At 37.7% G+C, this 57671-nt stretch carries 50 protein-coding genes (1 of these 50 running past the window's edge); 14 read left to right on the top strand and 36 right to left on the bottom strand.

What is annotated here, in order from left to right:
• Both kbl and KO521_RS16905 read right to left on the bottom strand, forming a co-directional pair.
• On the bottom strand, positions 1 to 1129 hold the 5' portion of the coding sequence (kbl, locus tag KO521_RS16910; protein WP_215941087.1) for a glycine C-acetyltransferase. It extends 65 nt beyond the left edge of the window; 1129 of the gene's 1194 nt are visible here — the first part of the coding sequence; the start codon lies at positions 1127 to 1129; the stop codon falls past the left edge of the window.
• A gap of 4 nt (positions 1130 to 1133) precedes the next feature.
• Positions 1134 to 4244: a UvrD-helicase domain-containing protein gene (locus KO521_RS16905; protein WP_215941086.1), complete on the bottom strand. Its 3111-nt coding sequence runs from the start codon at positions 4242 to 4244 to the stop codon at positions 1134 to 1136.
• A 119-nt stretch (positions 4245 to 4363) separates the two neighbouring features.
• Between KO521_RS16905 and KO521_RS16900 the strand changes: the two genes are divergently transcribed.
• Positions 4364 to 4972: a superoxide dismutase gene (locus KO521_RS16900; protein ID WP_215941085.1), complete on the top strand. Its 609-nt coding sequence runs from the start codon at positions 4364 to 4366 to the stop codon at positions 4970 to 4972.
• Positions 4973 to 5933: 961 nt separating this feature from the next.
• On the opposite strand, the gene KO521_RS16895 is transcribed toward KO521_RS16900, so the two are convergent.
• The 4 genes from KO521_RS16895 to KO521_RS16880 form a co-directional block, all read right to left on the bottom strand.
• Positions 5934 to 7832 (bottom strand): amidophosphoribosyltransferase, encoded by a 1899-nt coding sequence (locus KO521_RS16895; RefSeq protein WP_215941084.1) that lies wholly within the window; start codon positions 7830 to 7832, stop codon positions 5934 to 5936.
• Positions 7833 to 7877: 45 nt separating this feature from the next.
• Complete coding sequence (locus KO521_RS16890) at positions 7878 to 8804, bottom strand: PfkB family carbohydrate kinase (protein WP_215941083.1); 927 nt, start codon at positions 8802 to 8804, stop codon at positions 7878 to 7880.
• A gap of 201 nt (positions 8805 to 9005) precedes the next feature.
• On the bottom strand, positions 9006 to 9641 hold the full coding sequence (locus KO521_RS16885; protein ID WP_215941082.1) for a ribonuclease H1 domain-containing protein: 636 nt from the start codon (positions 9639 to 9641) through the stop codon (positions 9006 to 9008).
• Complete coding sequence (locus KO521_RS16880) at positions 9641 to 10210, bottom strand: phosphoribosylglycinamide formyltransferase (protein ID WP_215941081.1); 570 nt, start codon at positions 10208 to 10210, stop codon at positions 9641 to 9643. The genes KO521_RS16885 and KO521_RS16880 overlap by 1 nt, the downstream gene beginning before the upstream one ends.
• 159 nt (positions 10211 to 10369) lie before the next feature.
• Between KO521_RS16880 and KO521_RS16875 the strand changes: the two genes are divergently transcribed.
• The 5 genes from KO521_RS16875 to pyk all read left to right on the top strand — a co-directional run bounded on the left by KO521_RS16875 (position 10370) and on the right by pyk (position 14728).
• Complete coding sequence (locus KO521_RS16875; RefSeq protein ID WP_008269813.1) at positions 10370 to 10603, top strand: acyl carrier protein; 234 nt, start codon at positions 10370 to 10372, stop codon at positions 10601 to 10603.
• 112 nt (positions 10604 to 10715) lie between these two features.
• Complete coding sequence (gene fabF, locus KO521_RS16870; protein WP_215941080.1) at positions 10716 to 11969, top strand: beta-ketoacyl-ACP synthase II; 1254 nt, start codon at positions 10716 to 10718, stop codon at positions 11967 to 11969.
• A 6-nt stretch (positions 11970 to 11975) separates the two neighbouring features.
• Positions 11976 to 12713 carry a ribonuclease III gene (rnc, locus tag KO521_RS16865; RefSeq protein ID WP_215941079.1) on the top strand — a complete coding sequence of 246 codons (738 nt, stop codon included), beginning with the start codon at positions 11976 to 11978 and terminating at the stop codon, positions 12711 to 12713.
• 110 nt (positions 12714 to 12823) lie between these two features.
• On the top strand, positions 12824 to 13288 hold the full coding sequence (locus KO521_RS16860; protein WP_215941078.1) for an IPExxxVDY family protein: 465 nt from the start codon (positions 12824 to 12826) through the stop codon (positions 13286 to 13288).
• A gap of 3 nt (positions 13289 to 13291) precedes the next feature.
• Positions 13292 to 14728, top strand: a complete 1437-nt coding sequence (gene pyk / locus KO521_RS16855; RefSeq protein ID WP_215941077.1) for a pyruvate kinase — start codon at positions 13292 to 13294, stop codon at positions 14726 to 14728.
• Positions 14729 to 14759: 31 nt separating this feature from the next.
• On the opposite strand, the gene KO521_RS16850 is transcribed toward pyk, so the two are convergent.
• A complete protein-coding gene (locus KO521_RS16850) occupies positions 14760 to 15269 on the bottom strand; it encodes a PAS domain-containing protein (RefSeq protein WP_215941076.1) in 510 nt (169 codons plus the stop codon).
• A 181-nt stretch (positions 15270 to 15450) separates the two neighbouring features.
• On the opposite strand from KO521_RS16850, the gene KO521_RS16845 reads away from it, so the two are divergent.
• The 3 genes from KO521_RS16845 (at position 15451) to KO521_RS16835 (ending at position 17667) form a co-directional block, all read left to right on the top strand.
• Entirely contained in the window at positions 15451 to 16296 is an 846-nt protein-coding gene (locus KO521_RS16845; protein WP_215941075.1) for a helix-turn-helix domain-containing protein, read from the top strand.
• Positions 16297 to 16620: 324 nt separating this feature from the next.
• Positions 16621 to 17169 (top strand): carboxymuconolactone decarboxylase family protein, encoded by a 549-nt coding sequence (locus KO521_RS16840; protein ID WP_215941074.1) that lies wholly within the window; start codon positions 16621 to 16623, stop codon positions 17167 to 17169.
• A gap of 111 nt (positions 17170 to 17280) precedes the next feature.
• A complete protein-coding gene (locus tag KO521_RS16835; protein ID WP_215941073.1) occupies positions 17281 to 17667 on the top strand; it encodes a cupredoxin domain-containing protein in 387 nt (128 codons plus the stop codon).
• 76 nt (positions 17668 to 17743) lie between these two features.
• Here KO521_RS16835 and KO521_RS16830 read toward each other — a convergent pair whose 3' ends face one another.
• Positions 17744 to 17905 carry a hypothetical protein gene (locus KO521_RS16830; RefSeq protein WP_215941072.1) on the bottom strand — a complete coding sequence of 54 codons (162 nt, stop codon included), beginning with the start codon at positions 17903 to 17905 and terminating at the stop codon, positions 17744 to 17746.
• A 203-nt stretch (positions 17906 to 18108) separates the two neighbouring features.
• Between KO521_RS16830 and KO521_RS16825 the strand changes: the two genes are divergently transcribed.
• Complete coding sequence (locus tag KO521_RS16825; protein ID WP_215941071.1) at positions 18109 to 18567, top strand: COG2426 family protein; 459 nt, start codon at positions 18109 to 18111, stop codon at positions 18565 to 18567.
• A gap of 10 nt (positions 18568 to 18577) precedes the next feature.
• Here KO521_RS16825 and KO521_RS16820 read toward each other — a convergent pair whose 3' ends face one another.
• From KO521_RS16820 to pdxA, 8 genes are all read right to left on the bottom strand, one after another.
• Complete coding sequence (locus KO521_RS16820; protein ID WP_215941070.1) at positions 18578 to 19024, bottom strand: GreA/GreB family elongation factor; 447 nt, start codon at positions 19022 to 19024, stop codon at positions 18578 to 18580.
• Positions 19025 to 19404: 380 nt separating this feature from the next.
• Entirely contained in the window at positions 19405 to 20520 is a 1116-nt protein-coding gene (locus tag KO521_RS16815) for an NAD(P)/FAD-dependent oxidoreductase (protein ID WP_215941569.1), read from the bottom strand.
• A gap of 43 nt (positions 20521 to 20563) precedes the next feature.
• Positions 20564 to 21916, bottom strand: coding sequence for an acetyl-CoA carboxylase biotin carboxylase subunit (accC, locus tag KO521_RS16810; protein WP_215941069.1), 1353 nt, complete (start codon positions 21914 to 21916; stop codon positions 20564 to 20566).
• Positions 21917 to 22000: 84 nt separating this feature from the next.
• On the bottom strand, positions 22001 to 22495 hold the full coding sequence (accB, locus tag KO521_RS16805; RefSeq protein WP_215941068.1) for an acetyl-CoA carboxylase biotin carboxyl carrier protein: 495 nt from the start codon (positions 22493 to 22495) through the stop codon (positions 22001 to 22003).
• Positions 22496 to 22528: 33 nt separating this feature from the next.
• Positions 22529 to 23521 carry a beta-ketoacyl-ACP synthase III gene (locus KO521_RS16800; RefSeq protein ID WP_215941067.1) on the bottom strand — a complete coding sequence of 331 codons (993 nt, stop codon included), beginning with the start codon at positions 23519 to 23521 and terminating at the stop codon, positions 22529 to 22531.
• Between the two features lie 179 nt (positions 23522 to 23700).
• Positions 23701 to 23898, bottom strand: coding sequence for a 50S ribosomal protein L32 (gene rpmF, locus KO521_RS16795; RefSeq protein WP_155595399.1), 198 nt, complete (start codon positions 23896 to 23898; stop codon positions 23701 to 23703).
• A gap of 7 nt (positions 23899 to 23905) precedes the next feature.
• A complete protein-coding gene (locus tag KO521_RS16790) occupies positions 23906 to 24430 on the bottom strand; it encodes a YceD family protein (RefSeq protein WP_215941066.1) in 525 nt (174 codons plus the stop codon).
• A 160-nt stretch (positions 24431 to 24590) separates the two neighbouring features.
• A complete protein-coding gene (gene pdxA / locus KO521_RS16785) occupies positions 24591 to 25637 on the bottom strand; it encodes a 4-hydroxythreonine-4-phosphate dehydrogenase PdxA (RefSeq protein WP_215941065.1) in 1047 nt (348 codons plus the stop codon).
• Between the two features lie 59 nt (positions 25638 to 25696).
• On the opposite strand from pdxA, the gene KO521_RS16780 reads away from it, so the two are divergent.
• A complete protein-coding gene (locus KO521_RS16780) occupies positions 25697 to 26293 on the top strand; it encodes a riboflavin synthase (protein ID WP_215941064.1) in 597 nt (198 codons plus the stop codon).
• 1 nt (position 26294) lies between these two features.
• On the opposite strand, the gene KO521_RS16775 is transcribed toward KO521_RS16780, so the two are convergent.
• The gene (locus tag KO521_RS16775; protein WP_215941063.1) at positions 26295 to 30095 is read right to left on the bottom strand and encodes a transglutaminase domain-containing protein; all 3801 of its coding nucleotides are present in this window, start codon (positions 30093 to 30095) and stop codon (positions 26295 to 26297) included.
• Between the two features lie 238 nt (positions 30096 to 30333).
• Here KO521_RS16775 and KO521_RS16770 point away from each other — a divergent pair, with 238 nt between their 5' ends.
• Positions 30334 to 30750, top strand: a complete 417-nt coding sequence (locus KO521_RS16770) for a hypothetical protein (RefSeq protein ID WP_215941062.1) — start codon at positions 30334 to 30336, stop codon at positions 30748 to 30750.
• Between the two features lie 23 nt (positions 30751 to 30773).
• On the opposite strand, the gene KO521_RS16765 is transcribed toward KO521_RS16770, so the two are convergent.
• On the bottom strand, positions 30774 to 32585 hold the full coding sequence (locus KO521_RS16765) for a sodium:solute symporter family protein (protein WP_215941061.1): 1812 nt from the start codon (positions 32583 to 32585) through the stop codon (positions 30774 to 30776).
• Positions 32586 to 32668: 83 nt separating this feature from the next.
• Here KO521_RS16765 and KO521_RS16760 point away from each other — a divergent pair, with 83 nt between their 5' ends.
• A complete protein-coding gene (locus tag KO521_RS16760; protein WP_215941060.1) occupies positions 32669 to 33424 on the top strand; it encodes a sulfite exporter TauE/SafE family protein in 756 nt (251 codons plus the stop codon).
• Positions 33425 to 33748: 324 nt separating this feature from the next.
• A complete protein-coding gene (locus tag KO521_RS16755; RefSeq protein WP_215941059.1) occupies positions 33749 to 36313 on the top strand; it encodes a zinc-dependent metalloprotease in 2565 nt (854 codons plus the stop codon).
• A 4-nt stretch (positions 36314 to 36317) separates the two neighbouring features.
• Here KO521_RS16755 and KO521_RS16750 read toward each other — a convergent pair whose 3' ends face one another.
• The 18 genes from KO521_RS16750 to KO521_RS16665 all read right to left on the bottom strand — a co-directional run bounded on the left by KO521_RS16750 (position 36318) and on the right by KO521_RS16665 (position 57466).
• On the bottom strand, positions 36318 to 37379 hold the full coding sequence (locus KO521_RS16750) for a mandelate racemase/muconate lactonizing enzyme family protein (protein ID WP_215941058.1): 1062 nt from the start codon (positions 37377 to 37379) through the stop codon (positions 36318 to 36320).
• Complete coding sequence (locus KO521_RS16745; RefSeq protein WP_215941057.1) at positions 37376 to 38449, bottom strand: DUF1611 domain-containing protein; 1074 nt, start codon at positions 38447 to 38449, stop codon at positions 37376 to 37378. Before KO521_RS16745 ends, KO521_RS16750 begins: the two co-directional genes overlap by 4 nt.
• 10 nt (positions 38450 to 38459) lie before the next feature.
• On the bottom strand, positions 38460 to 39521 hold the full coding sequence (locus tag KO521_RS16740; protein ID WP_215941056.1) for a pyridoxal-phosphate dependent enzyme: 1062 nt from the start codon (positions 39519 to 39521) through the stop codon (positions 38460 to 38462).
• Between the two features lie 92 nt (positions 39522 to 39613).
• Complete coding sequence (locus KO521_RS16735) at positions 39614 to 40654, bottom strand: Kelch repeat-containing protein (protein WP_215941055.1); 1041 nt, start codon at positions 40652 to 40654, stop codon at positions 39614 to 39616.
• A gap of 38 nt (positions 40655 to 40692) precedes the next feature.
• On the bottom strand, positions 40693 to 42132 hold the full coding sequence (locus KO521_RS16730; RefSeq protein ID WP_215941054.1) for a rubredoxin: 1440 nt from the start codon (positions 42130 to 42132) through the stop codon (positions 40693 to 40695).
• Between the two features lie 11 nt (positions 42133 to 42143).
• Positions 42144 to 45674 carry a nitrate reductase gene (locus tag KO521_RS16725; protein WP_215941053.1) on the bottom strand — a complete coding sequence of 1177 codons (3531 nt, stop codon included), beginning with the start codon at positions 45672 to 45674 and terminating at the stop codon, positions 42144 to 42146.
• Positions 45675 to 45815: 141 nt separating this feature from the next.
• A complete protein-coding gene (locus KO521_RS16720) occupies positions 45816 to 47159 on the bottom strand; it encodes an alpha-amylase family glycosyl hydrolase (RefSeq protein ID WP_215941052.1) in 1344 nt (447 codons plus the stop codon).
• Between the two features lie 56 nt (positions 47160 to 47215).
• Entirely contained in the window at positions 47216 to 47890 is a 675-nt protein-coding gene (locus KO521_RS16715; protein ID WP_215941051.1) for a response regulator transcription factor, read from the bottom strand.
• Positions 47891 to 48108: 218 nt separating this feature from the next.
• Positions 48109 to 49413 carry an alginate export family protein gene (locus tag KO521_RS16710; protein WP_215941050.1) on the bottom strand — a complete coding sequence of 435 codons (1305 nt, stop codon included), beginning with the start codon at positions 49411 to 49413 and terminating at the stop codon, positions 48109 to 48111.
• A 35-nt stretch (positions 49414 to 49448) separates the two neighbouring features.
• Positions 49449 to 50276, bottom strand: coding sequence for an ABC transporter ATP-binding protein (locus KO521_RS16705; protein WP_252730093.1), 828 nt, complete (start codon positions 50274 to 50276; stop codon positions 49449 to 49451).
• 10 nt (positions 50277 to 50286) lie between these two features.
• A complete protein-coding gene (locus KO521_RS16700) occupies positions 50287 to 51126 on the bottom strand; it encodes an ABC transporter ATP-binding protein (protein WP_215941049.1) in 840 nt (279 codons plus the stop codon).
• 24 nt (positions 51127 to 51150) lie between these two features.
• On the bottom strand, positions 51151 to 52251 hold the full coding sequence (locus tag KO521_RS16695; RefSeq protein WP_215941048.1) for an ABC transporter permease: 1101 nt from the start codon (positions 52249 to 52251) through the stop codon (positions 51151 to 51153).
• A 33-nt stretch (positions 52252 to 52284) separates the two neighbouring features.
• Positions 52285 to 53667, bottom strand: a complete 1383-nt coding sequence (locus KO521_RS16690) for a CmpA/NrtA family ABC transporter substrate-binding protein (RefSeq protein ID WP_215941047.1) — start codon at positions 53665 to 53667, stop codon at positions 52285 to 52287.
• Between the two features lie 281 nt (positions 53668 to 53948).
• Positions 53949 to 54665 carry a cytochrome c3 family protein gene (locus KO521_RS16685; protein WP_252730092.1) on the bottom strand — a complete coding sequence of 239 codons (717 nt, stop codon included), beginning with the start codon at positions 54663 to 54665 and terminating at the stop codon, positions 53949 to 53951.
• 2 nt (positions 54666 to 54667) lie between these two features.
• A complete protein-coding gene (locus KO521_RS16680) occupies positions 54668 to 55696 on the bottom strand; it encodes a 2Fe-2S iron-sulfur cluster-binding protein (protein WP_215941046.1) in 1029 nt (342 codons plus the stop codon).
• Between the two features lie 6 nt (positions 55697 to 55702).
• Positions 55703 to 56182, bottom strand: a complete 480-nt coding sequence (locus tag KO521_RS16675; RefSeq protein WP_215941045.1) for a hypothetical protein — start codon at positions 56180 to 56182, stop codon at positions 55703 to 55705.
• Between the two features lie 16 nt (positions 56183 to 56198).
• Positions 56199 to 57029, bottom strand: coding sequence for a c-type heme family protein (locus tag KO521_RS16670; RefSeq protein WP_215941044.1), 831 nt, complete (start codon positions 57027 to 57029; stop codon positions 56199 to 56201).
• A gap of 23 nt (positions 57030 to 57052) precedes the next feature.
• Complete coding sequence (locus KO521_RS16665; protein ID WP_215941043.1) at positions 57053 to 57466, bottom strand: globin family protein; 414 nt, start codon at positions 57464 to 57466, stop codon at positions 57053 to 57055.
• Positions 57467 to 57671: the final 205 nt, after the last annotated feature.

Raw genomic sequence — 57671 nt, 5'->3', positions numbered from 1 at the left:
TATCATGGGCAGCAGACAGCTGAACTCGTATTCTTGCCTTACCTTTTGGAACCACTGGGAAGAAAAATCCTATTACATAAATTCCTTTTTCTAACAAACGACTAGCCATTTCTTGCGCCAATTTTGCGTCATATAGCATTACGGGCACAATAGCTGATTCCCCATCAATAATATCAAAGCCTGCTTTCTTCATCCCCGCTTTAAAATACGCAGCGTTTTCCTGTACCTTATCCCGAAGGGAAGTATCATTTTCCAAAAGCTCGAATACTTTGATGGACGCACCCACTATAGCCGGAGCCAAGGAGTTGGAAAACAAATAAGGTCTTGAGCGTTGGCGCAGTATTTCAATGATTTCTTTTTTACCTGTTGTATAACCACCCATAGCTCCACCAAGTGCTTTGCCCAATGTACCGGTAATAATATCTATACGGCCCATAACTCCTTTTTCTTCTAGGGTACCTATTCCTGTTGGACCAATAAAACCTGTGGCATGACATTCATCTATCATAACCATTGCATCATACTCATCTGCTAAATCGCAAATTTTATCCAAAGGTGCCACAAGGCCATCCATAGAGAAGACCCCGTCTGTTACTATTATTTTAAATCTGGCCTGATCGTCATTGGCTTGTATCAATTGCTTTTCAAGATCTTCCATATCACTATTTGCATACCGATATCTTTTTGCCTTACACAATCTAACACCATCTATAATAGAAGCATGGTTTAACGAATCTGATATAATTGCATCCTCAGCAGATAGCAAAGGTTCAAAAACGCCACCATTGGCATCAAAAGCGGCAGCATATAATATAGTATCCTCAGTACCATAGAAATCAGCTATCTTTTTTTCCAACTCTTTATGGATATCCTGCGTTCCACAAATAAACCGGACAGATGACATTCCAAAACCATGACTGTCTAATGTATCTTTTGCTGCTTGAATTACTTCGGGATGAGACGAAAGCCCCAAATAGTTGTTTGCACAAAAGTTGATAACCTCTTCTCCTGTTGAAATCTTTATGACTGCACCTTGTGGTGTAGTAATTATTCTTTCACTTTTATAAAGACCATCTTCTTTTATACTTGTAAGTTCTTTTCCTAGGTGTTCTTTTATTTTTCCGTACATATTATTATATGAATTCTGGTGTTACTTCTTCGTTAATATAAACTATGATCTTATTCTCTACAACGTACCCCATCTCATTGAGAGCATCAGCATAGGAATAGAGTTGCTCTTTATATTTAGGATTTGTTTTACCTGTTTTATAATCTATAAGCGTTGCTTTCATTTGATTAAGCACTATTCTATCCGGTCTTAATATCTTGCCTTCTGCGGTAATAATGTCCTTTTCATTCTTTACCCTACTTCCTTCCTTATAATAAACATTCAAATCCGGGTGTCTTACCACGCGTAGCAATTTGCTCCTAATCTCTTCTATTTCTTGATTTTCTATTTCTCCTTGCTGTATTGCAGTTTGTAAAGCAGGCTCTACATCCTCTTCCGTTTCTATGAAACCTAATATATAATGTATAAGGTTACCTTTTAAAAGTGCGGTCTCCCTTTCCGTATTCCAGAGCATTCCAGATCTTGTCAATATTTTAAAACTAGACCTATCTTTATGAGTAAAACTGTAGTCTATTTTTTGTTGTTCTTTAATCTGATGAACAACAGGAGCATTTTCCAAATCACCAAAACTATAAACCAACTCTTCATCGGACCATAGATTTTTTCCCTTTAGATATTCAATGAACAGTCCGGAATAATAATCCGTTTTATGTTCCCCTTTCGCCAAGTCCTTTTCCGTAATGATATACAGCGCTTTCTCTGCCCTTGTCAATGCAACATATAACAGGTTAAGGGCATCAAGTTCCATTTTATGCTCTTCTTCGGAATAAATCCGAGCTGCTTCTTCGCCGTAGTTCTCTACTTCCTTTTTCTCGGTGACCAGAATCTCTTCAAACCCATCAAAAGCATCGGCATTAATTGGAAGCCATATCTTTTTATCCATCCGCTTATAAATATGCTCATTGGCGAATGGGAATATAACAATGGGGAATTCCAGACCTTTAGATTTATGAACAGTCATTATCCTTACCGCATCTATATTATCCGGGGCGGAAATACTCAATTTCTCTTTCTTCTTATCCCACAAATTCAAAAACGCCTGTACTCCTGTCCCTTCTTTTTGCTCAGTTTCAAGAACAAAATCCATAAAAAAAGTGATATAGGCATCCGAGCCTTGAACGAGGTTGCATTGCCGTATGGCACGCTCTAAACCATCATAAACCGATAGTTGTTTTAATTCCCTAATATCTAGATTGTAAGCTTTTAATAATAATGCCTCTACATTATGTAGATTCTCATAAATATATCGATGTTTGTTCTTTCCGTTTTTTGAGAGAAAGGCAAGCAGTTCATAGGCTATCTCTAAATTACTGGGGTTCCCTAAATATGCGACAAGGTTACCCAAAAAGCGAACTTTATCACTACTATTCAAAAGTAAGCTTTCAGATGAAATAGTTGGTATCTCCTGCTGTGTTAAAAAATCTGCCAATAACACACCTTGGCGGTTACCTCTTACCAAAATACAGATATCCTCATAGCCATATTTTTTTTCTATCACTACGCCAATAGTAGCTAAAACCTCTTCGCAATATTGCTCATCCTTGGTTTTGTCTTCATCCTTTTCAATGAAATTAAGTTGAACGGTGCCTCCCTGTTTAGAATTATATCCTTGTTGGTTACCTTCAACGAACATAGCATTATACATGGCATTGTTTAAAAAAGGACTGGTAGCAGTAAAAAAGTCATTGTTGAACTTAATTACCTCATCATAACTACGCCAGTTGGTAGGCAAAGATTCGGTTTGGGCCGGTATTGCAAATGGACTAGTAGTCTCGTTTACCAAATCTAAAAATTGCTCTGCACGACCACCACGCCACCGGTAAATTGCCTGTTTGGCATCACCTACCAAGAACAAAGAGCCTGTATTACCTTGAAGATCCTCACCCTCCAAAGCATGCCCAATTAGCGGTATTAGGTTGTTCCACTGTAAAGTTGACGTGTCTTGAAATTCATCAACAAAATAATGACGATACTTTTCTCCTAAACGCTCATATATAAAAGGTGCTGGCTGATTTTTTATTTCTTTGGAAATAATGGTATTAAACTCTGCAATTGAAAGTTGATCTCTTTCGTTCTGTAGATTTTTGACCTCTTTTTGAATTGCATTAAGAACCGTTAACGGCACTAAATTAGCATACGCATTTTTCAAGAAGGCAAGTTCATAAAAAGTGTGCTTTATCTTAAAGAAGATTTCAGAGAATTGCGGATGTAGGTCATCTATGGTAGCTTTTGTAGCATCTGGGGTAGACTTATTGTAAAGTTCAGTAGGATCATCAAAATTTTGCTTCCATCCGGCCTTGAAATCCATTCCCAAATCTCCCGACGCAATTTTATCCATAAACTTAGGAAAATAGCCGGCCCTAAAATCTTTGAACTCCAATCCATTTTGCTCAATTAACTGCAGCCCAAGGGTTGCAAAACCTACAATACTTTCTTGAATAGCTTTTATTCTGGAACGCAAGGTTTTCTTCAGCTCTACAAAATCACCAATATTTTTATCCTTAAGATTTTGCAGATGTTCCACATGATTTTCCCTAAAAAGCAACTTGCCTATATTCCCTAGGTCATAAGCTATGTCCCAACTTTTATCATCGTCTATTTTCTCTAGGGCAAATTCCAGCAAAACTTGGGTAAGTTGTTTATCCGTACCCGCTTTATGCACTAATTTGGCAACAGCTTCATCTAGCAACAAATCAGTATCCAAAACCACTTCAAAATTTTGGGGTAGTTTTAAATCTTTTGCAAATGTTCGTATAAGCCTATGCGTAAACTTATCAATAGTAGAAATGTCAAAAAAAGCGTAATTGTGTAGAATCTCCTTTAGAGTCTGCTTAGAACGTTTTCGTAAAGTGTTAGAATCTACACCTAATTGTTTCATTAGGTCTAAAAAAAGTGGAGGCGCTTCAACTTCACTATTAACCTGGCTGAATTTGAAAAGGCTATCCAAAATTCGGTGTTTCATTTCATTTACCGCCTTATTGGTAAATGTAATAGCAAGAATTTTACTGAAACGATTGCTTGACGAAAGAACTATTTTAAGGTATTCTTTTGTAAGTGTATGCGTCTTTCCAGAGCCCGCGGAAGCATTATATATTTTAAAAGTGCTGTCTTGCAAGTGCTTTTTTACGCAAAATACTAATTCTAAAGAGGTTCTTAACAAATTATATAGTGAATTTGTATGTTAAAAAATGTAAATTTGGTTTCACTAAATTTTAATCTAAAAACATACATAAAATGGCTTTTGAACTACCAAAATTACCTTATGCATATGATGCATTGGAACCACATATTGATGCAAGAACTATGGAAATTCACCATACAAAACACCATAATGGTTATACCACTAAATTGAACGGTGCTATTGAAGGTACTCCATTAGAAGGTAAATCTATTGAAGATATATTGGAGAATTTAGATATGTCTAATGCTGCTGTTAGAAACAATGGAGGCGGATTTTACAACCACTCTCTTTTCTGGAAGGTTATGTCTCCAAATGGAGGAGGTAATCCTACTGGCGAACTTGCTGCTGCTATAGACAGCGCCTTTGGGTCTTTTGAAGGCTTTAAGGAAAAATTTAGCAGTGCTGCAGGTACTCGTTTTGGTTCTGGATGGGCATGGCTTTGTGTCAACAAAGGCGGTAAGTTAGAAATTTGCTCTACTCCTAACCAAGACAATCCACTAATGCCAGAAGCAGGTTGTAGTGGTTTCCCTATTTTGGGCCTTGATGTTTGGGAGCATGCTTATTACCTAAACTACCAGAACAAAAGACCAGATTACATCAATGCTTTTTTTAATGTGATTAATTGGGATAAAGTAGCTGAATTATATGCTGCTAATAAGTAATAGTAAAACATAGTTTCTTCCAAAAAAGAAGAATTAAAAAAAACCCATCCTGATTTGCTTCAGGATGGGTTTTTTGTGTGTTTTAAAAATAGAAAAGGGCGGAGAAGTCTCCACCCTTTTCGTCCCAAATCTTACCATAAACTTAACCTACTTATGCTATGGCGATACTAAAATACTGGTATTGTGGGGAATAAAAAAGAAATATTCTGGGTTTTTTTTCAACTGAATTGTTGATAAAAAAGGCCGAATGTGCCTTCAGGCCGCGTGTTTACGAGGATTTTGGCAATAAAAAAGGCGGAGCATAGCTCCACCTTTTTTCCCCAAATCTTACCATGAACTTAACCTACTTATGCTATGGTCCTCCAAAAGTACTGCTACATGAGGCTTAAAAAAAAGCTTTTGGATGAACGAACAAAACTCTAGTTGAAATACAATTTTATGTAGAATACATTTCTTAATTACCCAATAAATAAATGTTTGAAAAAAATCGAAAACCCGTACTCTGAAGAAATCCATTGCTGGGAATATAGAAAATAAAAAGGCGGAGTTAAACTCCGCCTTTTTCCCCAAATCTTACCATGAACTTAACCTACTTATGCTATGGTTCTCCAAAGATACAGTAGCATTACTCTTTGTAAAAACATCTTTGCCCAACTGTATAAAAATCGGTTAAAGGGCTCTTCTACAAAAGTTGAATGACCCAGACGGCCACATAAACTATAAATGATATAAAACGGAAATTTTTTGAGATTACAAGAATAAACAGATTTGAAATGTAGTAGAAAATAAAAAGGTGGAGTAAACTCCACCTTTTTGCCCCAAATCTTACCATGAACTTAACCTACTTATGCTATGGCAAGTTCAAATTTAATCTGACCTCCGTCCAAGTGGTTAAAAAAACGCCAAGTAGCCAATATTATCGATGAAATACATCATTTATGCATTTCATCGATAAGGTCAATTAATACGCACGTTCGTTCTTACCTTCATAAAAATTAATGAAGGCCTTGTTTACTACGCGGTTACCACCCGGAGTAGGATAGTTTCCGGTAAAATACCAATCTCCTAAATTCTTTGGACACGCCTCATGAAGTGCCTCTATGCTTTGATAGATAATCTCTACTTCTGCTCTTATCCCTTCCGGACTAAGCAACTCCCCTATTTTAACAGATATCTCCTCTGCCGTAAACGGAGCATAGAATTCTCTTACGTAATTTATTACGTCCGTATCCTTACTGCTTACTTGAGCCAGACATTTATCATAAATATCATCTACAATATTCATTGTTAAGCGATCTTCATGCAAAGCCAAAGCCGCTTTAAAAGCGATAAAATCTTCCAACTTGGCCATATCAATACCATAACAATCGGGATATCTAATCTGCGGAGCGGACGATACAACAATTATCTTTTTAGGAGACAAACGGTCTAAAATCCTAAGAATACTTTTCTTTAAAGTTGTTCCTCTAACAATACTATCATCTATAATTACTAGGTTATCTCCTTTTTTTACAGACCCATAAGAAATATCGTAAACGTGGGCCACAAGATCATCTCTGCTACTATCCTGAGTAATAAAGGTCCGTAGCTTAGCATCTTTAATGGCTACTTTTTCTATTCGCGGACGAACCTCCAGAATTTCGTGCAGTTCATCACTTGTAATCTCTGATCCAATTGAAAGAATTTGCTCTTCTTTTCTTTTGTTCAAGTAATTCTGCGCTTCCCTAACCATTCCAAAGAAAGAAGTTTCTGCCGTGTTGGGTATATAAGAAAATACGGTATTCTTTATATCATGGTCTATAGACTCCAAAATCTGAGGAAATAGAAGTCTTCCCAACATTTTTCTCTCTTGGTAGATTTCCTTATCGCTGCCCCTTGAAAAATAAATGCGTTCAAAAGAACACGCTTTGCGCTCCTTTGGTTCCAAAATCTGATTTATAGAAGAAGTTCCATCTTTTTTAATAATGATAGCGTTACCTGGATCTAATTCTTTTACTTCTTCATAAGGCACATTAAATACCGTTTGTATGGCTGGTCTTTCAGAAGCAACTACTACAACTTCATCATCTTGATAATAATACGTTGGTCTAATTCCCGCAGGATCTCTAAGCACAAAAGCGTCACCGTGCCCTAAAAGGCCGGCCATAGCATAACCACCATCCCAGTTTTTAGCAGCTCTCCTTAAAATTTTATGTACTTTTAAACGATCAGCAATAATAGGTGAGGCCTCCTGCTTCGAATACCCTTCTTTCTTAATTTGCTTATATAATTTAGCAACGGCGTCATCTAAAAAATGACCGATTTTCTCCATAACCGTTACGGTATCCGCCATTTCCTTGGGATGCTGTCCTATTTGAATCAAATTATCAAATAGCTCATGAACGTTGGTCATGTTAAAGTTACCCGCAACAATTATATTACGGTGCATCCAATTGTTCTGTCTTAAGAACGGGTGAACACTCTCAATACTGTTTTTACCAAAAGTACCATAACGCACGTGACCCAAAAGTACTTCACCTATATAAGGTATATTCTTTTTCTGCGCTGCAACATCATCTGCATACTCCGGATGCTCTTGCAGTGTTGTATTGATACGATCGTTGATTTGAGCAAATATATCCTGTATAGGTTGTTGTGCAATTGATCGCACTCTACTCATATACCGCTCACCAGGAGCAACATCTAGTTTTATACTTGCAAAGCCCGCACCATCTTGACCACGATTGTGCTGCTTTTCCATCATTAGGTACATTTTATTAACACCATAAAAGGCCGTACCGTATTTCTCCTTATAATACTCTAACGGTTTAAGCAACCGTATTACCGAAATACCACACTCATGTTTGATCGCGTCACTCATTGTAAATCTACGTATTAAAAAAGCCCCTGAAATAGGGGCGTGTCATTATTTTAATTCTATGTCAAATTGGGTCAAGGCCTTAAATTGATGCAACCTCTTAGTAACTTCCGACTTCTGTAAATTCTCCATCCTTTCGGTTCCGAATCGCTCCACAGAGAAGGATGCTAGATTGGATCCATGTATAACGGCATTCTTCATATTGTTAAAGGAAATATCTTCTGTTGCCGCTAAATATCCGGTGAAACCTCCGGCAAATGTATCTCCTGCACCGGTTGGGTCAAACACCTCTTCTAAAGGTAATGCGGGAGCAAAGAAAATTTGTTCGTCATGAAATAAAAGTGCACCGTGCTCCCCTTTCTTTATCACCAAATATTTTGGCCCCATTTCTTGAATAGCTTTCGCCGCCTTCACCAAAGAATATTCATTGGTTAACTGTCTAGCTTCTTCATCGTTTATGGTAAGGACATCAATATGCTGTATAACCTCCATTAATTCCGGTAATGCATTATCCATCCAAAAGTTCATAGTATCTAATACTATTAACTTGGGCTTTTTATTCATTTGGCTAATTACACTCATTTGGGTACTAGGGTGCAAATTTCCCAACATAACCACATCCGCATCTTTAAAGCCCTCAGAAACAATAGGGTTAAAATCTGCAAGTGTATTAAGTTCTGTTACTAAAGTATCTCTTGAATTAAGGTCGTTGTGATACTTTCCTTTCCAATAAAAGGTTTTTCCTCCTTTTACGATTTCCAAAGAACTTAGATCAATATTCTTATCCTCTAAGACGTTTATATATGACTGTGGAAAATCATCCCCTACGACGGAGACAATACTTGATTCCACGTTATACTGAGAGGCTGCTAAACCGATAAAGGTTGCCGCGCCACCCAAAATCTTATCGGTTTTACCGAAAGGAGTTTCAATTTCGTCAAAGGCAACAGTGCCTACGATTAGAAGTTTGCCCATGCAATTTTAAGTTTAAGCTGCAAATATACGCTTTTGTAATGCTATTACATGCAAATATACCCTTACAAAAAAAGCCTTCTATTATTACCTTTTCAATTTTTAAAACTCTTCTAATAACAGTTTTCTAAAAAGCTATACGTGATCCGAAAAGAAAAATACGATGAAACCTAAGTACGGCCAGCGTGTTGAGCCCGTATAACACTACTTTCTGCCAAAATCTGCGGGAATCTCCCCCCACACCTTAGTCTCCCATTTAACAATTGGAGTGCTGTAAGAATTATTCTTCAACCACTCTAAAGCCCTTCTAATCAAATTAAAAACTTCTTTGTTCTTTGCGGTCTCCTGTAGTTTGGTATTACAGGTTTTCTTACGCACCCAACTCATTGCCGTACGCGAATCTGTATAAATTATTCTATCACTTTTGTTATTCTTCAAAAAAGCTAGGCCATGAACTATTGCCAAAAACTCTCCTATATTATTTGTCCCTTGAGCAAATGGCCCTTGTCTAAAAAGTTTTTTACCTGTTTTTGTATCCACACCTTGGTATTCCATAATTCCCGGATTCCCACTAGAAGCTGCATCTACCGATATAGAATGGTAATTTGGTGTGCCAAACCTTTGTATTTGTTCAGCCGTTAATACCGGCTTTCCTTTTTTCTTACCCTTAAAATCGTCGTAATTACCATTAAAGGCTTTTTTTGCCTGATCAAAAGTTTCGAAAGATTTATACTGAGCCCCCTTGTAACCAGTAATAGCCGCTTTACAATCTGACCAGGAATCATAAATTCCGGGTTTCTTACCTTTCCAAACGGTATAAAATTTTGCTTTTTTCGCCATTATTCCACCTCTAATAATTGAGCAATGACCTTTGGAAAATATTCATATTCAAGCTCATGTATTTTCTTTGCAATAGAATCCGGAGTGTCATCTAAAGAAACAGATGTTTTTACCTGGCGAATGACAGCACCTTCGTCATAATTCTCGTTCACATAGTGTATTGTTATACCGGTTTCAGTCTCATTATTGGCTTTTACCGCCTCATGAACATATTTACCGTACATACCCTTGCCGCCAAATTTTGGCAACAGTGCCGGATGAATATTTACAATTTTATCAGGAAAATTCGCAATTAAATTCTCAGGTATTTTCCACAAGAAACCGGCCAAGACAATTAAATCCGGCTTAAAGGTTTTTAAAATTTCCAAGACACAATCACTCTCATAAAAAGCATTTCTATTGAAATATAAACCGTTAATTTTCAGTTTATTGCACCTATCTAAAACTTTTGCTTGCGTTTTATTCGTTAGAACGGCACAAATGTTTACCTCGGAATTTTCTTGAAAGTAATGAACAATGTTTTCTACATTAGACCCAGAACCGGAAGCAAATAATACTATATTTTTCATGTAGCATTTAACGTTACTGATAGCGAAATATTTACGTCAAAAATACCGCTCTTATCCTGAAATTTTATAAATTACAAGACATTTTAACGACAAATAGTGGATTTAGTCCAAAGTTTTTTATTTTTGCAACCAATTTAATTTTTTAAAAACAATATTATTATGTCAGACATTGCATCAAGAGTAAAAGCTATCATCGTTGATAAATTAGGTGTGGATGAAAACGAAGTAGTAACGGAAGCTAGCTTTACTAACGACCTAGGGGCAGATTCATTGGATACAGTGGAGTTGATCATGGAATTCGAAAAAGAATTTGATATTCAGATTCCAGACGATCAAGCTGAGAACATCGCAACAGTTGGCCAAGCCATTAGCTATATAGAAGAAGCGAAGTAATCTTTATGATTTCTTGAACGAGATTCAAAATTATCCATGTGGTAACTATTATCGCATGGATAATTTTTTTAATTTACGCTTGACTTACTAAGTAAACCAAAAATTAGGTTCAATGCAATTAAAGCGAGTTGTAGTTACCGGGTTGGGTGCGTTGACACCCATAGGTAACAATATAAAAGAGTATTGGGAAGGTCTTAAAAACGGAAAGAGCGGTTCTGCTCCCGTTACCTATTACGATACCGAAAAATTTAAGGTGAAATTTGCCTGCGAGCTTAAAAATTTCGACCCTCTAGAGCATTTTGATCGCAAGGAGGCTAGAAAATTAGACAAGTTCGCGCAATACGCCTTGGTCTCTTCAGACGAAGCTATCATTGATTCTGGTCTCAACCTAGATGTAGTAGACAAGTTTCGCGTTGGGGTTATTTGGGGTGCCGGCATAGGCGGTCTGGAAACTTTCCAAAACGAAGTAATGAATTTTGCCGAAGGCGATGGTACTCCACGATTCAATCCTTTTTTTATACCTAAAATGATAGCGGATATTGCTCCTGGGCATATCTCTATTAAACATGGTTTTATGGGGCCTAACTATACTACGGTTTCTGCATGTGCCTCTTCTGCCAATGCCATGATCGACGCCTTAAATTATATTCGTTTAGGCCATTGTGATGTTGTGGTTACGGGAGGTAGTGAGGCAGCTGTAACGATTGCCGGCATGGGTGGTTTTGGCGCTATGCATGCATTATCTACTAGAAACGATAGCCCAGAAACGGCTTCCAGACCATTTGATGCAACCCGAGACGGATTTGTTTTGGGCGAAGGAGCTGGTGCTCTTATTTTAGAAGAATACGAACACGCCAAAGCGCGTGGCGCAAAAATATATGCCGAGGTTGCCGGTGGCGGACTTTCGAGCGATGCTTATCATATGACTGCTCCACATCCTGATGGAATAGGAGTGGTACAAGTAATGAAAAACTGTTTAAGGGATGCCGGACTAAAACCGGAAGACGTAGATGCCATAAATACACATGGTACTTCTACCCCCCTTGGAGACGTGGCAGAATTGAAGGCTATTAGTGAAGTCTTTGGTGAACATGCCCAGAACATTAATATTAACTCTACAAAATCGATGACCGGTCACCTATTGGGTGCTGCCGGAGCAATTGAAGCTATCGCATCCATTTTGGCTATGCAACATAGTCTGGTTCCACCAACTATTAACCATACTACCGTAGATGAAAATATAGATCCTAAACTAAACCTTACCCTAAACAAAGCACAAGAACGTGACGTAAAAGTTGCGCTTAGTAACACCTTTGGGTTTGGTGGTCACAATGCCTGCGTAATTTTCAAAAAATTTAGCGAGTAAGACCGTATGGGATTTCCTTCCAATATATTCAATTCCCGTCCTAAGGAGGATGGGGATTTTTTTGGAGGAATCACTTCTATTTTGGGTTTCAAACCCAGAAATCTTTCTATTTATAAAAAAGCCTTCGTACATCGATCCGCAAACGAAAAGGATGATGACGGCAACCCTCTTAACTATGAGCGCCTTGAGTTTTTGGGAGACTCCATGTTAGGGACTATAATTTCTAAACATTTATACGATCAAGTTCCTGAAGGGGATGAAGGGTATCTTACGAAAATGCGATCAAAAATCGTTAGTAGAAAACACCTAAATGAATTGGGTAAGGATTTAGGCCTTATTGACTATGTTAAAAGTAGAATTCCAAAATCTCACTTCGGCGAAAATATACACGGCAACGTTTTTGAAGCTTTGGTAGGAGCCATCTATTTAGATCGAGGCTATAAATATTGCGAAAAGTTCATTAGCCAGAAAGTTGTAGAGCCTTACGTAGATATAGAGCAATTAGAAGGTAAAGTAATAAGCTACAAAAGCCTTGTAATCGAATGGTGTCAGAAACAGAAAAAAACGTTTGACTATGACGTTTACGATGACACAGGTAATGATTCGCTAAAACATTTTGCGGTAAAACTCAGCATTGGAGACCAAGTTGTAGCTAAAGCTAGGGCGACCTCCAAGAAAAAGGCAGAGGAACGTGCTTCAAAAAGGGCATATTATGCATTACAGGACAAGATGGATAAGTCCTAAATTGTAATTTTATGTAACCAAAATGTTATAGTTTGTTCAAAAATAGTTTTAGCCTTGTCTAATCTAGGCGTTGTGCGGTATTAATATTATCTTTACCGTTTTGTGCCCCTATGGTAGCAGTACATAAAATTACGAACGACTTTTACGAAGACTCATTCGATTTAGTTGCATTGCATAGTAGCCTTGAAGATTACGCCATAGCCTATGCCCTTAATCTACATTTAAAATCGAGCTTTAAAAGGTCTATTGAAGACCTTGATCTTAACGGTCATATTACGGTTCCAATTTTTGAATGGAAAGATGATATTAACGATAGGTACTGGACCTTGTTTACCAATAATGGTTTAGTGGAGGATACTGTGAGTACAAAAGGTTTGTTTAAGGATGAACCTTCGTTCACAACATTTCACATGGTGCCCGAACACCGGGAGGTGGACTATTTTTTAAAAATAGAACAAGATGAGTTCATCAACATGGATAACCTTGTGAAAACACTGCAAAGAATACCCAAAATTATAACGGCTTACGCCATAGAAACCGACAAACTCAAATCTAAGAACAATTTAATTTTTTGATCAATGCCAAGTAATAAAAAGACAAAGATTGTAGCCACCCTAGGGCCGGCAACAAGCAAAAAAGAAGTGCTGAAAGACATGATGGAAGCTGGTGTGGATGTCTTTCGCATCAACTTTTCCCATGCTGATTATGATGACGTTACCGAACGTGTAAAAATGATTCGAGAGCTCAATAAAGAAACAGGTCGGAATACCTCTATTCTTGCAGATCTGCAGGGTCCTAAATTAAGGGTGGGTGTTATGGCTAGTGAAGTTGTAGTTGCTCCTGATGATGAAATTACCTTTGTGACCGGTGAACCTTTTGAAGGTACTGCCGAGCGCGTTTATATGAATTACGCAGCATTTCCTCAAGATGTAAAGCCTGGTGAGCGCATCTTGCTTGATGATGGTAAATTAATGTTCGAAGTAGTTGCCACAAATGGAAAAACCGAAGTAAAAACCAAGGTTATCCAAGGTGGGCCGTTACGTTCTAAAAAAGGTGTTAACCTTCCAAACACAAACATTTCTTTACCTGCCTTGACAGAAAAAGATGTAAAAGATGCCATTTTCGCAATTTCCTTAAAAGTAGACTGGATCGCTCTTTCCTTTGTTCGCTTTAGTCAAGATCTTATTGATCTTCAAGCCATTATAAAAGAACATGCAGAAGATAAAATTCCGATTATCGCGAAAATCGAAAAGCCTGAAGCTGTTGAAAATATAGATAAGATCGTTGCTTATTGTGACGGACTTATGGTTGCTCGTGGTGATTTAGGTGTTGAAGTTCCTGCACAAGAGGTACCATTAATTCAAAAGCAATTGGTTCTAAGAGCTAAAAAAGCTCGTATTCCTGTAATTATCGCAACTCAAATGATGGAAACGATGATTACCAGCCTTACACCAACACGTGCTGAAGTTAATGATGTTGCCAACTCCGTTATGGATGGTGCCGATGCTGTTATGTTATCCGGTGAGACATCTGTTGGTAACTATCCGGTCCAGGTTATTGAAAAAATGACCAGCATCCTAAAAAGCGTAGAGAATTCTGACTTAATTCAAGTACCTCACGACCCGCCACATATTCGTACAAAAAGATATATAACCAAATCTATTTGTTATCATGCAGCTATTATGGCAAATGAGATTAAGGCAAAAGCGATTTCCACATTGACCAATAGCGGCTATACTGCATTTCAGATTTCTGCATGGAGACCAAGTGCGCATATTCTAGTTTTTACTTCTAACCAACGTATCCTTACACAATTGAACCTTTTATGGGGTGTACGTGCTTTTTATTACAATAAAGATGTTTCTACTGATGAAACTATAGAAGATGTTAATAAAATGGCTTGTGATAAAGGGCTTTTGGAAACAGGTGATATGCTTATTAGTTTAGCGGCCATGCCAATGAAAGAAAAGGGTATGGTGAACACATTACGTGTTACAGAAATTGAAAATGTATAATTATAGATAATGTATAAAAGAAGTAGTAATTTTAAGCTACTTCTTTTTCATACGCAATATAGTTGACGAGTTGTCCGCGATTGTTGAATATAGGTTCCGCCTTTATTTCACAGTTATAAGTGCTTCCGTCCTTTTTATAGTTTAGAACAACGGCCTCAAAAGAAGTATTTCTTTGTATGGCCGTTTTTATTTCCGCCAACGTTTTTTGATCCGTTTCTTTACCCTGAAATATTTTAGGGGTATTGCCAATAACTTCTTCTGGTTTATAACCGGTCATTGAAGCAACGTTACTGGTAATATGCACAATAGTCAATTCCGGATTGGTAATAACAACCACTCCTCCGTGTTTTAATGGCTCACTATCTATTTTTGGATAAGCCCATCTATTACGTTCAGCAATATTTCGCATATAAAAAATATCCTTACCGCTTTCACATAACTCAAGAAAGTTAGAACTGTGAATGTCCCATGATATTAAGGGAACCGGACTTATGTTTATTTTATTATAAAACTGTCCTGCTGCTTCATCGTAGGTCTTCATAGAATTTATAGTTAAGTTAACTACTATTAATCGTTTTCCTAATCAATAGTACAAAAAGCCTTTTTGTCTAACAAATTCTTAATATTCTTTAACACTAAACTTTTGACACCTTAAGAACTAATTAGGTAAGGTTACATGTTTTAGTTAGACTAAAGCGATTAGATAATCTAAGCTATCACATATGAAATTTGAGTACAACGATGCAAAATTAGGCTCTCATTTAGGATTTACCGATGATATTAAAAAGTACCAAAATCAATTTACGGTAAGTTCAGGAAGCATTTATATGTTATGGAATAGAAACCAACAACCTCTTGAACTATTTATAGACGGCATGGCTATAGAATTAATGCCAGATCAGTTGGTTACGACCACCTATTTGCAGCATGTTTCGTACGAAAAGACCTCTTTGCCATTAACAGCATTTCGTTTCAACAGAGAGTTTTATTGTATAAACGACCACGATCACGAGGTGTCATGTAATGGCATTTTATTTTTCGGTACACAGGACCTACCCATCATATCCATTCCCGTGGAACAAAAACGCAAGTTTGAAACCCTTTATGAGGTATTTAAAGATGAATTCTCAACTCCGGATGGTATTCAAGGAGATATGCTCCAAATGCTATTAAAACGATTGATTATCATTTGTACACGCTTGGCAAAAGATCAACTTATAGTTAAAAAACTGGATAACGAACAAGTTGAGATTATACGAAAATTCAATGTTTTGGTAGACACCCACTATAAGACCAAAAGAAAGGTAAGTGACTATGCGGAGCTATTATTCAAAAGTCCAAAGACATTATCCAACCTTTTCTCCATTTACAATCAAAAATCTCCTCAACAGATTATTTTAGATCGTTTAGCACTTGAAGCAAAGCGATTAATCAACTTCACCGATAAGCAAAATCAAGAAATTGCATACGACCTTGGCTTTAACGACCCGGCACATTTTAGTCGGTTTTTCAAAAAAATGACCGGTATTTCACCCTCTCAATATAGAGAAGTAGCTATAATTCAATAGTAACGGGAAATTTCTACAAGCGGTCGGGCAATTGCGCCTAACAAACAAGCTTACTTCAGTCGCATCTTTGCATTGTAATTAAAATACAACCCAAGATGAAACTAAAACATATATCCCTTTTTAACCTAATAGAAATTTTTTCTCGCCCAACGAGACAACTAAAAGTTGCAGATACGCAAACCCACTGTGAGCAAAAACACCATCATGATTTTTATTGTGATGCAGAAAGACCTCACAACGAATTTTAAAGAAATAATATATTAATAGTCATTGCCCTTGGCAAAACACATTCGCTAGCAGTTAATGACAAAATACCCAGAAATTATGAGCAGATTTAATGTACCCACAAGAGAAGAGGTAAGCCCAAACAATCAAGCCATTTTTGATAATTTACAAAAAGCAGTTGGTTTTGTACCTAACCTTTATGCAGCGTATGCCTATTCTGAAAACGCCTTAGCCAATTATATGGCTTTGAGCAGCGCAAAAACATCTTTAAATGCCAAACAAAAAGAAGTAGTAAATCTTGCCGTTAGCCAAGTAAATGAATGTACTTACTGTTTATCCGCACATACAGCTATTGGTAAAATGAACGGCTTTAGTGACTCGGAAATCCTTGAGCTTAGAGCAGGGAAAGCCTCTTTTGATGCAAAATTAGATGCACTTGCCAGCTTTGCAAAAAATATAACTGAAAATCGTGGCGCAGCAGACGATGCTATAATAGAAAAGTTTTTAAATGCAGGATGGACCAAAGAAAATCTTATAGATACTATTGTATTGGTAGGTGACAAAACAATCTCCAACTACATACATAAGACTACTGATGTTCCAGTAGATTTTCCAGTTGCAGCCCCATTGGAAACTGTAGAAGCTTAAGAAATATTCTGTGCAACCTACAGTTGCACAGGGTTTTTGATTCAATTTTAATAGCACCCTTTTTTAATAATCCGTCTTTTTAAAATAAACGAAAGACCAAAACTAAAAATTATGAAAAGTATATTAGCAGCCGTAGTATTAGTATTTACACTAGCATTTTCCGCAAATGCCCAAGACAAAATGGAAAAAGATGTAAAAACCATTGCATTAGAACAAACGCCAGGTGAGTTTACCCAAAAATCATTAACCGTTTCTCCAGGAACGTACGTTTTTAATATTGTAAATAAGGGTGTTGGTCATGATGTTGGTTTTGTTCTTGTAAAAAAGGGAGAAGACATTAGTAAACCAGAAAACCACATTCAGACTGCCTATGTGACCGAAGTTGTTGCCACTGGTAAAACACAATCATCTAAACCAACGGTTTTAGAGACTGGGGAATATGTATATTTCTGCCCTATGAATCCTACTGCCACAGACAATACTATTTTAGTACAGTAATTTACGGTTTTACCTAAATTAGTAACAAAAAAAGGGAGTCTATTAGGCTCCCTTTACTTATTATAAGATTACGAACTTACTTGTTATCTTCCAATTTAATAACTTCCGTTCGGGCGTCATTGTTGTTTTCTTCTTCAAGTTCGTCAGCAATATCTTCTAATTCAGATTTTACGCTACACGAAAAGGCTGTCATTGATACAAAAGCAAGCAAAAATAATTTAGCAAATAAAGATTTCATAGGTAAAAGGTTTTGGTTATTAAAAAAGTATGTTAGTCTAAAACTCAGATAGATAGTCATTATTGTACCGTTCATCGAAAAGTTAAATAGTGTTAAAATGAACGGTCTACTTTTGAGCGGCATAATTTTTGGATTTATTTATGAGTTAAGATGGTGCTCAAACTCCCGTGTATTAGTAGTTTAGCCCTTCCAAAAAAAAAGTTGTGATTATAGATTTTATTATTGCCATTTTATGGAGCCTTTCCCCTTTCGGAGAAGCCAAGGTGGGCATTCCGTATGGATTGCTTAATGGCCTTAATATCTATTTGGTATTTGTTCTATGTTTTGCTGCTAACGTTTTGGTTTTCCCTCTAATGATTTTTTTCTTGGAAAAAATTAATCGCTATTTCTTGAAATGGGGCTTTTATAAAAAGTCGGCTATATTTGTTGCTCGAAAAGCGAAAACAGGCTCTGGTGATAAAATAAAGCGTTACGGTTTTTGGGGACTTATCTTCTTTGTGATGATTCCTATGCCTGGCACGGGAGTATATGCCGGTAGTATTGCTTCGTATTTATTTAAGATCGAAAAAACCAAAGCATTCTGGGCTAATACCATCGGTATTTTTCTTTCGTCCGTAATTGTTTGGTCAGCAACTTTAGCTTCTATGAAAGGTATGGGATAGTATCCCTTTTCTATTTAATTTCAGCAATTTTAATTTCTTTAGTGTTGAAGCTTACAGTATCTCCCACCTGTTTTCCAAAAAGTAATTTTGCGATTGGAGTAGCTGCGGATATGCAATAAATACTTTTGCCATTATTCTTGAATTCCCCTGCGGAGATAGCCAAGAAATAATCTGCTTTTGAGGTAATCACCCAACTACCAAGACCTATAAAGGCATTTGAACCATCTTTTGGCACTTTTGAAAGTACTTGTTTCATTTTTTCGGCCTCCGCCAATTGCTTCCCTAGTTTCTCCCGTTCCAGCTGTAACATAGCTCGCCCAGTTTCATGCTTATCACCTGCACTACTTTTAGTTTCCGCAGTCAATGAAGTCTGGATATCATCAATATTTTTATGAATTCTAGCTAAACGTTCCTTTACGAAAGTGCCACAAAACTTATGTAAATTTTCTTTTTCCATTCTATTTTTTTAGCGCAAATGCCTATCAAACATTTTGAACCTGGAGCTTCTCATTAATTAAGGACTAGATTAACTCCTTTATTCATACTCCACATGAAGCAATATACGTTTTTAAGGCCCTCTATGTTTGGAAAAAGAAGGCTGTGGTTTTATAATAACCTATAAGAAGCCTAATACCTTTTAGTAGAACAGAACGTTTATACGCTACCCTATCCATATTTGCAGGATTATAAAAGCCTAGGATTGCTGGTTTCATAATTGTTTCATTTAAGATATCAGCAACAGTCCAAAAGAAAACTACCAGTTTCAAAACACCTCATTTAACAACCACAGCAAAATAAAATGCTTATGACATTAAGCATCTTTCTTCTGTTTTACGTCTATTCAACTAAATCTGCCAAATCTTTACCTATGGCACTTCCTATGGCAATTCCCATACCCCCTAATCGTACTCCACAGTAAACATGATCCGATATTTTTTTAAGGATCGGGTTTTTCTGTTTACCCATCCCCATAATTCCGCTCCATCTGTGGTCTATGTTATGGGGCGTTTTAGGAAGAACAACTTCTTTAAGCAGTAGTTCCAAGTGTTTTTGAATTTTTTCGGAACATCCCGGTTCATTGGTTTCCTCTCCTTTAAAATCTAAATTTCGTCCTCCTCCGAATAAAATGCGACTGCCTATATTCCTAAAATAATAATATCCTTCATCAAAATGAAAAGTACCCTCTATAGATAAGTTTTGAATTGGCTTTGTAATTAATACTTGCGCTCTGGCTGGAGAAACTTTTTCATTAATTAAACTAGAGGCGAATCCATTTGTAGCTATTAGTAAATTTTTAGTCTTAAATTCAAATTTATCGGTTTTCACAACCACTCCTGATTTAGTTTCCGAATAATCTTCAACTATAATCGAATTAAAAACGGTAATACTTGTTTTCTGAACTAATTGTAATAAAGAGTTCATCATTTTTCCAGTATCTAGCTGTCCTTCAAAAATATTGGTAATGTACTTTTCTTTCACTTTACTAAAACCAAAAGTATTGGGCCCTAAATGGAATGCATCTTTACCATAAACGGGTTGTAAGAGTTTGTTGATTTCAGGAAGTCGATTTTTACAGGTATCATATAATTCTCCCCCGGAATCTAGAAACAATTCATGTCCGCCATGTATCTGAAAATCTATAGCTTGGTCACCTAAATTAGCACGAAGCATTTTTATGCCGTCCCAGCGTTTTTTAACCAACTCTATTACTTCCAACTCAGAGTGTTGATTTAAGTCCGCCAAAACTTCTGAAATACTACCAAAACATGCAAATCCCGCATTCTTGGTGCTAGCTCCTTGCGGCAAAAAGCCTTTTTCCAGAATTAGAATTTTTGCTTTTGGGAAACGTTCTCGCAACCGCAATGCACAATTAAGTCCTACGATGCCGCTACCAACGATAGTATAATCTATGTTGGACAACCATGTCTTATATTCCCAATAGCTTAAGTTCATTTTCTTTAATGAAAAAGCCCCAATATATATTGGGGCTTTGTTCTTAATCCGCTGGCTGAGGATCCATTTCAAAATCTTCCATAAATTTGGTGGTATAGTTACCAGCCAAATAATCTGGATGATCCATTAATTGTCTATGAAAAGGAATGGTAGTTTTAATACCTTCTATTACGAATTCATCTAATGCTCTTTTCATTTTATTAATAGCCTCCTCACGTGTTTGTGCTGTGGTTATCAACTTAGCGATCATAGAATCATAATTAGGTGGTATGCTATAGCCGCTGTAAACATGTGTATCCATACGAACACCGTGACCACCTGGTATATGTAGCGTAGTAATCTTACCTGGAGAAGGCCTAAAATTGTTATAAGGATCTTCTGCATTGATTCTACATTCAATAGAATGTAATTTAGGCAAATAGTTTTTACCTGAAATAGGAACACCGCCTGCCACTAAAATTTGCTCACGAATTAAATCGTAATCAATTACTTGTTCTGTAATAGGATGTTCTACTTGAATACGGGTATTCATTTCCATAAAATAGAAATTCCGGTGCTTATCAACCAAAAATTCTATTGTACCTGCACCTTCGTACTTTATAAATTCTGCAGCCTTCACGGCAGCTTTCCCCATCTCATCCCTAAGTTTATCAGTCATGAACGGAGATGGTGTTTCTTCTGTAAGTTTTTGATGCCTACGTTGAACGGAACAATCTCTTTCGGAAAGGTGACATGCCTTACCATATTGATCACCAACAATCTGGATTTCTATATGCCTTGGTTCTTCGATCAACTTCTCCATATACATAGCACCATTGCCAAATGCAGCGGATGCTTCTTGAACTGCACTTTCAAAAAGATCTTCCATTTCCTCTTCTTTCCAAACGGCGCGCATACCTTTACCACCACCTCCAGCGGTTGCCTTGATCATAACGGGATAACCCATTTTCTTGGCTGTTTTGATAGCATCGGCAACATCTTTCAATAAACCATCTGAACCAGGAACAGTAGGAACACCGGCCTCTTTCATTGTTTTCTTTGCCGAAGCCTTATCTCCCATCCGGTCTATGTGCTCACCAGAAGCACCAATAAACTTAATATCATGCTCTGCACAAATCTTAGAGAACTTGGAGTTCTCTGAAAGAAAGCCATAACCAGGGTGAATAGCATCTGCATTTGTAATCTCTGCAGCAGCAATGATATTCGGTATTTTTAGGTACGACTCACTACTTGGTGCCGGCCCAATACATACCGCTTCGTCTGCAAAACGAACATGCAAACTCTCTTCATCTGCTTTAGAATAGACCGCAACGGTTTTGATACCCATTTCCTTACAGGTTCGTATAACACGAAGCGCAATCTCACCTCTATTTGCAATTAATATTTTTTTGAACATACTTTTACAATTTAAATTCCAAAATCTAAGTACCAACGATATATTCCCTCTAGGGAAATATCATTTGGGATTCAGAATTTATATTTATGACGGATCTACCAAAAATAAAGGCTGATCAAATTCTACAGGAGAAGAATCCTCAACTAAAATCTTAACGATTTTACCTGAAACTTCAGACTCAATATCGTTAAAAAGTTTCATGGCTTCAATAACACAAAGCACATCTCCTTTTCCGATAGAAGTACCCACCTCAACAAAAGCGCTCTTATCTGGTGATGGCTTTCTATAGAAAGTACCGATAATTGGCGATTTAATAGTGATATACTTGGAATCATCATCTTTGTTTTCCGCTTTTGCCGCATCACCTGAAGCCGCTTCAATATTTTGAACCGGAGCTTGTTGGGAAGGCATCATTTGCGCTTGCGGCATGGGGATCTGCTGCACGTAGGTTGTTTCGTTTCCAGAATCCGAAGTACCGGTTTTGATGGTGATTTTCAAATCCTCCATTTCCAACTTTACTTCACTGGCACCTGATTTTGCTACAAACTTGATCAGGCTTTGAATTTCTTTAATATCCATGGAATGTTGTTTATTTAAGTGATCGGTAATTAATTAATAAGCCCATTTTAGGTAAATGGAACCCCAAGTGAACCCTCCGCCAAAAGCGGCAAAGACAAGGTTATCTCCTTTTTTCATTTGACTTTCAAAGTCGGCCAACAACAACGGTAAGGTTGCTGATGTGGTGTTGCCGTATCTTTCTATATTCATTAGAACTTTAGAATCTTCCAGACCCATTCTATTGGCTGTTGCATCTATGATTCTTTTATTTGCTTGGTGTGGAACCAACCAAGAAACATCTGTATGCTCTAGGTTATTTCGCTTCATTATGGTTTCTGCCACATTCGCCATATTGGAAACTGCAAATTTAAAAACCGTTCTACCTTCTTGGTAAATAAAGTGTTTTCGATTTTTAACCGTTTCTTCTGTAGCCGGCATTAAGGAACCTCCAGCATCCATCCCCAAAAATTGCCTTCCTGTGCCATCTGCCCTTAGATATTCATCCTGTAGGCCTAATCCCTCTTCATTTGGTTCGAACAATGCCGCACCGGCACCATCACCAAAAATAATACATGTGGTGCGATCTGTATAATCTATTATAGAAGACATTTTATCCGCGCCTATCAACAAGACTTTTTTGTACCTGCCAGACTCTATATAACTAGCAGCCGTAGACATGCCGAATAAAAAGCTGGAACACGCTGCTAAAAGATCGTAAGCAAATGCATTTACGGCTCCAATTTCCGATGCTACAAAAGCAGCGGTAGAAGCCACCATACTATCTGGTGTGGCCGTAGCAATGATTACTAGATCTATTTCCTTTGGATCAATATTTTTCTTTTGAATAAGGTCTTCCGCAGCTTTGATGGCCAAGTAAGAGGTACCTTGTCCTTCCTCGGGTTTTAACACCCTTCTTTCTTTAATTCCCGTTCTAGAGATAATCCATTCATCATTAGTGTCAACCATGTCTTCCAACATATTGTTGGTTAGCACAAATTTTGGAACATACCCTCCTACAGCTGTTATTGCTGCCGTTGTTTTACTCATCTTAAAGTCGATTTGATATCCGAAACCCTCAAAAATGCCTCAAAATTGGTGAAAAATAATCAATTTTCATCAATTTAACTGGTAAAACTACGCGTTTTTGAAATTTGAGGACTAGAAATAAAAAACTCCCGTCATTAATTACGGGAGTCGTGAATTCATTATAAGATAACCGGATACGTTTATGCTTCGGCTTCTTCGGTCTTGTCGATCAAAATTTGACCTTTATAATACAATTTTCCTTCATGCCAGTGGGCTCTGTGGAACAAGTGTATTTCACCAGTAGTTGGGTCAGTAGCTAAAGTTGGTGCTACTGCTTTATAATGGGTTCTTCTTTTGTCCCTTCTGGTTCTTGATATTTTTCTCTTAGGATGTGCCATTTAAAACTTATTTATCCGTTAACAGTTTCTTTAATTCGTCCCATCTGGGATCACTTTCTTTTTTCTCTTTCTTGGGCTGCAATTCTTCAAGCTTTTTTAAAGCTTCGGATTGCAACGTACCGTCTAATACCCCGGGGTGAATTCTTTTATGTGGTACGGCCAACACTAACATTTCGTATACGTATTGCGCAATATTGACCTGATGTTCTCCATGAGGAATAATCAGAATCTCATCATCTTCATCATTAAACTCTTCCCCAAACTTGACTACTAATTCCAAATCTGCCTCAATAGGCTGATCAAAAGGTTCGCTGGTCAGGTCGCAATTTACATTAACCGTGCCCTGGGCTTTCATTTCTAACTCGAGCATTGTGCTCATCTTATTCAAAACTACATGCAACTTAATGTCAGCAGCATTGAATTCGTTATACCCAAAAGATTCAAAGAACGGGTTATTAATCGTATACTCAAATTCGTGTTTTCCTTGTCCTAATCCAGAGAAAGGAATGTTAAACTCCTTTTGCTTCATCATTTCAACACTGATTTTTATACACCGCCCTATTAAAGGCGGGTGCAAAGATAATATTATTTAATAAACTTCCAACCCTTTTTTAATTGGAATTCAATTAGTTCGCTTATCTTAAGGACCTATTCTTTAAATTAATTAGGTCTACTACATCAAAAACCTCCTGTTAGCGCCTTATACGCTGCTTTTGAAGAGGATTCTCCGTAAGTTCCTTATACTCTTTTCTGTTCTTAAAAATATGAAGCGCCGTAAAGACCGCCTCTTTAAAAGAACTAGGGTCTGCTTTACCTTTTCCAGCAATTTCATAAGCAGTGCCATGATCGGGTGAGGTTCTTACCTTAGATAAACCAGCGGTATAGTTAACTCCTTTTCCAAAAGACAGAGTTTTGAACGGTATAAGCCCCTGATCGTGATACGCCGCTAAAACAGCATCGAACTTTTTATAGGCGTCAGAACCAAAAAAGCTATCTGCGGAATAGGGCCCGAAAACCAAATGCCCTCCATCTTGCATTTCTTTTATCACCGGTTTTAAAACTTCATCATCTTCTTTCCCGATAATTCCGTTGTCACCACTATGTGGATTAATACCCAGCATAGCTACTTTTGGCGCGCGTATACTAAAATCCATTTGTAAAGACTTCTCTATCGTGCGCACCTTATTTCTAATCAATATTGGATTTATGGCCGCTGGAGCATCTTTTACCGCTACGTGATCGGTAAGCAAACCTACCTTAAGATCATCCGTTACCATGAACATTAAACTTTCTCCTTCCAATTCCTGAGCGAGAAAATCTGTATGCCCGGGAAATTTAAAATCTTCGGCCTGAATATTATTCTTATTGATAGGTGCCGTAACCAGTGCATCTATCGCATTGTTTTTTAAAGCTTCAACAGCTGCCCGTAACGACTTAATAGCATATTTGCCTCCTTCTTCCGTAGCCTCGCCAAAATTTATTCTGGGAACTTCCTTCCAAACATTTACCACATTTATCTTACCGTCTACTGCTTTAGAAGCATCAGTAATCCCATGATAATTAATATTTATATCCAACTCTTTTTTCTGAAAGGAAATAGTTTTGTTGGATGCGAATATTACAGGAGTACAAAAATCTAGCATACGACTATCTTCAAAGGTCTTGAGGAGAACCTCACAACCTATTCCGTTTAAATCGCCTATTGAAATACCGAGTTTAATTTTTCCTTCTTCCTGCATCTTATTCTTTACCTTTGCCTAATAATCTAGGGTACAAAACTACTTAAATTTAACGGAACATGTTTACGGGCATTATTGAAACTTTAGGGGAAATACAGCAATTGGAAAAAGACGGTAGTAACCTTCACATTACAGTGAAATCTACGTTAACCCCAGAACTTAAAATTGATCAGAGCGTAGCGCACAATGGTGTCTGTCTCACTGTGGTTTCTTTAGACGAGCGTACTTATACCGTAACTGCCATTGACGAAACTTTACGAAAAACCAACCTAGATGAACTAAAGGTAGGAGAAAGTGTGAACCTAGAACGTGCCATGATTCTTGGCTCTCGTTTGGACGGCCATATTGTTCAAGGCCATGTAGACCAAACTGGAGTTTGTAAAGCCGTTGAAGAAAAAGATGGTAGTTGGTTTTTTACTTTTGAGTATGATGCCGCAACCGGAAACCCAACAATAGAAAAAGGATCAATAACTATAGATGGCACAAGCCTTACCGTAGTAAACTCAGGAAAGAACCTCTTTAGCGTTGCCATTATACCTTATACCTATGAACACACACGTTTTAAGTCGTACAAAATAGGTACAACCGTAAACCTTGAGTTTGATGTTATCGGCAAATATGTGGCAAAACTAATGTCTTACCAGAACAACGCTTAACTTATTTTTTACCCGAGAAACTAACTTTGGTTTCTTTCTTCTTTTTCTTGAAACCAATGAGTTGTTGCTTGGCATCCAGAGCAGCTTTAACGTAGGCTTTAAAACCCTTATAGTCTTTTGCGGCAATTCGCTCTTTAGAGGTGGTTGCTTCTATATTGATGTGTAACTCGCTCTCTTTGGCCAACTCATAATCTATCTTAAAATGATGTTTCTTGAAACTATAATCCGCACTTTCTGGAATTTCAACAAAACGCTCATCATCTTTTAATTTTATTACATAGCTAGACTTATAGACGTCTGCATTTTCGTATAGCAAATAATCTATTGGAAAAGCACGTTCATCATCCTGAATAATTGATGTATTATATGCATTGTTTACTGCGGGAATGCGAAATACCTTCATTCTTCCAATTTCGTCTAATTTTTCATTTATAGTTAAGTCCGATGTGTATTTTAGAACCGGCGACCGAAGATTATACTCAATATTATGGATACTATCAAAAGTAAAATCCTCATTAATTCTACTCTTAAAATCGTCTGTAATACTCTTTTTTACTACTTCGTAATTCTTCTCTTTAAAAATAGCCGCATAGTGAGAATTGATACTTCCGTTTAAAACAGATTCTATTTTTAGCTGATGCGATCCTTCACCTATTACATATTCCATATTACTTTCTAGCACTGTGGTGGTATGGTCAATGTCTTTTAGTTTATAAATGCCTTTTTTAACATCTTTTAACCACTTATTAGGAATATCCAGAGCCGTTGCACTTTCTAAACTCGTAGGTATAGACTTGTACGGCATATTGTTGTCCGTTAATTCTAAATACTGAGGTTTACCATCAATAAACACTATGGCAATACAGTGGTTAAAATCCTGGCTAGGCAGTACCATTGTTTTCTCACCATAATCAGAAGTAAGTACTAAAACCAAATGCGATTTTAAGCCTGCCATCTGAGCCAAGGTTACGTACAAGGTTGAAAAATCCTTGCAATCCCCTAATTTGGATTTTATGGTTTTTGAAGGCCGTTGTGGAACGAAACCGCTTTGTCTAAATCCTACGTGGCTATAGCTAAAGTTCTCCATGATATAATAATATATTCTAGAGGCTTTTTCATCTTCCGACAAACCATTACTGCCTGAAGGAAAAATGGTTTTGAATGCTTCCTGAACATCTGAATTCATAATAATCTGCGGGCGTACCAAATCTGAATACCAATTGGCAATATCATCCCAAGAACCTATAGTGCTTACATGTACATAACTAGCCACATCACTAAGGCTTGGCATAAAATTCTCTTCTGGAGTCAATTCTTTTTGATCAATGGTTTCCCACTCATGGTACACATAATCATCTATGTTTCGCTTTTCATATTTTACCTCACCGTTTAAGGTTTTAGTGGTAAACTCCTTATCCTTTGGCACCAGTATTTTTAAGGTGTTTTTATGAATAGGATGAAAAGAATCAAACTGAAAATAGTCTACATGGTCTTTATAGAACCGTCCGCTGCTAGAATAGCTACTTTCATAATCCACATAAATAATATCACCTATTTCCAAGTTGTTGAAAACTATATTAGAGCCACTTTTAGACGCTGGAACTATCTTTTTATTTGGCTTGACAATTTCAGATTTTGTAATGTGGTAATTACCGCTAAGACCCAAGTTTACCTCCTTTAAAGATTCTATACCACTGTCACTAGTAATTTCAACAACATAACGTGTCTGGGACTTTCCGCCTCCTTCCGGATAAAGTTGAAGCAAACTTTCATCTAACAGATAATTATAGCCATAATTGCCCTTAATCCCTTTATTACGGGTTTTGGCCATGAACTCATATATATCTGGCGTAGCCAAATCTTCAAGATAATCCTTACCATTAGAAAGGTCATCTATTTTCTTTCGCAAAGCGGAATTAGCTCCGTTATGCTTCAGTGATTTTTCATACCAAACCAAGGCTTCTTTTTTCTTGCCAGATTGCTCAAGTGCAGTTCCTTTTAATTCCATCGCCATAAATGAATAGGGGAAGTTCTTTAGCATCTCTTCTATATTTGGCAGAGACTCCTCATACTTTTTGTACTCATGTTGATAAGCTATGTAATCTGACAAGTAGATATTATCATGGTCAACCAAATTATACCGCTTTTCAAAAAGAGCCAAGGCTTCTTTTTTTCTATCCTGTTTGTTGTAAAAAGCAGCAAGCGACTTTAATGCACTGTAGTCAAAATAGTTTTCATCTATATCTTCCAATATACTTATAGCCTTGTCATCTTCATTTAAATAGGCCGAATAAATATTAAGGTATACTTTTAAAATACTCAATTGGTCCTTGTAATTATCAGTAATATGCCGAAGCGTTTCCTTTACGGCGGACTTATCTTCCTGCCTAATATTCAACAATAATTTTGCTGATTGCTTTAGGATATCCATATCCGTTGCCGCAGAAAATTCTTCTACAAAGGCTTCAAATTCCGGTAAAGGTAGTTTGAACAGTTCTCGTGAATCTTCAAACCTATAGATGTATGACAGATAGTATTTCTCATCATCACTTTCAATATTTTTTCGTAACTCTTTTGCAGAAGCAAAGTCTTTTTCTTTAGTATAACAATCAATTAGGTATTTTCTCAAAAATGAACTTTCAGGATAAGCATCCACCCAAGGCTGCAATGTTGCTTTAGCCTCATTGAATTTTGAGTTTCTTAGGTAAGCACTTACCAAACAAACGGTATGAAAGAAGTTGTTCGGGTCTTTCTTTAATTTGTTCTGAAAAAAGACTTCAACAGCATGCGGAAGCGCTTTTGGAGCAATGGCCGCCAATGAACTTTTTTTATACGAGGTTGGTGTAGCATTATATTTTAAGTCGTTAAATGCGTTACCCTTTTCATCTGTAATCCTAACAATGAAATAGGCGACCCCACTTTGATCGGCACTTTTAACCAACAGTCTGTTATTACCTGCAGGAAGGTTTACTAGTATATTGTAGGCATCCAAATCTGTTATACCATCATTAGTGTTTTCATAGATCAAAACATCGTTCAACCAAACTTTAGCAAAAGATGAACTTCCCAAACGAACTACAGCTTTCTTTGCCGTTGGGTTGTTAATAAAAGTCTGTGCATAATTTACCCCGCCTCCGTACTCAGAATGATTGGAATAGTATTGATAGGCCTCTTTCTCTCTTCCTTTTTGTTCGTACCAATTAATGAATCCATTACTATTGGCATTAAAATTGGTTGAAGAAACAGCTTTCGTCTCCGGAGCGTATTCCGTAGCTAGACCACTACCGTTTAAATTCTCAAAACTACCGCAGAATTGCCATGACTTAATAGCAGGAATAGCATCGTTAAGTTTATCATAGGTTTCCCAATCATTAGAATGTTGAGCCACTGCGGATTTTAAATACCGAAGAGATTCTTTAACCGTAGCATTATTTATGCGTTCTAAGGGTATACTATTTATATTACTTATGTTTCTTTTATTGAAACCAGAACCTAAATAAGTATCAAAAAAGAAAGTGTTGTTCCATAACGCGTATAAGTAATACTCAAAATCTGGTTGAGAAATTACACGCTCCAGAAACCCATCTGAAGATGTAAATTTACCATTCTCATTGGCTATGATTTCCGTAGTAAGTATATCCGGCAAACTTCCTTTATTCTTCTTTTGGAATTTAATTTGGGCTTCTTGTCTTTGGTTCTTTAAAAGAAGCTGCCAATACGGGTCTATTTTCTTAATTTCTTGTGCTTGGGAACAAGATGCCGAAAAGACAAAGGCCACTAGAAGAAGACGGTAAAATCTCATAAGTAGGTAGGTTAAATTAAGGTTTGGATAAATTATAACGCAAGATTTCACCAATTGGTATGCTCTATTCTCCAGTGCATAAAATTTACTTAGACCCCAAACAGCCCATTGTTGAAATTACATACCGAACAACGAATTTATACAATAAGCCAAAGTAACGGGCGTTGATTCATAAGGTGTTAGCAAATAGCATCTTTCCAAATCAGGAGACCCCAAATCCTCCTAAAAACATAGAGTTATGAAAAAGCGCATTGTATACCTACTTTTCAGTGCTGTTCTAGTATTATCAACAAGCTGCTCAAAAGACGAAGAAGAAACTGCTCTTGTGAGTAGTGAGGCAAAAATCTCTACCGATACGGGACTCTCTTTTGCAAATTCCAACGGATTTTCCGCAGATTATGTAACCTTTAAACTTAGGCATGGCACCGGAGAGGAAAAAGAATATGGGCAAAATCTAAGCAATTATAGTGTAACTACTTTAGAGCAAGGCCCCAGAACCATTTATCAAATAAAAGCATTTAATGACGGCCAAGAAATCCCCTTTAAATCTTTTACTTATGGTGAAGATGGAAACAAAAATGAGGTTAAATCAACTTCCATAATTGAAATAATGGATAAAAAAGTGCTACAGATTGTTTTGGAAGATGTAGAGTAATACACTCTTATCTTAACATCAATCTATAAAATATTTTCCTTCATTTTGTTCCATGCGCGTATAAGCAGGAATGCGGATACAACGGCTATTCCCGTAAGCAATAATGCCGCTTCGGTCCTGCCATAAATCCAATACCCTGTAGCGAACATAATAGTGTATATAAGAACACATCCTAAAAGCATTGCCATAATACCTTGTGGCACACTCCACTTCTCGTTATCCTTGGCTATTTTTTCGCCATCAACATAAGCATCGTTTACCACCTTTGCCCAACCTGGACCACCAGGTTGAATGCGCTTATAAAATGAACGCAACGTAGCCTTAGACTCCGGTTGTGTCATAAATGTTGCCGTTAGCCATATAGCCGAAGTGAGAACTACTACAAATGGATATTCCGACCAATCTGGAAAGACACCGGTATTTTCAGCAAAAAGCGCAGGTCCTAAAGCTGTTGTTTTCAGTAAAATTGATATAATTCCTGAAGCGAACATGGCGGTAATCTCGCTCCATGCGTTTATGCGCCACCAGAACCATCTCAATATAAAAATAAGTCCCGTACCAGCTCCAAAAGTCAATAATATATCAAATATCTGAAGTGCGTTTTCGAGTGCCAAGGCCAAACCGGCACTTAAAATCATAAGTACTACCGTAGAAATTCTTCCCACAGCTACCATTTGTTTTTCTGTTGCGTTAGGATTTACTTGTTGCTTGTAAAAATCAAACACTATATAAGACGAACCCCAATTTAATTGTGTAGAAATCGTACTCATGTAAGCCGCGATCAAAGAAGCCAAAACAACTCCTAAAAGGCCGCTTGGTAATTTGGTCAACATAGCGGAATATGCCAAATCATGACCTAATTTATCTTCTGCAATATTTGGGAAAGCCTCTTGTATACTGGCAATATCCGGATATACTACCAATGATGCAAGGGCTACTAAAATCCATGGCCATGGTCTAAGTGCATAATGCATGATATTAAAAAAGAATGTTGCACCAATAGCATGATTTTCATCTTTTGCGGCCAACATACGTTGCGCGATGTAACCTCCACCACCTGGCTCTGCTCCTGGGTACCAAGAACTCCACCACTGTACAGCTAACGGAATTATAAAGAGTGTAATTAACGCTTTCCTATTGCTGAAATCAGGTATAATATCCAGCTTATTTGTTACGTTCTCATTTGCCATTAGTGCTTCAATACCACCAACTTCTGGAATGTTCACTAAATAATATGCAGCACCTATAGCTCCCGACATTGCTACAAAGAACAAAAGAAAATCTGTATAAACCACACCTTTAAAACCTCCTAATGCACTAAAAGTAACCGTAATTAATCCTGCTCCTACAACGGTTTGCCAAGGTTCTAGGCCCAACATAATCCCGCCGATCTTAATGGCTGCCAATGTTACCGAAGCCATTGTAATTATATTAAAAAGTGCTCCTAAAAAAATGGCACGAAACTTTCTTAAGAAACTTGCCGGTGCACCACCATAGCGCATTTCATAAAATTCCAAATCTGTATTCACATTAGATTTACGCCAGAGTTTTGCATAAACAAAAACCGTTAAAAGACCTGTAATTAAAAATGCCCACCAAACCCAATTGCCAGATACACCATTAGTTCTCACAATATCCGTTACTAGATTTGGCGTGTCCGTAGAAAAAGTTGTAGCCACCATGGATAATCCCAAAAGCCACCAAGGCATAGTTCTACCCGAAAGAAAAAATTCCGAAGAATCCTGCCCGGATTTTTTAGAAACGTAAAAGCCAATACCCAAAACAATAGAGAAAAAAACAATGATAAAACTGTAGTCTAATGTAGATAACTCCATTAATAATAAAGGGTTTTAGGTGAATTGTTAAAGATATTGTTTTTTTAGGATACTTTTGCGCTTTGTCAACCAAACCTATTCTTGTGTTTTTATTTACTTCTTTTAACATTACAATTACTGCCTGGGCCCTTGCATTTACTGCTGCTACTGTCATTGGACTCTCAAAAGCCGGCATAAAAGGAATTGCGATTGTTAATGTAACCCTTATGGCTCTTGCCTTCACCGCAAAGTCTTCTACAGGAATTGTAGTTCCTTTACTTGTTGTAGGTGATGTTTTTGCGGTTATCTATTATAATAGACATGCCAATTGGGCCCATATCATAAAATTCTTACCATGGATTTTAGTTGGTATTACAATTGGAGTAATCATAGGTAATGATTTGGATGAGGGCCTTTTTAAGATTGCCATGGCCCTCATAATTTTAACAAGTGTGGTAATGATGTATTGGTGGGATAGACGCAAATCTCAAGCCGTACCCACACATTGGCTCTTCGCTGGCCTTGTAGGGACCATTGCAGGAATCACAACTATGATAGGAAATCTGGGTGGTGCGTTCAGTAATATTTACTTTTTGGCAATGCGGGTATCAAAAAATGAATTCATAGGTACTGCTGCTTGGTTGTTCCTGATTATTAATGTCCTGAAATTACCTTTACACATATTCGTTTGGAAAACCATAACGGTTGAAACTCTTCTTTTTGATTTAAAACTGATTCCCGGGATAATCCTTGGGGTTTTCTTGGGCATCCGTTTAGTGAAGATTATAAAAGAAGATTTTTATCGAAAAATGATTTTGGTTTTAACGGCGTTAGGCGCTATTATGATTTTAGTCAGATAACAATCGCTTCATACTAAGTGCTTGTATAGGATATCTTGGTTTTCCTATTTTTTTCTTAATTGGTTGAAATTCAAATTTCAGAATTGTATCTTGAATCCGTCTATTTTACCAAGATAGCCGTATATAGTAACGGTTGCAGGCGCAAGCCACATAAGATCAGCGTCTTTTCTGTTAAAAGTAAATAAGACTCAGCCAAAACCATACTAAAGTAAGAACTGATTCGTTCGCTACTTATACGAAGACCCATCACGGGCACATTTTAAGGGGCGAATACCGATTATTGCCTGTAATCCCAAATTATAGGAACGGTAAATTTTTATATCAATGAGACAACTTTTCACATATATAGGGTTGCTATTGTTGGCTGTATCTTGCAGTACCATTAGTGTAACCAGAAAATCGAATAAAAAAGGTAAAGTAGAAAGCCTAGCGTCCACAAGTGCAAAAGCATACGACCGTCTAATTACCAGCGAAGCTATTTCCAGTACTGGACTTTTTGATGTCCATAAAGTAGCGGATAAATATTATTTTGAAATTCCGGACAGCCTTTTCAATCGTGAAATGCTCGTGGTCACCCGTTTTATTAAAACGCCATCTGGCGCAGGTAATTACGGTGGTGAAAAGATTTCAGAGAATACGATTACTTTCGAAAAAGGACCTTCCAACAATATTTTTCTTCGCATTGCTACATTGGTAAGTGCGGCCAGTGAAGATGATGCTATCTCTAAAGCGGTTAACAATTCTAACATTACTCCTATACTCGAAGCTTTTGCTATAAAAGCTACTAACGAGGATAAACAAACCCATGTAATAGAAGTAACAGACTTTATAAATGGCGAAAACCCATTGTTGGCCCTTAGCGGTGACCAAAAAGACGCTTATAAACTCACCTCTCTAGAAAAGGATAAATCCTACATAAAGGAAATAAACTCCTTTCCCGTAAACACGGAAATCAAGACTGTTAAAACGTATAAGGCCAAATCCGTTACCGACAAAAGAAAAGAGCTTCCGGCAGCCATTCTTGCTGGCGTAGTAACATTAGAGCTAAATAATTCTTTTATTTTGCTCCCAAAGGTTCCTATGAGAAAAAGATTGTATGATGACCGCGTAGGTTATTTTGCAAGCTCGTATTTAGAGTATGGTGACGACCAACAACAGGTAGATCGCAACACTTACATTCATAGGTGGCGCTTAGAGCCAAAAGAAGAGGACTTCTTAAAGTGGAAGCAAGGCGAATTGGTAGAGCCCAAAAAACCAATTGTTTACTACATTGACCCGGCCACTCCAAAAAAATGGAGACCTTTTCTAATTCAAGGTATTAACGATTGGCAAGTAGCTTTTGAACAAGCTGGATTCAAAAATGCGATTATTGGTATGCCGTGGCCCGAAAATGATAAAACCATGAGTCTTGAAGATTCTCGTTTTTCAGTGTTGCGCTATTTTGCTTCACCATCCAAAAATGCGTACGGTCCAAATATTGTAGACCCAAGAAGTGGAGAAATATTAGAAAGCCATATTGGTTGGTATCACAATCTTATGAGCCTTTTACATAGCTGGTATATGGTTCAAGCCGGTGCGGTAGATGAGCGTGCCAGAAAAATGGAATTTGATACGGAACTCATGGGGAACCTTATTCGTTTTGTAGCCTCTCACGAAGTTGGTCATACTTTAGGGCTCAGACATAATATGGGCGCTAGCTCAGCAACGCCTGTAGAAAAATTAAGAGATGCAGAATTTCTGAAAAAGAACGGACATACAAGTTCAATAATGGATTATGCCCGTTTTAATTATGTAGCGCAGCCAGAAGACAGCATTCCTGCGGATGATCTAATGCCTCGTATTGGTGATTATGACAAGTGGGCCATACAATGGGGCTATTCCAGATTTGCCGATGATTTATCCATTAAGGATGAAAAAGAGTTATTGAGCCAGATGGTTGTTGATAGTGTTTCATCCAATCCAAGACTTTGGTTTGGGGGCGAAGGGCGCGATTTTGACCCCAGATCACAAACCGAGGATTTAGGTGATGATGCTATGCAGGCCAGCATGTACGGTATTCTTAATTTACAAAGAATTGCTCCGTATCTAAAGAAATGGACAAAAGAAAGAAGTAGTGATGATTACGCAAACCTTGACCAGATTTATAAGGATCTGGTTGGGCAGTATAGCGACTATATATTTCATGTGGCCAAGAACGTTGGCGGAATTTATGTTACTCCAAAGACCATGGGTGAAGAGGGTGAAGTGTATAGGCCTGTTGATAAACAAAAGCAAAAACAGGCACTGGTATTCCTGAGTGACTATATCTTTAAAGAACCAAAATGGTTGTTACGAAATGATATTTTGAACGCCATACAGTCTCCACAATCTAAGGAATCGGTTACGAAGACCATGGAAAGCGTAATGATGAATCTTTTAGGCGGAAGCCGTTTAAGCCGTATGACCTTTATTGCTGAGCGTTATGAAAACGAAGACCCTTATCTTCCCGAAGATTATATGGATGATTTGAATCAGTTGGTCTGGGGAGATATGAATGTTTTTTATCAAACCAATGCATACCGAAGAAAATTACAAAAATCATACGTTGCTAACTTGATTACCTTGTACAAACCAGATGAAGCCGAAGGTTTGGTGGAAGGTATATTGGCCAAACTTTCTAAAGGGTATACCTCAAATACGGATGTTCGTTCCTTGGCACTGGACAACCTTATCAACCTGCAGGGTAAAATTAAAAGAACCATCCCCGTAATGACCGATAGGTTGACCATTGCACATTTAAATTATTTGAAAAGGGAAATTGAATCTGTGGTGGGCGAAACAAAAGATATTGATCCTCTATTCATTCCTTTCCGAAGAGATATCTCTATTCAAGAGAGTGAAGAAAACTAGTTTATTACAAACTTATTTTTCCTAATCCGGGAGCATCCGATGGGTATAGTACACCCCTTTCTAAATTGAACAAACCTTTAAAAGGGTCATTCACAACAGCTAAGTGACCATCTAAATCGGCATAATTAATATTAGGTCGTGACAAAGCAAAATGCAAACCTGCAGAAATACCCAGTGCACATTCGTCATTACAGCCTACCATAGTTTCAATATGGGCTGATTTTGCTACGGAGTTGATATGCATCCCTTCAAAAATACCACCAACTTTCATCAGTTTAATATTTACCATATCTACCCTCTCGTTCTGTGCCAGTCTAAAAACATCAGTTAAGGTTTTTAAACTTTCGTCGGCCATTAACGGAATGTCTATCTGATCCATGACCTGGCCCAAGCGCTCTTCTTTTTCCTGTTTTGTGGGCTGTTCAAAAATTTCAATTCCAATTTGGCTTGTTGCCTTTACAAACGCAACAGAATCAACTACTGAGTATCCTTGATTTCCATCGAATCGAAAAGTAACTTCAGGAAATTTTTCATGGAGCAACGTCATTTTTTCGATATCATCAGCTAAGCTATGTCCGCCTTTAACTTTAAGGATAGAAAAACCCTGCTGAACAAAATCTTTTGCTTGCGCCAGAGTTTCATCCAACGACAAAATACCAATCGTTATACTTGTGGCAATGCTCTTACGATAACCACCTAAGAACTTATAAAGCGGCACATCTGCCTTTTTGGACATTAAATCGTAAAGTGCCATATCTACCATGGCCAAGGAAGACGATTTTCTGCCTAAAAGCTTTTTAAGTTCCATTAAGATAAAGGCATATGTAAAAGGATCCTTTCCTTTTAGGTAGGGAATGATAAGTGCTTTTAGAGCCATCTCTACCTCTTTAGGGTGTTCTCCCGTAACTATCTTGTCCGGAGCTGAACACCCGTACCCTACAATGGTGCTATCTGTCTCAATTTTAAGTATAAAATTTACCGTATTATCTATCGTTTCATAAGCGATAGTGTAAGGCTCTGAGAGTTTTAAATCTAGCCTTTCATAAGACACATTGGTTATTTTCATTGAATTTTTTCCTTTAATAATGCCACTAGTTCTTTTGCTCCATACTTTAAAACATCAAAAGCAGGGAGTTTTGTTTCTAGGGTAATTTGTTTACAGGCCTCTAGAATCTCATCTTCTTCCATATCTTCATGGTTTACGGTAATAGCTATTACCTTTTTACCAGAAATAACTTCAATAGCATTTATCTGCTCTGCTAGGGAATGCATTTTATAGCCTGGAAACCCATCATATTCCAATCGTTTTGGGGCATGCTGTAGTATTACGTAATCCGGTCTTCCTGCTGCCAAAATCTCAAACCCTCCTGGGTAAGCAGGGTTCATAAGACTGCCCTGACCTTCAATAACGATAACATCAGGGTCTTCATTTTTATATGCACTTACAACGGCATGTTCAATCTCACCCGAAACAAAATCATTAATACAGCTATCCATAACCATACTATATTTTGCACCTTGCATCCAAGCAGTTTGCCCGGTACCTATCATCTCCGCTTTTTGACCTGCATCTCTCAAACCATGAACTAAAAGCCATGCTGTCGTACGCTTGCCAAGTGCAGAATCTGTACCCAAAACAGCCAATTTAAGGCAATCTACTTTTTCTATATCTCCTGTGAAAAAATGGAGTTTGTCCCTATCCGGTGTTTTACGTACATCACGAATGCGACAGTTATTTTTCGTAGCAATTGCCATCAATGCTGCGTCGTTGGTCAAAAAGTCGTGCAGTCCGCTATCTACATTCCAACCCATTTCCAAAGCTTTGGAAATAGTAGCCTTAGCTTCTTGTGGTAGTCGTCCTCCGTCTGGTGCTAACCCAATAACAAGTGATTTAGGAGTATTGCCAGAAGCATTCAAGGTTTCAATAGCTTGATCTATAGTAGCAAAAACCGGGATTCCGCTAGGTTTCTCATCAAGTACTTCACCTGCATCCCTACCGGCATATTTAGCATCCAGTACACCAACAACATCGTAACGCTCCGTAAAACGAACTAGACCGTGTGCAGTTTTTCCATTTGGGGTATTAAAAGCTCCGTCGCAATAGACTAAAGCGTTTCCATCAATTGATTTTTTCATTCTCTTAATATTAATTTTTTGCTGTCAGTACCGCTACAAAACGGTCTGGTTCAAAATTCATTTTTTCATCAAGTTCCAGCAATGCTATAAGTCCTGCAGTGGATGCGGGTAAAATGCGAAAACCCTCTTTCTTGGCCAATAAAGCCGTCATGTCCTTTAATTTTTTATCACTGATATTGTATGCCTCACCACCAGACTCTTTTAAAGCATACAAAGCCTCTTCGCCATCAAAACTATGCCAGTTTATAAGTGGTTCATTATACTTTGTTTCTTTGATAACCTCCGGATTCAAATCTTTGCAATAATCCAGACCTTGCAAGAACGATTGAATGATAGGATTTTTTCTAGAGGATGACGCAGCAATCATTTTTGGTATTCTAGAGGTTTTCCCTCTCTTATACAAACTAACGAACCCACGATAGATTCCTGCGAAAAGTGTACCGTTAGAAACCGGAACAGCACAATACTTGGGTGCATCTCCTAAATCTTCGAAAATCTCTGTTGCAATCTGGGAGTACGCACTAATCTGTAAAGGGGTGTTCGCTCCTCCAGGATTAGCATCATACCAATCGTTATTTTTTGCGAGTTCGCTACTTTCCTTTACAACATCTTCATAACTACCGGACATACGAATGATCTCTGCGCCTAGCAGTTGCATCTCAACAACACGGTCTGTATGGAAGCTTTCAGGAATATATATTTTACAGGCTATACCCGCCAAATTTGCTGCCAAGGCAACCGCAACCCCATAATTGCCGCAAGTAGCCAAAGAAACCACTTGAAACTCTCTTCGGAGTGCATCGTAGATTTGTGCAAAAGCAATACGATCTTTTTGCGTACCAGTAGGGTTATCACCTTCATACTTTATATAAAGCTGGCGAATATCAAATTCGCGCTCCATGGTTTTGGCACGGTGTAGTCCCGTATCTCCCACCTCAAGATTTATAATATCTTCATACGACTCCAAGCGGTCCACCAAGGATTTACTTTTGTCCTTGACAAATTCGCTTAATTTTTTAGTCTCGGAAGACACCTTGTTTTCTGCGGTTTTAACACCGTCTCTTAAATCCATTTGTATAATTTGATATGGGGAAATTCCCTATCAAATGTAATATGTTTTTCATCACGATTTAAAAAATAATTTTAAAATTATTGGTCTGAAAATCAATCTTCTACACCAAATTTTTCCATAGTAGTCAGTTCAGGTGAACCTCCTCTATTTCCACACCCGGAAGCAATGTATAAATCATCTTCAAAAAGAACCAAACCGCTGCCATGTCTACCTTCAACCATATTTGGAAGGGTATGCCACTTATGAGTGTTCAAATCCAAAACCTCAACTTCGGAATGTGCCTTCTCTTGGCTGGTAGATTCACCTCCTACAACAATTAACTCATCATTAAATAGAGCTGCGGCATTACCAGCACGTTCTGTCGGAATATTATTTGGCAATGTTTGCCAAGTATTATTTTTTATATCATACACATCAACCTCTGCGATAGTGCCTCCAAAAACAGAATTAGGATCAATACCAGAATTGCGGCCCGCAGGAGCATAAATTTTACCATCTGCCAAAACCGCTTGAAAATGGTCTCTTGCACGTGGGGCGTCTGCCAGAACTTCCCACTCGCCCGTACTTGGGTCATAACGATCTAGCCACTTTTTATAATCTCCTATATGCCCGTTTTTAATTCCGCACGCAATATATACTTTGCCCTCATGAAGAATATTCCCCGTGGACCCACGTCTTCTTTCCGACGGGATTTCGTCTCCCTTTGACCATTCATCATTAGCAGGATCGTAAATATAAATATACTCTGTTGGGGTTTCGGCAGGATATTTACCCGTTAAGGCCGCAATAAGATAGATTTTCTTCTCAAAAACTATGGGTTGAAAATGATGTATTTCAATAGGTGGTTTTGCTCCTTGAGACCATGATTGAGTTTCTGTATCATAAATACTTACTGGGCGAATACCTCTTCCTCCCAACAAATAGAATTTATCTTCTACTTGAACAAATGCCGCTTCATGGCGAGCTACCGGTTTACTGCCATCCGCAGATGCAACCGACTCCCATTTCATAATCGGTTTTTGAATGGTAATCTCGTCTACCGAATTTTCAACTTTCGCTTTTTTATCAGAATTGTCCTTGCAAGCCGTAAATAGCAGAATAACACTTAGCAGACCTATATACTTTTTAACCATTTGGAAGATATTTTCTTACTATCCAAATGTAATAAAAATCAACTCGACAACTTCAGTTCTGCTTTTTCAAATTTTGTTTTTGGCGCTTCACAAACAGAACAAATATAGGTTTCCGGTAACTCTTCAAAAGCAGTGTCTTTTTCAATACCGGCGCTTAAATCACCATACAGGGGGTCATATACGGTAAAACAAGATTGACATTGATGAATTGTTTTAGTTTCTTGTTCAACAACTTTTTTAGGTGCCTCACTTTTTTCGACCTCTCTACCCAATTGGTCAAAATACTTCTTACTGAGTTCCATTAAAAGACCGGGTAGCTCAATCTTGTCCACATCTTGCGCATACGCCTTATACTTTTGACTATTAGGGTCAAAGTTTTCAAAATGAAGAACATTATATGTAGGTCTCACCTCAAAATCCTTTACAATGGTTGGCGAACTATTCTTTTCTATAATTACAGAAGCAAAATGAGACCGTTTGCCCACATCATTGCTAATACCAAAAGTTAATCCGTAAGTACTAATATCATTTTGGTCAAAACTACGAACCAAAAACTTTTTAAGTTCTAGAGCTTCATTATCATCTACGGGAAGGTGCCAGTTCATTTCTAGCTGGGAATGTCTAACATTTATGCCCCATTGTCCTAAAAACCGCTCCAATGCAGGCCTACTCTGTTTTTGAATGCCCTTAACAACGAAAGATTTCCAAGGAGTTATACAAATTTTACCAATACTATTATCCAAGCAAAAACCACAGAACTCCTTTAAAAACGAAAGGTCATATCTATTGTTCCGCCAGTAGAGACCTAACCAATATTGGTCTAGACCCATGCGGTTCATACCCTCATAATATGGAAACGTAAGATACGGTACCTTCAGCTCTTTTTCTATAGTTTTATTATTGGTGTCAAGGTTTTTATTCAAGATAAAAAACAATTCTTCTACGTCTTGAACATCTTCATAAATGTCCTCTATTGCCTTGGAGATGGTAGTGATATCCCAACTGTAAATTAAAACGGGATAATAGGCGGCCTTTTGCCAATGTGGTAACTTAATATTCAAGTACCAATAATCCTCATTTTCTGAAGCTATATAATTTAGGTTACCACTAAAAAGGGGTACTAGCCTTTGCTTAGGATCCGTTATATTTATTTTGAGTTCCGGCTGATAATCAAACCCCTCTAAAATATAGAGATATGTTGATCCCTGAAGCCAGTGGGTCATATCAAAAATATCTGCGGATATGTATGAGCTTACAATATTTTGGTACTCTCTCTTGGTAATGATATTGGTGTTAAATTTTGACATATGTTCTAGCTGATTCTCCTCAACGCCTTTTAGCGGAAAAAGCAAATCTTGTCTAGAGCCAAAATAGACCTCGTTGAGCCCTGCAGCTTCCAATAAGCCAATAATATCTTTAAGTTCACCCGGTGAGGTAACTCCTCCTTTTATTAATATACGGTGCAGATCATCGTTCATAATACCCGTTTTTAATTAGCTAATTGTAGTTGTTTGTTCAATATGGCCTTTACCTCTGGTTTACAGCTACCACAACCCAAACCAGCTCCGGTCTGAGAGCAGAGCTCATTAAAATCAGAACATCCACCAGCAATGGCATCGGTAACATTTCCTTCTCCCACTTGACTACAAGAACAGACCAATTTTCCTTTTAACGGAACAGAAGTTGATGCTCCTCTAAGTAGCTCGTTACGTTTCTCCGATAGTTCAATTTCCTCTTCTATTAAGCGTTTAAACTCGGCAAATTCATTTTTATCGCCCATTAAAATCGCCCCTTTTAATGTATCATCCTTTACGATACATTTTTTATAGAAGCGCTGGCTAACATCCATTAAAATAATCTCTTCGTAACTGCTATCTCCAGAAGGTGCGTTCACCATTCCTATACTACACAAATCCAAGTTCTCAAACTTTAGGATATTCATAAGTACGGAACCATTATAGATACTACTAAAATCCCCCAAAATATAGTTAGCCGCAATATCTGCCTGCTGTTCTGCCGCAGATGTAATTCCAAAAAGGGCGTTCTTAAACTCCGCTATTTCACCCAAGGCAAAAATTGAGGGGTCATTGGTCTGCAAATACGAATTGACCCGTACACCCCGTCTGGTAACTAAATTGGCTTTTTTTGCCAGTTCTATATTGGGCCTTGTTCCTATGGCATATACAATAGCATTGCATTGTATGGTTCTACCCGTTTTTAAATTCACTAAAAGCTGAAACGGGTTTTCTTTTTCTTCAAAAACCGTACTTACCTCATTGTCAAAATAAAGATTGATATTCCTTTCGGTAACGTCTTCCGCCAACAATCGGCTTGCTACTCTATCTAACTGCCGTTCCATAAGGCGCGGTGCCCGCTGTACGATACTAATGTTGATATTTATGTTCTTAAGAGCGGCCGCTAATTCTAAACCTAAGAGGCCACCACCTACAATTACCACATGTTGTTCCGTGGCAGGAAGTCCTGTTTCCTGAAGGTATTTTTTAAGTTTATCCGCATCTCCGCGTTCACGCATAGTAAACCGTCCAGGAAGATTGATCTGAACTTCGCTCGGGACAAATGCCCTACTACCGGTAGCCATAATAAGCAAATCATACGAGTGTATCAATCCTGAACTATCCGTTACCTGCTTCATTGAAGAGTTAATCTCCGTAATTCCTATTCCGGAATGCAGGGTGACATTCAATTTCTTAAGTTCCCCGTTTTTGAGTTTCTCCAAGGCTTCCCAGGAAAGTTCATCACTTACATATTCAGGTAACAAAACACGATTATAGAAAGGGTCTCTCTCTTTTGAAAAGACATGTAACTGATCTTTTTTATTCTTTTCCCTATAGGATTGGATAAAGCGATACGCAGCGGCACCGGCTCCAATAACCACTATTTTTTGGGCTGGTTTTACAAACTTTTCAACCTGTACGGCACAATACTTAAAATCTGGTTCTTTGGAGATTGGGTCAACCAAATCACTAGTGAGGTTATTGGCCCTTCCGAAATCGTTATTCAATATTTTTCCCCAGTGCATTGGAAGGAAAACCACGCGCTCACGTATATCAAAATTGATTTTCACCTTTACTTGTACCTCTCCCCTTCTGCTTTTAATCACAGCAATATCCCCTTCCTTTAGTTTTCGTAGATAGGCATCTACTTTATTCATTTCTAAATACGGTTGAGGGATATGGGTAAGCAAACGTTTCACTTTACCTGTTTTGGTTCGGGTATGCCATTGATCTCTTACCCTTCCTGTATTCAGTATAAGCGGAAAATCAATATCTGTTTCTTCCGATTTGTTATAAATGCTTTTTGGTGCATTAAAATGGGCTTTTTTATCATTCGTATGAAAGTTGAGATCTGTGAACAGACGCGGAGTGCCCGGATGTGTTTTATGAGGAACCGGCCATTGAAAACTTCCTTCTTTTTTAAGGCGTTCATGAGATAACCCTGTAACATCTATATTGGTTCCTTTTGTAAGCAGACAATGTTCATCATACACCTCACTTGCATTTTTATAATCAAAACCCTCATAGCCCATGGCCTGAGCAAAACGCCATAGAATTTCCACATCTGGCAAAGCGTCCCCAGGAGCATCAATAACTTTGGGCAAATAACTTATTCTTCTTTCTGAGTTCGTCATAGTACCATCTTTCTCTAACCATCCTGCAGCAGGAAGTAACAAATCTGCAAATTTGGTAGTTTCGGAATTATGACTGATATCTTGAACCACAACAAAAGCGGCGTTCTTTAGTGCTTTTTCTACCTTTTTCACATTTGGCATACTAACCGCAGGGTTCGTACAAATAATCCAAATTGCCTTTAATTTTCCACTTTCCAGAGCATCGAACATTTCTGTTGCCGTGTAGCCCGGTTCTGAATTTATTTCTTTCCCTCCCCAAAAATCGGAAACTTCTTTTCTATGCTTGGGATTACCTAAATCTTTATGTGCCGCCAAAAGACTTGCCATACCTCCCACTTCACGACCGCCCATGGCATTGGGTTGGCCTGTTAATGAAAACGGCCCACATCCAGGCTTACCTATTTGACCTGTTAACAAAGAAAGGTTTAAAAGGGAAACATTTTTAGAAACACCAATTACACTTTGGTTAAGACCCATAGTCCACATACTTATGAACTTATTGGCGTCACCTATATATTGAGCAGCTTTACGGATATCTGCAACGGGAACACCACATTTTTCGGCTGCTTGGCGTAAGGAAAGTGTAAAAGCACTCTCCTTGCAGGCATCAAAATTTGAGGTATGCTTTTTAATAAAGTTCTTATCTATTTTTTTCTTTTCAATAAGATATCTTGCTATAGCATTAAAAAGAATTACGTCTGTTCCCGGAAGTATCTGTAAGTGTAAATCCGCTGAAGCGCAAGTCTGGGTTTTTCTTGGATCTACTACTATAATTTTTACGTTGGGATTATTTTCTTTGTGTTGCTCTAAGCGTCTGTAGAGAATAGGATGACACCACGCAGGGTTAGCTCCGGCAATCAAAAAACAATCTGCCAGCTCAATATCCTCATATGAAATGGGTACAGAATCTTCACCTAGTGTTTTTTTGTAACCCACTACTGCAGAACTCATACAAAGACGACTATTAGTATCTACATTGTTTGTACCTATAAATCCTTTGGTAATTTTATTTACCAAATAATACTCCTCCGTAAGACATTGCCCCGATACGTAGAACCCTACACTATCTGGCCCGTGTTTGGCAATAATACTTTTGAATACAGCTGCAGCACGATCAAAAGCAGCATCCCATGTAACTTTTTCCAATGGATGGTTTCTACTCCACCGCATTTCTGGGTGCAGAATACGGTCAGTAGTGTCTTGCGCCACATAGTTAAGATTTCTTCCCTTAGAGCAAAGCATGCCCTTATTGGAAGGGTATTCCGGATCACCGTCTACCTCTATCTTACCTTTATTATCTACATCTACCAATATACCGCAACCTACGCCGCAATAGGAACAAACGGTCTTATGTGTTTTCTTTTTCAACATTGCTTTTCCTTTTTGATGTAATCATCAAAATTAGATACAGCAAGTTAAAAAATTACGTATATATACGTAGTGTTTTTTTCGTAATAGTTTGATGTTTTAATCCTACATCAACAAAAAAAGAGCCTATTCATTACTTTTCGATCAATGAACTAAAATACGACCCCAACATGGCGAAACTTCCACTAAGAGCCCATTTTCATTGGCTTTTTGGCAATATTCGGTATTTAAGAGGTCCGAGAAATTTTGTAGTAAAAAGCCTTTAAGCGGAATATTTATCACTGCCACTTTACTTGAAGAATTTACAATAACAATAACCGTTTTATACGTACTTTTCCTTGTGAATACATATTGTTCTTTGTTAACTACCAATGTGTCATAGGCCCCATATAATAGGGTCTTACAATTATCTCGGACGCAAATAAACTGTTTTATTGCATCTAACAGTTTTGGGTGCTTTGCCAGCTTGCCTAGATTTTTTAGGTTTACTTTTGGCCGTAATAAATCATCGCTATGTGCCGTTTTCTTTCCTTCAAAACCCCATTCACTACCATAATATATAGCAGGTATTCCAGGAAGAGTAAATAATAGAAGATATAAAGGAAAAAGGTGTTCTGGTTTTTTAAGTGTACTGGCGGCTCTGTTTACATCATGATTATCTACAAACGAATAGAGTTCAAGATTTTTGTAACGCCCCTTCGGGCCAAAATTTTGCGTTGCAGTTTTAGCAATTTTAGAGAAATTACCTGAATTAAAACTTTCATAAATTGGGGTATGGTAATCGTAATTCGTTACGGAATCCAGCATAGTGGCATTTACCCATTTGTTGTAATTACCGTGTACAACTTCTCCCATAATCCAAAAACCAGGATTCTCCTTCTTACAGAAAAGCGAAAGCTCTCTCATAAAATCAAAATCAAGAACATCTGCAGTATCCAAACGCAACCCATCAATTTTATAGGTGTTAATCCACTTTTTTACTGCACCAAATAGATAAGCTCTTACCTCCTTGTTCTTTAGGTTTAGTTTTACGAGCTGATAGTGACCTGACCAAGTATCATAGATAAAAGGGTCTTTTAATGGGCTCTTCTTAGAAAAATCTACATTGCAAAACCAATCAATGTATTTTGATTTCTTTCCAAATCTGCGTAGGTCTATAAATGCGAAGAAATCCCTTCCTACATGATTGAACACTCCGTCTAACACCACACTTATTCCCAATTCATGCGCTTGACCAACAAAAGCGATCAAATCTGCATCATCACCCAACCGGCGGTCTACTAAATAATAGTCTGCCGTATCATACCCGTGTGTGGAGGACTCAAAAACCGGGCCTATATATAAAGCATTAAAACCCAGTTCCTGTATATGTTTTAACCATTCATATAGCTCGGGAAATCTGTGAACGGGAGCGGAAACCAAATCATTGGTTTTATCCACACCTAAAAGCCCTAAAGGATATATATGATAAAAAATGGCTTTTTCCATGGATAGAAGCTGCTCTGAAGCCAAAATAGAAGAAAATTAAGTACTAACCTTTAGCACTACACCAAATTAAATTGTTGTGCTTTTTTTGAAAGGTCTATTAAATTCTTAACCTCCATTTTACGCATAAGGTTAAATCTATGTGTTTCTACCGTACGCTTACTATTCTGTAGTTTTTCTGAAATTTGCTTATTGGTTAAACCTGATAAGACCAATTCTAGCACTTGGAGTTCTTTGTTCGTCAAATCAAATTGATTGCTAGTAGAATCCGCTTTTTTTGGTGTTTCAATAGATGTACCTCCACCAGAACCCAAGAGATTATTTACCAAAACATTAGAAATGTCTCCACTATAATACTTACCACCTTCTCGAACGGAATGAATAGCCTTAATAAACTCAACTTTTCCTGTGTCTTTTAATAAGTATCCCCTGGCACCCGCTTTTACCGATTGTAAAATATACTCTTCCGAATCATGCATAGAAAGGATAATGCATTTTACAGGTGAGTTTTGAGCGCTAAGTTTTTCAACCGCTTCTATGCCCGTCATTTTAGGCATCCTAATATCGATTATCAATAAATCCGGCGAATTTCTATTCACCATTTCAATTGCCTCCATACCGTCTGAAGCTTCTCCAATGACTTTCAAATCAGATTCACTTTCTAATAAAGCCCTAATTCCGTCGCGGACCAAAGAATGGTCGTCTGCTAAAATGATACTTGTTGTTTGGTTCAAAATATGCGTAATTATACGTACAAAGATAATCGATTTTTACAAAAATAGATTATCATGCATTTATGCCTTCATTGGCCTAGTCCAAATCTGCGAATTTCATTCTAGATTCTTAGAAATCTACTTTAAAGCTAAGCTCCCCAGCTTAGGATTCTTATAAAAAGAACCGCTACAACAAAAAGGTTGTAACGGCCCTATCGAAGCATCTTTATAGATGTAAACTATTCTTTTGCCGTATTTAAAAACTTAGGTTTCATGGTTAATTGTACCCATGCCCAGTTTTGGACACTACCGGCGGCATCCTCAGTTATCCCCTTTAATTCGTACATACCATCACTAGCAAACATTTGGGAATACCCTATGGCCAATCCGTAACCCTTGAAATTCTTAGCAAAAACCAAGTCAACTTCAGTACCAAGTGATTTTTCACCACTTCCCAATTCCTGTTCTCCACTAAAATTCAAAACTTTCACCAATAAGCTAGAGGTTTCACCTAATGCAAATTTGGCGCTAGCATGAATATCCGTAAGCCCTATTGAGTTGGCATGATTTCCTACGTAGAAGTAATCCATAAACCCATTGAATTTATGATTGGTTCCGTATAGTGGAAAGAAAGCCTCCGTTTTATCCGTAGTACTTGCATCATTTCCACTAATAATCTCTGCTCCAAGTCCTAACGAAACTCCTTTTGATACTTTGTAACTCAGGTCCAACCCTAGAAGATATGCACCACTTACATCTACACTGTTCTGGCGTTCCCCAGTTTGTAAATACCCGTTAAATGCCGCTGCGAAACTTCCTTTTTTATAGTTCAGATGTGTACCAACGGTTATTAAATTACTAACACCATCTGCAACCAGAGCATCTGCATCTCCTGTAAAGTTTTGGAAACCATTATTCAAAATTAAACCACTTACAGAAAAAGCCTCTCCCTTATGTTTTAAATATAAATATTGCATGCTTTTATACGAAAAGAACCCAGTAGTGTTATAAGCGGTCCCTACAGATTGAAAACCACCTGGATTTCCCGTTGTTCCAGAAAAATCTTGATTAAACGCCAGGCCTAAATCCATCATGAACTTTCCTTTGTTATATTTCAACAACGCAGCATCATGATTACGTGCCTGCATAGCCCAGTCTACTCCACCAAGAATTCTTTGGTCATCATAAACTAACATTTGGCGACCAATTTTTGTAGAAAAACCTTCGCTTAATTTAATATCCGCCCAAGCTTGAAAGACGGAAAACGAATTATTACTATCCTCAGGTTTTAGTTGTCTGTTTTCTCCCCAGACCATTACGTCTTGTAGACTCATATAAAATTTAAATGCTTCTGTTTGGTAACCTGCATTTAATCGTAAGCGGGTAGCAATTGCAAAACCAGCATCTGCATCATCAGGTATTATACTACCAAAACCGTTTCGGTATTCAGTACGAGGTTTAAACTCTCCATCCAGAGAAAATTGCGCAGTAGCGAACTGAATTGATAGGACTAGTAGGATTATTAATGTGTACTGTCTTTTCATAATCTAGGTTTCTTTAAAAAGTTTGTTGTTATGGTTTAATGTTCTAAAAAGTCAATTAAGTGTTTTCTGTACGTATAGTAATCATCATGCTCTAAAACAGATTTACGCGTACGGGGCCTTTCAAAATCAATGTTTAAAACATCTCCTATTTTTGCCCTAGGACCGCTGGTCATCATAACCACACGATCGGCCAAGAAAATAGCCTCGTCTACATCATGTGTTATCATCACCGCAGTTATTTTTTCTTTATTCCAAATCTCAATAAGAATATCCTGTAACTCTCCCCGTGTAAGTGAATCTAGCATGCCAAACGGCTCATCTAACAATAATACTTTAGGTTTAATAGCAAAGGCTCTGGCAATACCTACCCTTTGCTGCATTCCTTGAGAAAGTTCAGAGGCTTTTTTGTGAAAAGCACCGTCTAAACCTACTTTATGTAAATAGTATTTGGCTATATCCTGTCTCTGAGCCTTAGTTGCATGCGCAAAAACTTTATTTACACCCAAAAGTACATTTTGTAAGGCCGTCATCCATGGCATTAAACTTGGTGATTGGAATATTACACCCCGATCTGGTCCCGGTCCTTTAACGGGATTGCCTAAAACTGAGATATTACCTCCTGATATTGGATTCAAACCTGCAATCATGGAAAGCATGGTTGTTTTACCGCAGCCCGAATGACCAATAATAGTCACGAATTCTTCTTTCATTATCTGAAGGTTCAGATGCTCAAGAACAACATAATCCCCTTTTGGCGTAGGATACACTTTTTTAAGATCGTTTAAATCCAACATGACCGGAGAAGGGTATAAAATACCGTTCTGAGTGGTTCCCATTTGTTTATTTTCTTTTAGCTCTGTCATATCATTCAATTTAGGCTACAAAACTTTTTGGTGCTATTTCTGGAAGAACGTACTCTACCTCGGAAACCGACTTCCGTTGGTCCCCTATATCCATTAGATATTCAATAATCGCATTTCTCGTTTTTTTAAAACTTGGATTATCGTTCATTGCAGTTTTGTCACGAGGCCGTTCAATGTCTATCTTAAACTCCGGCCCCAATGTGGCATTCGGTCCCGGTTTTAAAGGAATAATTCTATCTGCCATGTAAATGCCTTCATCCACATCGTTCGTAATTAATAGTGCCGTACGTTTATCCTTGCTCCAAATGTTCAATATTTCGTCCTGCAGATTTCCACGGGTCAAAGCATCCAATGCACCTAAAGGCTCATCCATAATGATCATCTCAGGATTCATTGCTAAAGCCCTTGCCACAGCTACTCTTTGGCGCATACCACCGGATAATTCTTTGGGTCTTTTGTTTATTGCAGGGCTAAGGCTAACCATTTCTACGTAATCTGCTACCCGCTTTTTTAATACTGCTTTACTCTCTTTTGGAAAAGCTTCTTTTACTGCCATATAAACATTCTGGCCAACGGTTAACCATGGTAGCAAAGAGTAGTTTTGAAAGATAACCCCACGCTCATGACTGGTATCCACAACAGGCAAACCTTTAAACAGAACCTCTCCACTAGTTGGTTTCAACAATCCGTTTATTAGATTTACTAAAGTAGTTTTTCCACTTCCGGTGAAGCCAACAATAGCAACGAATTCTCCTTCTTCAATGTTTAAATTGATGTTGGATAAAACGTTCGTGACGTTCTCGCCAGTACCGTAACTCTTGTATACATTATTTAGTTCTAAATATGCCATTTAGTTCGTTTTAAGGGTTAGGCCTTAGGCCATTTCATTTTTATTGAAGGAAACCAAATTCTGTACGGACAACATTATTCTATCCAAAAGGAATCCGATAATCCCAATAACGAACATCGCTACTATAATCTTCGCATTTGAATCGTTTGCTCCGTTTTGGAACTCTTCCCATACAAATAAGCCCAAGCCTTGACTCTGCGCCAAAAGTTCTATGGCAATTAGTACCATCCAAGCAACGGATAGCGTAATTCGTAATCCCGTGAATATAAGCGGTAAAGAGGAAGGTAATATCACTTTAAAAACCTTTTGAAAGGTTCCCAATTTTAGAACTTTAGCTACGTTTATATAATCCTTATCTACAGAAGCAACTCCCATTGCCGTATTAACCAAAGTTGCCCACATGGCACACAGACCAACACTGATAAAAGAGATTACAAAAGCATTATCAGAACTGTCTCCGATATACAGTGTTTTTACAATCATAAAAACCAACAAGTACCATACCACGGGAGATACCGGTTTAAATATTTGAATAAACCAGTTGAAGGCACTTCGTAATGACGGACTCAAGCCTATTATTATTCCAATAGGTACCGCAATTAAAAGTGCCAAAAGAAATCCGGCGAAAACGGTTTTAATACTGGTAAGAACAATATCCACGAAAGATGCTCTACCGGTATAAACAATAGCGTTTTTACCTTGGGCTGTAAGCTTGGCATTGGTTTTTGCCATCTTTTCAACAAAAGCTGCTTTGTCTGCCGTTATAACTTTATGATCCGCAATCAATGATTGCAAAGACCCCCACACTTGCGCAGGAGAAGGAAGCGTATTTGGTTGGCAACTACTATCTCCAGATTCAATACAAGCGCGTTCAGCATCCGCAGCCTCTTGGCCGCGTTCCGTAAGTGCTTTTTCAATTTTATAATCTGCTTCCTTGTTATATAGTGCTTTTGAACCAAGCTGCCATAATCCCAAAAACAATAGAATGGAAACTATAGTAATTCCGGCTTTTTTTAATGACGACAATATGTCTCCTTTCTGAAATTTAGGAGTAAGCTTAGTTACTAAGGGCTTTAAAAATGCAAGCCCTTGTCCCTCTTTCTTTAATGTGATATCTTGTTCCATGATACTGTAATTTTGCTTCGATTTTCTCTATACTTAATCCTTGTTTCCTATGGAGAAACTATTGATATACCCTATTGGGTCTTTTGCATCGTATGATGTACCGTCTATGAAGTCTGTGGTTACTGGTTTATATCCATCTGTTTCAGGGATGTCTGCTGCTGGAATTTGACCCTCTGCAACCAGTAAGTCCGCTGCTTTTTTCCAAATATCAGGACGATAGATATCCTTAATCGTTTCACCGTACCATTCAGCAGATTTAGTTTCAGGAATTTGACCCCATCTACGCATTTGAGTAAGAAACCAAATACCATCCGAGTAAAACGGATATGTAGCGTTGTACTTGTAGAATACGTTAAAATCAGGCATCTCACGCTTATCACCTTTTTCAAATTCGAACGTACCGGTCATTGAGTTTGCCAATACTTCTTCGGGCGCACCAACATATTGAGACATAGACAATATTTTTACTGCCTCAGCTCTATTAGAAGGCTCATCTAACCATTTTCCGGCGCGAATCAAAGCTTTGGTAACAGCTATTGCCGTGTTTGGATTATCGGCCACGAACTTCTCCGTCATTACGAATACTTTTTCAGGATTGTTTTTCCAGATATCATAATTCGTAGTAACCGGCACACCAATTCCTTTAAATACGGCTTGTTGATTCCAAGGTTCACCTACGCAGTAGCCGTATATAGTGCCTGATTCCAAAGTAGCTGGCATTTGTGGCGGAGGTGTAACAGATAGTAAAACTTCAGCATCAATTTGCCCTTGCACGTTATCTGCAGTATACATACCTGGGTGAATACCAGCGGCAGCTAACCAATATCGTATTTCATAGTTGTGTGTGGAAACAGGAAATACCATTCCCATTTTAAACGGTTTACCGCTGTTCTTATAATCTGTGATTACCGGTTTCAAGGCATCTGCCTTAATTGGATGTATTGGCTTTCCTTCGGAATCAGCAGGTACATTTGGTTTCATTTTAGACCAAACATCGTTGGAAACAGTAATACCGTTTCCATTTAAATCCATGGAAAATGGAGTTACCAATTTGGCTTGTCTTCCAAAACCGGCACCTGCAGCAATTGGCTGACCTGCCAGCATATGAGAACCGTCTAACTGACCATCAATAACGCGATCCAAAACGTTTTTCCAATTTGATTGTGCTTCTACGGAAACAAACAACCCTTCATCTTCAAAAAATCCTTTTTCTTTGGCAATGGCCAAAGGAGCCATATCTGTTAATTTTATAAAACCGAACGTTAATTGCGGCTTTTCAATATCTAACATCTGTGTTTTTGATGCAACGGCTTCTTCTGCAGTAGCTTCGGTCTTTTTTGCTTCTTTTCCTCCGCAAGCCATAACTATTGCAGCCATAGTTGCAAATAATGATGCTTTTGTAAAAATGGTTTTCATATCAATGTGGTTTTAATTAACTACGTATTAGTACTTACTTTTGACAAATGTATACGTAATTAACTTTTCGTCTAATGCAAAAGGACATAAGCATTCATCTTTTTACACATATTAAAAACTGCATAAAAACAGGTTTAATCAATAACATATTGATTTACAGACGATAAACATCTACGCATCACCCTTTACTGATAAAAGTATAAATACGTAGTATTGAAAATTAAGGGCTTGTAGAAACAATATTGAGAAAGCTACACCCCTTTGGTATAATAGATATTATCTTATTTCTTTTGAAGTGTTTTAATCCATTCAGGTTCTGACAGCCCTAAGTATTTTTTGTCCTTTCCATACGGATCTTCGCCACCATCAAGATAATTCTGTATGATTTTTAGTGGTATTGTATCCTGAAGTTTAGTGGGCACATTATACCTATGGTTACCATGAAAATCATGACATTGAATACAAGTGAACCATTGTTCGTTGGCTATTAGTTTTACATGGGATATATTTACAGGGTCATTCTCCACTTCTAAATCCTGGTGGCAATTCATACAGTAATTAATTGCAGCAACACTAACACGCTCCCCATTGTGTTCCGTATGACAGGTAATACAAGTAGTGGCATCAATTTTCTTTATTACCTTTCTGAATCTAGGTTCAGAAAATCTATACGTAGGATGGCGGTCATTTGGACGGTCATGGCATTCTAAACAATTTTTTACCGTTACGTCTTTGGTGCCAAAATCCACTCCGTTTTCTCTCATTCCAAAGGCATGCGCCATATTGGATTGTATTTGCTGAGATAAATTGCCATTAGCATCTGTATGACAAGCGGCACATGATATCTCATTATGACCATTATTCATCGGGCCCAAGGAAACATATTCTTCTGATGTTTTTAGAGATAAAAACAAAATGACTCCTACCCCTAAAGCGAGGCCTGAAAGACCTCCCCAAAATTGTCTCTTTCGTAAAGGTGATACTTTAAATATGCCCATATTTATATTGAGATTACGACATTTTCGCTTGCAGGATAGCTTACACAGGTCAGAATTTTACCGGCATCAACTTCTTTCTGCCCCAAAAAATGACCGTCGGTCATATTGACTGTTCCGGATACACAGGAAGCTATACATGTAGAGCACATACCAGACCTACAGGAATAGGGCATATCTATATTTTGAGCCATAGCAGCTTGTAGAATAGACTTGTTATTGGCAATGTTCAACTCATGGCTAGTTCCGTTTAATTGTATTTTTACCTTGCTTGTCATACCATCGCTCTGTATAACGGTGTCCGGTCTTTTAAAAAGTTCTTCCTTTATTCTCAAAGGAGAAACACCATTTACGTTCAAGATACTTTTTACCGCTTCCATAAACCCAAAAGGCCCACAAATCATGTATTCACAATTTTCAAAGGGCAGCTCATATTTATCAAGGGTCTCCACAACCAAAGCATCAGTTATCAGTCCTTTATGATAGTTGGGTTTTGTAGGTGCATTTTTGGAAATAAGATATTCTATCTTAAACCTGTCTCCATATTGCTTTTGAAGTTCAACGAGTTCTTTATGAAAGATTATACCCTCAAAAAAACGGCTGGCATAAACCAATACAATACTGGATTTGGTCTCTTTTTGTAAAACCGAATTGATGATTGAAAAAATGGGCGTAATCCCGCTTCCCGCTGCAAAAAAAACATAACTTTTCTGCTGTTCTTTTTCCGGTTTTATAAAAAAACTTCCGTTAGGCTTATCAATTAGCAACTTGTCGCCCACTTTTAAATAATCATGAACGTAATTTGAAACCAATCCGTTTTCTACGCGTTTGATGGTAATTTTTAAATCTTTGTCTGTATAAGGATTACTGCTAAAAGAATACGCCCTTTTGTGAATTTTATCCGCAATGGGAAAGTGCAGGGTAATAAACTGCCCTGGTTTGTACTTTACCTTGCTGAAAAAGCCACCGTTGATAAAACCAACGCTTATGACATCTTCAGTTTCCTTTATGATATTTTTTACTGTTAGTTTCATGCTTTTTTATTTGTAGTAGAAGACCATGGTAATATGGAAAAACATCAGAATAGTAATAATGAGAGAAAAGGCTACGTGCACTATCATCCACGCCTTAAAGAGCAACTCATTATTGTTTTTTATGACATCTAAATTGATGTATCCTAAAAGCGCATTTGCCAAAAAAATATAAGACAACAAAGCAAGATATCCATAACCCATACCCATACTGTGCATATAAAAAAAGATTGGGCTTAAGGCTCCTGCCCACTTATGTAGTCTGGCCATATACATGGAATGCCTTCTAAATTTTACGATCACCCTACTAAAGGTTAGCGCCCATTGGAATGTTATGAAAAGTGCTAAAAATAGCCCAGACCATCTCTTGTACATTTCTTCTTGCTGCAGTCCTTTTAACCACTGCCATTCTAGTTTTAAAAAAAACTGTACGAAGAACAGTATCAAAAACAACAAGCCAACAAACGATGTCAAGTTTCTGTTTTTCAAAAAATAAATTTTATGGTTATTTACTTGCAATCAAGCTTTTTAGGGTTTCATATGACGATAGTTTTCTAACGCTATCCAAGAAAACTTCCGGTGTTGGAAGGTAATTCCCATCCTCCGGCCATTTTTCTCCAATTATTGGTTTTTCCGAAGATTTAAATGCGGCTATTTCATCCAAGTATTCTACATAAACATCTACCGTACCCTTGGCATATGCATTAAGCACATCAAGCGCACCGGTATACGACAAGGAATCCTTGGGGTATTGCCAAGTAGTAGCACCCATAACATCTCCCAACTTCCAGTCAGTTTTAGCGGTTTGAGGATGTTCATTATGACAAGTAACGCATGCTTGGGCACTAGCAAGGTCCGCAAACATTGCTGTATGTAATTCCTGAGACTCATCATAAAAGAATTTAGGGTCTTGAGTTTCTTTGATTTCTTCGAATAGTTTCTCTTGTTCTCCCTCAAATTTGTTCGCATTGTTAATTGGAAAATCCGACCCTAAATACAGGCCTAACGGTATAGGTCCTTTACGTATACTGGTAGCAACGCCGCGAAGAAATAGAGCGGGCAGCGGACCGGCCTCAACATCGTCTTTACGCCAATCTTCGTCAAACTTCATACCCTGTAGTTTTCCTTTTCCTACTATAGCCTTAGTGTATAATGTTCTGGTTACATCATTTTCTTTTGATACCATTTCTAAAACTTCATCAACGGAAAAAACATTCCCTTCAGAAGTAGCACTCGTACTATTTTCTTCAGGAACGCCTCCACAGGAATTCAATAAAACAAAACTTACAATAAGAATTATCAATACAAGAAATGGTGAGGATTCTGGTTTTTTCATAATAAGGTGGTTTAAAAGATTAGTTAGTAGGACGCATTTATCATTACCGTAGACATAGTTCCATATACTGATACCCATGCTTCCTTTACTTCAGATGTAAAATCATCGCCAAGACCTGCTTCAAGAGTCCCCAATAATGCCGTGCCCACCGTCTCATAATGTGAAGGTTCTACTTTGTATTCTATATGTCTTTTTCCTAGATTTTCCAAAACAGGTACCAACATCTCTAAATTGTTCAATCCGGCAACTGCACTGGAAAGCATGCTCATAAGTTTGTTTCCTTGTGCGGCAATCGCGTCTTCCCCTTTTGGAAATATCGCTCTTAAGGAAGGGTCTAAATCAAAAAGTTTATCGTAGAAGATTTTTCCGGCAGCATTGGAAATAGGTTTTACTTTTTCAAATGATTCTTGTACAAGGTCAATAGTAGTTTGTTCCATAATTTTCTATATGATTTGATTAGTACTTAGACAAAAAGTAAGTATTAGTACTTATTAAGTGAAGCAAATATAAAACCTAGACTACGTATGTACTATGTTGAAAAACAGGAAGAAAAATTCTTTTTAACAGAAAAATATCTGTCTTATCATAGTTTTATCACTGTGTATAAAAAAAGCTTCTGCCCACCTATATTGAAATAGTGGG

It is taken from the genome of Zobellia uliginosa, from assembly GCF_018860745.1.
Classification (GTDB): domain Bacteria; phylum Bacteroidota; class Bacteroidia; order Flavobacteriales; family Flavobacteriaceae; genus Zobellia; species Zobellia uliginosa_B.
This window is presented reverse-complemented; position numbering and strand designations above follow the sequence as displayed.

Coding starts and splice junctions, on each gene's coding strand:
- KO521_RS16765 (WP_215941061.1), bottom strand. CDS start 32,585: ATGGAGTTATCTACATTAGACTACAGTTTTATCATTGTTTTTTTCTCT.
- KO521_RS16735 (WP_215941055.1), bottom strand. CDS start 40,654: ATGGTTAAAAAGTATATAGGTCTGCTAAGTGTTATTCTGCTATTTACG.
- KO521_RS16740 (WP_215941056.1), bottom strand. CDS start 39,521: ATGGATTTAAGAGACGGTGTTAAAACCGCAGAAAACAAGGTGTCTTCC.
- KO521_RS16730 (WP_215941054.1), bottom strand. CDS start 42,132: ATGAACGATGATCTGCACCGTATATTAATAAAAGGAGGAGTTACCTCA.
- KO521_RS16725 (WP_215941053.1), bottom strand. CDS start 45,674: ATGTTGAAAAAGAAAACACATAAGACCGTTTGTTCCTATTGCGGCGTA.
- KO521_RS16880 (WP_215941081.1), bottom strand. CDS start 10,210: ATGAAAAATATAGTATTATTTGCTTCCGGTTCTGGGTCTAATGTAGAA.
- pdxA (WP_215941065.1), bottom strand. CDS start 25,637: ATGCAGGAAGAAGGAAAAATTAAACTCGGTATTTCAATAGGCGATTTA.
- KO521_RS16710 (WP_215941050.1), bottom strand. CDS start 49,413: ATGAAAAGACAGTACACATTAATAATCCTACTAGTCCTATCAATTCAG.
- KO521_RS16885 (WP_215941082.1), bottom strand. CDS start 9,641: ATGGCGAAAAAAGCAAAATTTTATACCGTTTGGAAAGGTAAGAAACCC.
- KO521_RS16875 (WP_008269813.1), top strand. CDS start 10,370: ATGTCAGACATTGCATCAAGAGTAAAAGCTATCATCGTTGATAAATTA.
- KO521_RS16665 (WP_215941043.1), bottom strand. CDS start 57,466: ATGGAACAAACTACTATTGACCTTGTACAAGAATCATTTGAAAAAGTA.
- KO521_RS16790 (WP_215941066.1), bottom strand. CDS start 24,430: ATGATGAAGCAAAAGGAGTTTAACATTCCTTTCTCTGGATTAGGACAA.
- accC (WP_215941069.1), bottom strand. CDS start 21,916: ATGTTCAAAAAAATATTAATTGCAAATAGAGGTGAGATTGCGCTTCGT.
- KO521_RS16815 (WP_215941569.1), bottom strand. CDS start 20,520: ATGAACTTAAGCTATTGGGAATATAAGACATGGTTGTCCAACATAGAT.
- KO521_RS16705 (WP_252730093.1), bottom strand. CDS start 50,276: ATGACAGAGCTAAAAGAAAATAAACAAATGGGAACCACTCAGAACGGT.
- KO521_RS16895 (WP_215941084.1), bottom strand. CDS start 7,832: ATGAGTGACGCGATCAAACATGAGTGTGGTATTTCGGTAATACGGTTG.
- KO521_RS16685 (WP_252730092.1), bottom strand. CDS start 54,665: ATGGGCATATTTAAAGTATCACCTTTACGAAAGAGACAATTTTGGGGA.
- KO521_RS16755 (WP_215941059.1), top strand. CDS start 33,749: ATGAGACAACTTTTCACATATATAGGGTTGCTATTGTTGGCTGTATCT.
- KO521_RS16900 (WP_215941085.1), top strand. CDS start 4,364: ATGGCTTTTGAACTACCAAAATTACCTTATGCATATGATGCATTGGAA.
- KO521_RS16780 (WP_215941064.1), top strand. CDS start 25,697: ATGTTTACGGGCATTATTGAAACTTTAGGGGAAATACAGCAATTGGAA.
- KO521_RS16775 (WP_215941063.1), bottom strand. CDS start 30,095: ATGAGATTTTACCGTCTTCTTCTAGTGGCCTTTGTCTTTTCGGCATCT.
- KO521_RS16800 (WP_215941067.1), bottom strand. CDS start 23,521: ATGAGTAAAACAACGGCAGCAATAACAGCTGTAGGAGGGTATGTTCCA.
- pyk (WP_215941077.1), top strand. CDS start 13,292: ATGCCAAGTAATAAAAAGACAAAGATTGTAGCCACCCTAGGGCCGGCA.
- KO521_RS16820 (WP_215941070.1), bottom strand. CDS start 19,024: ATGGAAAAAGAAAATTTACATAAGTTTTGTGGCACTTTCGTAAAGGAA.
- KO521_RS16845 (WP_215941075.1), top strand. CDS start 15,451: ATGAAATTTGAGTACAACGATGCAAAATTAGGCTCTCATTTAGGATTT.
- accB (WP_215941068.1), bottom strand. CDS start 22,495: ATGGATATTAAAGAAATTCAAAGCCTGATCAAGTTTGTAGCAAAATCA.
- KO521_RS16695 (WP_215941048.1), bottom strand. CDS start 52,251: ATGGAACAAGATATCACATTAAAGAAAGAGGGACAAGGGCTTGCATTT.
- rnc (WP_215941079.1), top strand. CDS start 11,976: ATGGGATTTCCTTCCAATATATTCAATTCCCGTCCTAAGGAGGATGGG.
- KO521_RS16680 (WP_215941046.1), bottom strand. CDS start 55,696: ATGAAACTAACAGTAAAAAATATCATAAAGGAAACTGAAGATGTCATA.
- KO521_RS16745 (WP_215941057.1), bottom strand. CDS start 38,449: ATGAAAAAATCAATTGATGGAAACGCTTTAGTCTATTGCGACGGAGCT.
- KO521_RS16770 (WP_215941062.1), top strand. CDS start 30,334: ATGAAAAAGCGCATTGTATACCTACTTTTCAGTGCTGTTCTAGTATTA.
- KO521_RS16860 (WP_215941078.1), top strand. CDS start 12,824: ATGGTAGCAGTACATAAAATTACGAACGACTTTTACGAAGACTCATTC.
- rpmF (WP_155595399.1), bottom strand. CDS start 23,898: ATGGCACATCCTAAGAGAAAAATATCAAGAACCAGAAGGGACAAAAGA.
- KO521_RS16830 (WP_215941072.1), bottom strand. CDS start 17,905: ATGAAATCTTTATTTGCTAAATTATTTTTGCTTGCTTTTGTATCAATG.
- KO521_RS16890 (WP_215941083.1), bottom strand. CDS start 8,804: ATGGGCAAACTTCTAATCGTAGGCACTGTTGCCTTTGACGAAATTGAA.
- KO521_RS16835 (WP_215941073.1), top strand. CDS start 17,281: ATGAAAAGTATATTAGCAGCCGTAGTATTAGTATTTACACTAGCATTT.
- KO521_RS16840 (WP_215941074.1), top strand. CDS start 16,621: ATGAGCAGATTTAATGTACCCACAAGAGAAGAGGTAAGCCCAAACAAT.
- KO521_RS16720 (WP_215941052.1), bottom strand. CDS start 47,159: ATGGAAAAAGCCATTTTTTATCATATATATCCTTTAGGGCTTTTAGGT.
- KO521_RS16850 (WP_215941076.1), bottom strand. CDS start 15,269: ATGAAGACCTACGATGAAGCAGCAGGACAGTTTTATAATAAAATAAAC.
- KO521_RS16670 (WP_215941044.1), bottom strand. CDS start 57,029: ATGAAAAAACCAGAATCCTCACCATTTCTTGTATTGATAATTCTTATT.
- KO521_RS16750 (WP_215941058.1), bottom strand. CDS start 37,379: ATGAAAATAACCAATGTGTCTTATGAAAGGCTAGATTTAAAACTCTCA.
- KO521_RS16700 (WP_215941049.1), bottom strand. CDS start 51,126: ATGGCATATTTAGAACTAAATAATGTATACAAGAGTTACGGTACTGGC.
- fabF (WP_215941080.1), top strand. CDS start 10,716: ATGCAATTAAAGCGAGTTGTAGTTACCGGGTTGGGTGCGTTGACACCC.
- KO521_RS16690 (WP_215941047.1), bottom strand. CDS start 53,667: ATGAAAACCATTTTTACAAAAGCATCATTATTTGCAACTATGGCTGCA.